Raw genomic sequence first — 56884 nt, 5'->3', positions numbered from 1 at the left:
TCCTGATATCGACCTTTGCCATAACTGGCTGGCTCGTCGCGGCGGAGCGCACCCGCGATATTCTAGTGATCCAACTGGTGATGAACGGCCTTAACATCGGCCTCGACCTGCTGTTCGTACCCGTCTTTGGCTGGGGCGTTCAGGGCGTAGCTGGCGCGACTGTCATTGCCGAAATTGCAGGCTGCGCCCTTGGGTTCTGGTATTGCCGCGCTGCGTTTCAGGCCGCCCCTTGGAAAGATCGCGCGCGATTGTTTGATCCCGCAAAGCTCAAACGCTTTGCGTCCGTGAACGCGGACATCCTTGTGCGCTCGCTTTTTCTGCAGGCAATCTTTATGTCGTTTTTGTTTTTCGGAGCCCGCTACGGTGACACGCGCCTGGCCGCCAACCACATCCTGCTGCAATTCTTGTCGATCACAGCTTATGCAATGGATGGGTTTGCTTTCGCGGCTGAATCTTTCGTTGGTCAAGCGCTGGGCGCACGTAACCGTGCTGCGTTTCGCCGCGCCGCGATGATGGTATCCAAATGGTGCTTTGGCACAGGCGCGCTTCTGTCGGTTGCATTCTTGCTGGCCGGTGGCCTGATCATTGATGCCATGACAACCGCGCCCGATGTGCGCACGGCCGCACGGGATTATCTTATCTATATGGCACTCACGCCGCTCATCTCGGCAGCGCCATTCATGCTGGACGGAATATTCATCGGGGCCACGCGTACCCGCGACATGCGCAGCATGATGGCGCTTTCGACGGCCATCTACTTTGCTGCCGCTCTTACACTCATGCCATTGGCCGCAAACCATGGGCTTTGGATCGCACTTCTGATCAGTTTCGCAGCACGGGGCGCAACACTGGCATGGAAATACCCGGCGCTCGAACGCTCGGTGGGCTCTTAACGCTTCTTTGGCTCTTAAATACTCTAGAAGATGCCCAAGACCGCTTCCGGTGGCCGCCCAATCGCGGCTTTCCCATCGCTAATCACAATGGGTCGCTCAATCAGGATCGGGTTTGCAACCATCGCAGCGATCAATTCCGCCTCGCTTGCGTCACGTAAGCCCAACTCGCGAAACAGCTTCTCGCCTTTGCGCATCATCGCGTCGGCGGTGACGCCGAGTGCGTTGCGAACGGCGACAATCTCAGCCTCACTTGGCGCATCCATCAGGTACAACCGAACAGCGGGTTGGTGGCCGTTTTCCTGAAGCAAAGCCAAGGTCTGACGTGACTTGGTGCAGCGCGGGTTGTGCCAAATGGTCAGTTGCGTCGGCATCATAACCAGTCTTCCCGTGCAGTGCCGACTGCATCGGCAACGTTCGCAAATCCGTCGCGGGCGAGCAATTCATCTAAGCCTTGCGCAATTTCGCCAGCCAAAGAAATACCGCCGTAAACCAGTGCCGTATAGAACTGTACCGCAGAGGCACCGGCGAGAATTTTAGCGTAGGCTTGCTCGGCCGAGCCTATGCCGCCGACACCAATCAACGGCACATCGGTAAGGGTCGACAGCTTTGCCAAAATGCGCGTGGATTTTTCAAACAGCGGCTGACCAGACAATCCGCCAGCTTCGCCTTTATGCACGCTGCTTAACCCGTCGCGTGATAGGGTCGTGTTGGTGGTGATCACGGCGGAAATACCAGACGAGCCGACCACATCAGCCACGTCCTGTAGGTCTGCATCCGTGAGGTCAGGTGCAATTTTCAGGAACACCGGAATGCCAGCCGCGTTCGCCTCTATCACGCCGCCAAGCAACGCGGCCAGCGCGTCTTTACCTTGTAAATCACGCAGCTTTTCGGTGTTGGGGGATGAAACGTTGACGGTGGCGAAATCAACGTAGGGTCCGCAATGGGCCAGCACACGCGCAAAGTCTGCAGCGCGGTCTTCGCTGGTTTTGTTCGCGCCAAGGTTTAGGCCAACGATGCGCCCTTTGGGTCGTTTGGAAAGGCGTGTCGCTATCGGCTCCATGCCTTCGTTGTTAAATCCGAAACGATTGATCGCCGCTTCATCTTCCGTCAGCCGATACAGGCGCGGGCGCGGGTTGCCTTCTTGAGGAAGCGGAGTCGCGGCACCGACCTCAAGGAACCCAAATCCCGTGCGCCCAAGGGCGGCCAAGGCGGTCGCGTTCTTGTCAAATCCAGCGGCCAACCCAACAGGGTTAGGCAGATCCAGACCAGCCAACGTACAGCGCAGTCGATCAGACGTTACCGCGCCACCACTTGGGCCAAGGCCTGTGTTCAACGCCTTTAGCGCCAGCCCGTGGGCGGTTTCAGGGTCAAACGTGCGCAGGGCGCGAAGCCCAATCGTTTCAAGCAGCTTCATGAGATATCCAACACGTGACGGCCATCAACCAGCGGCATGTCCCGTGCAAAGATCACTTCGGTGCGCAGCATTGGGCGGTTATAGATATGGGGAAATTCAGCGCCACCGCGTGATACTTCCCAAACCAGATCATCCCCGTAGGTATCAGCGTCCAACGCGGCGAGCATCAGGCCATCGACGCCTGCGAAATGCTTGTCAGCCGTTTCTTGCGCCTGTTCAGCGGTTGAGGTGTGGATGTAACCGTCTGCCAGATCAATCGGCGCACCTGTAAAAGTGCCCGTCTGGTCGAGTTCGGTCCATTGTTCGGCGGTCAGGATTTTGTAAATTTTCATATCGTCCACTTTCCATCCTCCGCCCAGATCGTCAAGGTTGTCCCCGTTACGCATTCGGTTTTGAATTGAAAGGCGATTGGCATGAGCTACGACTACGACAAGCTTTACGCGAGCGAGGCCCATGCTTTGGGCGAGCAAACGGCTGCGATTGCGACGTTTATTGCTGGACTGAGCTTTAAAAGCGCGCGAATTCTGGATGTGGGTTGTGGGCAGGGGCGCGATGCGTTGCCCCTTGCGCGGGCAGGGCACGACGTCACGGGGGTCGATTTATCGCCAAGCGGCGTTGAAGCCATGTGCGCCGAGGCTGCGCAAGATGGTCTGAACATCACAGGGCATGTTGCGGATATCACGGAATACACCCCCGACGGCGCGTTCGATATTTTGCTGATCGACCGCACGTTACATATGCTGGATGCAGCGCCACGGGCGGTGACGTTCCTGACGTTAATTGCATGTGTCGCGCCCTCTGGCTGGCTGATCGTTGCGGATGAAACATCCAACTTGCCAGCGTTTAAGGCTGCACTGTTGGCCGATGAAGTCGACTGGGCGATTGAGCGCTGCGCTAAGGGGATGTTGTTTGCACAAAAGGGCGGCACCTAGATCGACACTTGTCTGTCACAAAGCGACGCTACGCCAACTTTGATGCTTGGGCTTTGACTCTTTGACCCGACTCAACCCAAGCTAGAGACAGAAAAAAACCAATGGGGGCTATTATGCTTACGCGACTTCTTACAACGTCCACTGCGATTACCATGATCGCGGGCATGGCGGCAGCGGATTATACGCTGACGATCCTGCACACCAACGATTTCCACGCACGCTTTGAGCCAATTTCCAAATACGATTCCGGTTGTTCCGCAGAAGACAACGAAGCAGGCGAATGCTTTGGCGGTACAGCACGTTTGATCACTGCGGTGGCTGAAGCCCGTGCGCGCACGAACAATTCGATCCTTGTGGATGGCGGCGACCAATTTCAGGGCACGCTGTTTTATACTTACTACAAAGGCGCGATGGCGGCCGAATTCATGAACCAGCTTGGTTATGACGGCATGACTGTCGGCAACCACGAATTCGATGACGGTCCAGAAGTTCTGCGCGGGTTTGTCGATACGGTGAACTTCCCAGTGCTGATGTCCAACGCGGATATTTCCGGCGAAGCCCTACTGTCTGATGCGATTGAGAAGTCCACAATCATCGAACGCGGTGGCGAGCGTATTGGGCTTATCGGTCTGACACCACAAAACACTGATGAGCTCGCGAGCCCGGGTCCGAATGTGATCTTCACTGCTCCTGCTGAAGCAGTTCAGGCTGAAGTGGATCGTTTGGAAGCTGAAGGCGTCAACAAGATCATCGTGTTGTCCCACTCTGGCTACAACGTGGACATCGCAGTGGCTGAAGCCACAACGGGTGTGGACGTGATCGTTGGTGGTCACTCCAACACGTATCTGGGTGATGACGAAGATGCGGCGGGTCTCTACCCGACGATGGTTGGCGACACCGCAATTGTTCAGGCCTACGCCTACGGTAAGTTCTTGGGCGAGTTGAATGTGACGTTCAACGACGACGGTGTGATTACTGAAGCAGCAGGTGAGGCAATCATTATTGATGGCACTGTCGCTGAAGACGAAGCAGCTGTTGCCCGTATCGCTGAACTTGCAGCTCCGCTGGACGAGATCCGCAACCGTGTTGTTGCTGAAACTGCTGGCGTTTTGACGGGTGACCGCGCTGTATGCCGTCAGATGGAATGTGACATGGGCAACCTGATCGCGGATGCGATGCTGGACCGTGTAGCGGACCAAGGCATCGACATTGCTTTGCAGAACTCTGGCGGTATCCGCGCGGACATCGATGCAGGCGAAGTGACAATGGGCGAAGTGCTGACAGTGCTGCCGTTCCAAAACACACTGTCTACATTTGAGATTTCCGGTGAAACGCTTTTGGCGGCTCTGGAAAACGCTGTGTCCGAGCATGAAGACGGCTCTGGCCGGTTCTTGCAGGTTGCTGGCATGACCTTCACGGTCGATCTGAACATGGAAGCGGGTAGCCGTATTTCTGATGTGATGGTCGGCGGCGAAGCATTGGATATGGCTAAGACCTACGGTGCTGTGTCCAACAACTTCGTGCGCAACGGTGGCGACGGGTTCTCAATGTTCACAACAGCTGAAAACGCTTACGACTTCGGTCCTGATCTTGCGGACGTAACGGCAGAATTCATCGCAGCGAATGCGCCGTACCAGCCCTACACGGATGGCCGCATTAACATGAAATAAGCGTACGAAAGTTCGCTTTATGGCCCCGTCGCGCGAAAGTGCGGCGGGGCTTTTTTGTGGCTAACGGTCCGTGCAGCGTTGAAGCGTGTATGCTGCTGTGTATTCATAGGTCATCTCGCCCTCAAACAATGACAAGCTTGCGTAACGATCAGGAATGGGTTCACCTTCGGCCGCGCAATTCGTCAGGTTGGCTATCACGGTGTCAGCGCTGCCATAAATCACCGTTTTTATGTCACAACGTGTTTCACCGAACGTCACGGTTTCGGGTTCCAGATCAACCTGAAGCTCTTGTCCTGCGCAGGTTTGCTCAGGCGAATAGGCCCCAAGAAAGCGTTGTAGATAAACGTCCTCTCCTAAACCCAGCTCTGCACCTGCTCGTTGCACGAAAACGTCGCCTTTGTTGTCGACATTGATCACCTGACCGATGCTCAGGTCGTTGTGATCCACGTTTGGGTTTTGTGCAAAAAGCTGTTCGTCGCGAACATCACAACGCATGGCAATCGAGAAGTAGGTTTCGCCCTGCATCACACCGGTTGTTCGCCCGCAGGTGTTGGCTGAGGCAGACGATGCCGAAGCAAGCAGTAAAGAGAGAGCCAAACGCATGTTGTGTCCTTTCCAGTGGGGGCGTGTTGGTGCAAGCTAACCCGATGTGCGGACGAATGGCTACAACACTTCCCCATGATGCGATGGCGCAGATGTTTGCGGCCGCGCCTGCCAATGATTTGCCTGACGTCCCGAACTACAATGTTTGTCCGACGGTTCAAGTCGCGGCAATTACCCTAACTGACGTTGGACGCAGTTATCGACCGGTCCGTTGGGGGTTTATCCCACATTGGTATAAAAAACCGAACGGTGGGCCGTTACTGATCAATGCCCGCGCTGAAACGATTGCTGAAAAACCTGCGTTCAAAGCGGCCTGTCGTGAACGGCGTTGCGTCATCCCCGCGGCTGGTTTTTATGAATGGACCCGCCTTGAGGACGGGACCAAGCTGCCGTGGTACATTCAGCGCAGTGACGCGGCCCCGATTGCATTCGGAGCGATCTGGCAGGATTGGGGTGAATTGGGTGCGACGGCGGCCATTGTCACAACGGGTGCAAACGAGGCGATGGGCAAAATCCACCACCGGATTCCGGTGATTTTGGAACAGGATCAATGGGCGCTTTGGCTTGGCGAAGAAGGCAAGGGTGCTGCCAAATTGATGCAGGCCACAGGCGAGGACACATTGCAGTTTCACCGCGTGGACCCTGCGGTGAACTCCAATCGCGCAAGCGGACCGGAACTGATTGATCCGCTGGATATTTAAACTCTAGCTGATGACGGCAGGTTTGAACCTGACTGACTGATACTTTGGCCAAAGCCAAAAACAGTTTCAAATGTCATGAAGGTCACCAATGGCAGTCCCTAGGGGAATCGAACCCCTCTTTCCAGGTTGAAAACCTGGCGTCCTAACCGATAGACGAAGGGACCGCGCTTGGTGAGGCGTATTTAGGGAACCCTCTCGAAACACGCAAGTAGAAACTTCGCAAAAAATCACAGAATTTTTCAGGTGGCAGGTGCCGCGTCTTCTAGGCGCAATTGTGGACGCTGGCGGCCCTGCCATGTGTTGATTTCCAAACGCCCTGCCAGATGGAAGCGCGCGCCTCCGTGGTCCTGCAACATAGGGCCCAATGGCGTATCCATCGCCCCAAAACAGATGGCATCAATACGTGCGCTTAGCCCGTCGCCGAAGGTCACCTTTAAATGGTTTGCGCCGACGACTTTGGTGAAATTGATCGTGCAATCAGGGAACACAAAGCGCGGGGCAGGTGCGCCTGCGCCAAATGGCCCTGCCTGTTCGATGATTTCTATCAGATCGACAGTTGCTGCCCCCGGCATTAACAGCCCGTCCACCTTCAGGTCTGCGGGGCCAATATCACCTGCGCCTTGTTTGCCGAGCAGTTCTGACAAGCGTTCCATCGCGGCGTCCACTTTGTCGCGTGCAACCGTCAAGCCAGCCGCCATCTTGTGTCCGCCACCCTTGATCAGCAGCCCTTCAGCCGCGCAACGCTGGATTGCGGCCCCAAGATCAATCCCAGAGACAGACCGCCCTGAGCCTTTGCCTTCATCACCGTCCAAACCGATCACAATAGCAGGTCGATTGGTCGATTCTTTCAAACGCGAGGCGACGATCCCGACCACACCAGGATGCCACCCCTCGCCAGCTGCCCAAACCAGCGGGGCATCCGTGCCGCGCTCTTCGGCTTGCTCAATCGCCATCTCTCGGACTTGGTTTTCAATGTCACGACGCTCGGTGTTCAATTCATCCAAGCGCGCGGCCATGGATTGGGCTTCACGCGGGTCGGTTGTCGCCAAAAGGCGTGCGCCAAGGTCCGCCTTGCCGATTCGCCCACCCGCGTTCACCCGCGGCCCAAGCAGAAACCCAAGGTGGTAAGATGACGGTGCAGTATCCATGCGCGATACATCGGCTAGCGCAACTAGCCCTGCACGGTTGCGCCGCGCCATAACTGTTAGCCCTTGGCGCACGAACGCGCGGTTTACCCCGATCAGCGGCGCGACATCGGCCACCGTACCAAGTGCCACAAGGTCAAGCAGGGACATCAAATTTGGTGTTTTCGATCCTGCTTCACGCAGCTGCCGATTTGCCTCAACCAAGGCCAAGAACACAACGCCAGCCGCACATAAATGCGCCAAGTCTCCGGTTTCGTCTTGGCGGTTCGGGTTCACAACGGCCAAGGCCGGCGGCAACGTTTCTCCACCCAAATGGTGATCCAACACAACAACATCAGCGCCCACAGCCGCTTCAATTGGGCCATGCGACAGCGTTCCGCAATCAACGCAAATGATCAGGTCATGATCGCGGGCAAGCGCCGACATCGCCTCATCATTGGGGCCATAGCCTTCATCAATCCGGTCAGGCACATATAAGGTCGGTGATACATTGAACCCACGCAACCAATCGATCAGCAAAGCTGCCGAAGTCCCGCCATCCACATCATAGTCCGCGAAAATTGCGATCCGTTCTCGAGATGTCGCAGCCGCAACAATCCGCGCCGCTGCCCTCTCCATATCGCGCATTGAACGCGGGTCTGGCATGAGGTCGCGAAGCGTTGGCGCTAGAAACGCGGCTGCTTCACTCGCTTCAACACCACGACGCACCAATGTCCGGCAAACTGGCAATGGGATTGCCGTTTCTTGCACCATGGCCTCGGCCAAACGGTCATCTTCACCGCTTGGACCGATCCAACGCCGCCCCGTAGCGGACGCTTCGACATTCAAAAATGTGCGCGTGTTATTTGGTGTGTCATTCATCAATCAACACCATATGTGCCAACAAAGGGATTCGCCACGCCCGAACTTCTTTGGCTCAAAAATACTCACTTCCTTGCGCACCGAAGGTGCGCCCCCGCTCCCCGCAGGGGCAATCCGTCAGGTTTACACTGGGTTGCGATAGCTCATGCGACGTACAGACCCTGTTTTGGACCGCATTAAAATCGTCTCCGCAGTCAGGAATCCTGGCTCACGTTTGATGCCCGCCAACAGGGACCCATCGGTCACACCAGTCGCCGCGAAAATAACATCGGAAGTCACCATGTCGTCGCGAGTGTAGACGCGATCAAAGTTTGTGATGCCCGCTTTGGTCGCGCGGCCGCGTTCGTCATCATTGCGGAACAAAAGCTTGCCGAACATCTGCCCGCCCATGCATTTCAACGCTGCCGCAGCCAAAACACCTTCAGGTGCACCACCGGACCCCATGTACATATCAATGCCCGTGGTGGCCGCTTCGGCGCAGTGCATAACGCCTGCAACGTCACCGTCTGTGATCAGTCGGATCGCAGCGCCCGTGCTGCGCAATTCCGCGATCATATCTTCATGACGAGGGCGTTCCAGAACGCAAACTGTGATGTCTTCTGTTGAACATCCCTTCGCGGCGGCCAATGCTGAAACGCGCTCTGAAGGTGACATATCCATTGTCACAACACCGGTCTTGTACCCTGGACCAATCGCTAGCTTATCCATGTAAACATCAGGTGCGTGCAACATTGAACCGCGCGGGCCCATCGCGATCACGGTCAACGCGTTTGGCATGTCTTTGGCTGTCAGCGTTGTGCCTTCCAGCGGATCAAGTGCGATATCAACACCCGGTCCTTTGCCGGACCCAACCTCTTCACCGATGAACAGCATTGGCGCTTCGTCGCGTTCACCTTCACCGATCACAACAACGCCTTCGATGTCCAATTTGTTAAGTTGTTCACGCATCGCGTTCACAGCCGCTTGGTCTGCGGCTTTTTCATCTCCACGCCCGATCAGGGTCGCGCTGGCAAGAGCCGCGGCCTCAGATACGCGGGCAAGGCCCAATGAAAGCATACGATCGTTGAAGTCGAGGGAAGCCATGAGGAGATCCTTTGTTGAGTTACCCCGACCTATCGCCTTGAACAGGAGAGCTACAAGACTGTGTGCGCTAACAGTCTGAAACTTTTGGTGCTGCCACCGCGATTCTACGCGAACTTAGGGCAAGCAACGCGATCGCGACCATTCCAATCAACGTTGCTATGGTCAGAATTCGTGCGATGTCAGCGTAGGGCATCAATCCGGCATCTGTGGTCGATACCGCACCAGCGGAGAGGGCCACTGCAAAGACCAGACGACCAACAAAGCTTTTGAGGGACAACCATGTCGCGCGGCTGTCGTCTGACAACAGCGGTTGAATGCGGCCAAGGATGAACGGGCGGGATAGGGCGTCCGGCACCATGCGTAACAGGAGGAAAACAAGCACCACCGCGCTTTCAGTCAGGGCCATAACACCGCTAATTGCGATTTGCAGACCGAACGCACCGAGAAGTAGCAGTGGCAGGCCAAGGCGGTTGCGCAGCTGTAGTGCAAACAAGGAAACAGCGACGGAAATACCCATCATCAACGCTGTGATTAATCCACTGACCAAGGGCGCGCTGCTGGCGAGGCCGACATCATTCAATGCTTCAAGGATAAAGGGCTGCCCAAACACAAAGGGCAAATGACTGAAGCAATACATCAGGACGGTTAGGGCGAAGAACCACAGCAAGACTGGGTTGCGAAAGTTAGAACCCAAATGCGAAAGGCGCAGCAATTCAGACCCTTCCGCCATATCAGTGGTGCGTGGAGGTTCGACAAATCGCCACGTCACCCAAAGCAAGCCCGCCATTGCGACACCCGTGGCTATGAACGGCAGGCGCGGATCAAGCAACGCAAGCGCACCACCTGTGACAGCTGATAGCGCGAGGCCGATGAACGAATAGCGCCACGCGATGACTTCCTGCGCTTCGATTTCGTCCTCACGACCCGTCGCAGCAAGGCTTTCATAGAGCATTGCTTCGTCTGTGCCACTTGAAAACGCACTGCCTGCACCGATCAGGATTTGCGCCGCTGCGAAGGTTGCAAAGCTGCTGCCAAAACCAAGAAGCGTGACGCCAATTAGGGTCACAATAGCGCTGGCGATCAGGGTTTTTCGACGCCCAAGGCGGTCGGACATGTAGCCCGAGGGCACTTCGAGGGTCGTGACCGCCACGTCGAGCACGACATAAAGCAAGATCGCTTGTGCGCCAGACAGGATGTCTTGGAAATATAGAAACCAGACGGCCTGCCAAAAGGTCAGACTGCGCAGGAAACGTGACCAGCGGTAAAGTGAAATGTTGCTGGTGACGTCAGGGTTCATGACTTCACCCTAGCAGGTCGTCCGAAGTTAACTAGCCAACATCTTCGATGCGGATGGCGACAGGATCACCCTGAACCACGGATGTATTGGTCATCGCGGCAAGTGCTTCGTCGAGGGCTGTGCGCGTCACTTTGTGGGTCACGATCAGCACAGGAGCGGAGGTATCTTGGTGTCCGTACTGACGCATCCGATCAATCGAAACGCCTGCGTCGCCCAAGACTGCGGCGACCTTAGCAAGCGCGCCAGGTTTGTCGACCAACTGCATACGCAGATAGTACGGCGCAGGAACCGCCGCCTTCGCGGGACGTGCTTTGCGCAATGTTGTGGCGGGTTGCCCAAATGTGTTCAGGCGCAAGCCACGGGCGATATCGATGATGTCGGACATGACCGCGCTTGCAGTTGGACCTTCGCCAGCACCTGCACCACGTAGCACGATTTGGCCCACGGAATCGCCTTCAATGACGACCATGTTGGTGCCGCCCTCAAGTTGGCCGAGCGGGGATTGGTCTGGCACCAGACAAGGGGACATGCGTTGCTCAAGACCACGACCAGTCATCTGCGCAACGCCGAGCAATTTAATGCGGAAACCCATATCGGCCGCTGCGTCGATGTCTTCAAGTGTGATCGCTTGGATGCCTTCAAGTTCAACCGCGTCGAAATCGACCTGCGTGCCGAACGCAACAGATGACAGAAGCGCGAGTTTGTGGCCCGCATCGATGCCGCCCACATCGAGGTTCGGATCTGCTTCGAGGTAGCCGAGTTTGTCGGCCTCATCAAACAACGCGTTGTAGCCTTGGCGCGTCGCCTGCATTTGCGTGAGGATGTAGTTACAGGTGCCGTTCATAACGCCCATAACGCGGGTGATCTCATTGCCAGCCAGACCTTCGGTCAGGGCTTTCATCACCGGAATGCCACCTGCGACGGCGGCTTCATAGCGAATGACCAAACCGGCGTTTTCGGCCGCTTCGGCCAGTTCTTGCCCGTGATGGGCAAGCATGGCCTTATTGGCGGTAACCACGTCTTTGCCAGCTCTGATCGCGGCTTCGGTTGCGTCTTTGGCAGGGCCTTCGTCGCCCCCCATCAGTTCAACGAACACATCTACATCGTCACGCTTCGCCAGTGCGACGGGGTCATCTTCCCAAGCGTAATCCGCTAATGGAACGCCACGGTCCTTGTCTTTGGATCGTGCGGACACGGCGGAAATGGTGATTTTGCGACCGGTGCGGGCCTCAAGCAGGTCCGCTTGTTTGCGGATGATGCGGACAACGCCCACACCAACGGTTCCGAGGCCAGCAATGCCGAGACGAAGGGGGGTGGTCATGACGGATGATCCTTAGATTAGATTTAGGCGGGTGTTAGCGCGTTGACCGCAGGACTTCAACGCACGCCGCGCAGCATGCGTGCCCGTATAGCGGCTGGAATGACGGGGCCACGTAAACGTGCAGCGCGTGCGCGTAAGTTGGAAAGACGGGAATCGATGTTTGTATTGGCGATTTCTGCCGCGCCCGTGCTTGTGTTTGCCTGCGCAAGGAGCGGCGCGAGCGGTACAAGTTCAGGGTAGGGGGCATTGGCAACTTCTGACGACACCGTTGAATCAAGCTCCGGAAATTCGGTGCAAGATGGCAGTGCAGCAAGCAGAGCAAAAAGGGCGAGGGCGAAGCGCATGTTTTGTGTCCATTCGGAGTTGCCGCGACCATAGATGCAGGTCGCGTGGTCAGCAAGGAATGCTGTGCAATTTGGATGTGTTGGAGCCTCCGGCGGGGATCTTTACGAAACAAAAGCAAGACGTGTCGTGAATGAAACAGACGTGTCGGATGCATACGGCGAGGTTTTTCCAAACAGGAGAGATTTATGAAAGTTGGATTTGTAGGGCTTGGGTCCGTTGGTGGGAAACTGGCAGGATCTGTTTTGCGCAATGGGTTCGATTTGGCGGTGCATGATTTAGACGCCGAGGCCGTGGCCGGATTTGTGGCACGTGGCGCACGGGACGGCGGATCGCCAGCGCAATTGATGGATGAGTGCGATGTGGTGATCACGTGCCTTCCATCTCCCAATGCCTGTGCCGCCGTCGTTGAGGCGATGATGCCGAGTGTTACTGCTGGCAAAATCTGGTTGGAAATGTCGACGACAGATGCGGAGGAGCTCAAACGTCATGCTGCTGCCGTAACTGAACGGGGCGGTTTTGCGGTGGATTGTCCTGTCTCCGGAGGTTGTCATCGCGCTGATACTGGCAACATTTCGATTTTTGCAGGGTGTGACCGCGCCACGTTTGAAAAGGTCCTCCCGATTTTGACGACGCTTGGTCGGCGAGTATTGCACACAGGCGACGTTGGGACGGCCAGCACGCTAAAGGTGATGACGAATTATTTGGCGACGGCGAACCTGCTGACGGTTTGTGAAGCGATGGTCACAATGAAGGCGGCTGGAATGGATTTGGCAACGACCTATGAGGCGATCAAGATTTCAAGCGGTACGTCGTTTGTGCATGAAACCGAAAGCCAAGTCATTTTGAACGGTAGCCGCGATATCGGGTTCTCGATGGGGCTTGTTAAAAAGGATATCGGGCTATTTCAGCAGATTGCCGAAGACAATGATGTGCCTTTGGAAATCAGCCCGATGATGGTGAAAATCTTTGAAGAAGGTATCAATCGGTACGGGTTTGATGCCCAATCCGATGACATCATCAAACGCCTCGAAGAAGCCACTGGGCTAGACATCACGGCCCCCGGATTTCCGGCAGAAATGGTCGATGATGAAGCCGAAGAACCTGGATATGAGGTAACGCCGCCCCGCTAGGCGCTTTTCATGCCTCTCTTTGTTGGCTAGAGGAAAGCACGAACAAAGGGGCTGACATGCAAAACGCTAAAGACGACGAAGTTATCGCCACTATTCAAGCGTCGGCACTGCGCAGGCTTTTCGCCTATGGGGCGGTTTTCGTACTAGGGGCCATGTTGATCTTGCTGGCGTTTATGGAGCCGCCCGCATTTGGATGGCAGATCTTCTTGATTTTGCTAGGCGCGGGGGCGCTTGTCGTCGCGGAGAGGTTGCGCCGCGCGACATTACTTGGGCTTGTTCTCACCGAGCGAGAGCTGCGCGATACGTCTGGCCAAGTTTTGGCCGAACTGTCCAATATCAAGTCTATTGATCGGGGGGCGTTCGCGTTCAAGCCATCAAACGGCTTCATTTTGCGCCTGCATAACCCCCAGTCGCGTGTTTGGGCGCCTGGGCTTTGGTGGCGGTTTTCGACGCGGGTTGGTGTTGGGGGGGCTACGGCGTCCGGTCCGGCCAAATACATGGCCGAACAAATTGCGTTGCGGATCGTCTCGCGTCGTTTCGAGAAAGACTAAGCACCACCGACTGGACAAATGTCATCGCCATCCGGGACACCGTTATGGTCATAGCAAACTCCATTCGCCGCAGCACGTGGACGGGTGAAGATAGTGTTTTCGAATGTGAAAGCCCCCAGACCAATGCTGAAGTTCGGCTCATAGTCGACCCAAGTCTGAACGAGGATCAGTGTTTCGCCGTCAGGCATGACTGGGATTTCGTTATTTGCGTTCATCATTTGCACTTCCGCGTCGGTGAGCGTGCCCGCACCACCCTTTTCGACTGACCAAACCGCAATATGTTCGCCATTGTCGACCTCATCATCCGTGTCATCAACGTATTTGACGAGTGTCACGCGCAGCTTCGTCAGTGCTTCAGAGTTGGTTAAAAAGCGGTGGACGAGCCAAGTGTTGGTGATGAACGTGTTGGTAATACCTTGGTCTTCGCGACTTAGCGCATCTGAAATCGTGTAAGCCGCTTTCAAATTGATGGACTGGTTGCGAAACGCGTCAAAGAAAACGAACGTTGCGATAACGCAGGCAAACAGTGTCGGGAACATGATCATCGCTTCGACAACCATCGCGCCTTCTTCTTCACGCCGGAAGCGGCGCAGTTTCGATTTGATGAATGTCAGCATTATACAGGCTCCATCACAAAGGCTGTCGACGCCACGAGTGGGTAGTAGCCATCGCCGCGGATGCGGGACAGAAAATAACCCAATCCGAATTCAGGCAGCATCGGGGAAAACAAGCCGCAGGCGCGTACGATCATCAATTCGTTTGCTTGACCATTGGTATAGTTCCGCGGTGCCTGATCTGGGCTTTCCAGATCGGTGCAGGAGGCCGTACGAGGGATCTCGTTCGTAGCGGCGGTACCCGTGTAACGTAGGTCAATGTTGCGCATCTCAAGGCGCAGATTGGTCATACAGTTCGGAATAATCCCCGCTGAGTTGCAGATCATGGTTTTCACCTGGGTATCGGTGAAGGGAATGCCCGTGTTCAAAGAGACTTCACGAACCGCCATCGTCAGCCCACGTTCGACCATCACATGACGGGTCATGAGCAGGCCAAGTTCAAATCCGGACACTGGGATCAGGATGAACGGAAGAAAGATCAGAGCAAACTCAACAGATTCACTGCCATCTTCTTCCTTGCGGAACAAACGTAAGAAACGTGCGATAGATTTGATTGCGAAAATCATTCCGGTTTCCTTACTGGGTCAGCTTCAAGTTGCGAATGTTTGTAGCGATCGCGGCGAATGCGTCAGAGATATCTGAGCCTTGCACATCAAAGTAGTGGCTTGGCGTGCTCGCACAGTCGCGTAGGGCAGTTTGACCATTGGATGGCGCCTCAAATGCAACTGTATAGATCACGATGCCTTCGTCGCGGGCCGCCTCACAAATATCTGATAGGCGGGCATTGGCTTCCGTGGAGTTAACGATACCGGTGTCGATCCCCCATTCAGGTTCCTTATACTCGTTATAAGAAATGTACTCATGGATATACGCGCGGCGTAACCAGTCACGGTCGATTTGGTTGTAAACACGAATTGCCATCATGTCAGACCAGCTGGCATTAAACATGTTGTCGTCATACATCGTACCGGAGCCAATACCGTCATATTCCGCAATTGTACCCGAATTCAGGTAGGCATCGCGATTAGCAAAGCCACGTGGGTAACGCTGGCTACGGGAGATCGTCGAACTCGAGATATCCCAATAAAAGTAATCATCGGTGCGACTAGTCGTGTTTTCACCTGCGTACTGAACGGACGTGCTGTAGTAATCGACTTCCTCGAGATCGATCGGAGAGCCAGATCCCGATGGGGAACGGTCAAACCAGATTCGGGACAAGTCCCATTTCATTGTTGGAACCAAGTCATACTGGGTCGTGTTCTGGCCATCGGTCATCACAACGATGACTTTCAGAATGTCAGATTGCCCGAATTCTTCCGGACGGGGCGATGCGATTGCTGGAACGCCGGTTCCGGCCTGGCCTGCAAGACCAGAAATAATTGCGTTCGTGCTTGGATCCAGCAGGGCCGCAGCCCACTTAACACCCATATCAATGGCTGTGTTGCCATATGGTTCAAGGTCATCAATTGCGTCGTGCAGATCGCTTTCGTTTGTGGTGTGCGGAATAATGGCATTGTGGTCGCCAACGTGGCACCAAGGGTATTTGATAAGGTTATCGCCATCTGATGCGGAGTTGGAGTCGCTGTACCAGCTCGGGTCAAAGTGTGAGACGTGATCGTAGGTTGCCGAAAGATCCAGCTCAGTGGTTTCGAATTCGTCATCATCAAACAGCAAACACGCGGATTCATCATGGCTACGATTAATGTTCAAGTACGGCTCAATCAGCGTGCCTGGATTAACAACAGCAGAGTAAGGTACGATCGAGATTGTGATCAGACCTTGTGGTGCGTTGGTGTTGTTCGACAGAACGGTGGTTACAAAGTCACGCGCAGCTGGACGAAGGTTTTGGATACGGCTGTTGCTGTTCATGGAACCGGAAACGTCCAAAACAAGCGAGACCTCAACATCTGTTACACGCTCTTCGGCAGTCGACGTGCCTGAAACGGTTAACGACGAAAGCTCGGCCGAGAACGGAGAAGAGAAAACCGATGGCAGGTCATAGAAGAATAGCGGCATTTCAGCATCCGCGACGGCGGTGACGACACGGTAGTTGATGCCTTGATCAACGATACAAGTGTCGAGGAATTGGGACATGCCTGCTTTCGCGAAATAATCGGCGCAGACTTCTGCTGGAGGTAAGGTTTGATCAAGGTCCGCGGCTGCTAGCACAGCGCGGTCAAGCGTACCTTGAAGTTTGGTGCGTGTAGTTTCGAAACGCATCAGGTCGACAGCCATGCCGCCGAACCACAAGATCAAGACAAACATCATGAGAGAGAAGATGATAATCGACCCATCTTCATCACGACGCAACATCCGAAAGAGGTCCCGTGGGGACGTATTATCGGAGCGTAAATTTTTCATCTTCAGTGTCATATTAACCTTCCTCGGCTACTCGCGCAGTACAATTGCGAACGGACTCAGCCTTACTCTCGATCGTGCTTAAAACATTTGGGGGTGGCGAAATTAGGGCGAAATTGGGCGGGAAAGTGTTCACCACCCGTCCTTTTCGCGACAAACATGCCGGACCATGGGAATTGTTCTGTAGTCGAGGACAATAACCCGATTCTCAATCGCATAGCGGGAAGAATGCGCCACATTGATCAGGATACTGTGGATAAGTCCTGTTTCGTGAATGTGGCAAAACTATCCCACACGGATGCATCGAATCATGTTTAACTCGGATTCATCAATAATGTGCGCCCCTTAATAACTCGGCAAAGTCTGTCGCTTAGGAGGGGCTGGAATTAGTCTTGAGAGGACCGACCAATGAGCACTTCAAGCCCAGTTATCAAAGAACCATCCTTCCGTGACAGCGTTGATATCATGTTTAACCGCGCGGTCGCTTTGATGGATCTGCCACCCGGTTTGGAAGAGAAAATTCGCGTTTGTAATGCCACCTATACGGTTCGATTTGGGGTGCGATTGCGCGGTAAGATTGAGACGTTCACTGGGTACCGGTCAGTCCATTCCGAACATATGGAACCCGTGAAAGGGGGCATTCGGTACTCGCTTGGCGTTAACCAAAACGAGGTTGAGGCGCTGGCGGCGCTTATGACCTATAAATGTGCCCTTGTGGAAACACCGTTTGGTGGGTCCAAAGGCGGGTTGTGTATTGATCCACGCATGTGGGAAGAAGACGAGCTTGAGCGGATCACCCGCCGTTTCGCGTATGAATTGGCGAAACGCGATTTGATCCATCCGTCCCAAAACGTCCCCGCACCGGATATGGGAACAGGCGAACGTGAAATGGCGTGGATTGCGGACCAATATCGCCGCATGAACACCACAGATATTAATGCGGCAGCCTGCGTAACCGGTAAGCCAACCCACGCGGGCGGCATCCAAGGCCGTGTCGAAGCAACAGGGCGCGGTGTGCAGTATGCGCTACAGGAATTCTTCCGCCACCCTGAAGATGTCAAAATTGCAGGGTTAAGCGGCACACTGGATGGCAAGCGTGTGGTCGTGCAAGGCCTTGGCAACGTGGGATATCATGCCGCTTCATTCCTTAAGGAAGAGGATGGATGCATCGTCACCGGCATTATTGAACGCGATGGTGCGCTGACGGATGACGGTGGTCTCGACGTTGAAGGTGTCCGCGACTGGATTGCAAAACATGGTGGCGTGAAAGATTATCCGAACGCCACTTATGTTGAAAACGGCGCCGCCGTGCTTGAGCAAAAGTGCGATATCCTGATCCCCGCAGCGCTTGAAGGTGTGATTAACCTTAGTAACGCAGCCAACATCAAAGCGCCCCTCATTATTGAGGCTGCGAATGGTCCGATCACGGCGGGTGCCGATGACATCCTGCGCGAAAAAGGTACCGTTATTATTCCCGATATGTACGCCAACGCGGGTGGTGTTACCGTTTCGTATTTCGAGTGGGTCAAAAACCTGAGCCACATCCGCTTTGGCCGCATGCAACGACGCCAAGAAGAGGCACGCCATGAGTTGATCGTCGGTGAACTGCAGCGTTTGTCTGAACATTTGGGAGACCAATGGTCGATGACACCGAATTTCAAATCCAAGTATCTTCGCGGCGCGGGAGAGCTTGAACTGGTGCGATCTGGCCTCGATGACACTATGCGCACGGCCTACCAGTCCATGCGTGAGGTTTGGCATGCACGCGAAGATGTGCATGACCTGCGCACGTCTGCTTACCTCGTTTCGATCGAAAAGGTCGCTGCAAGCTATAAAGCCAAGGGGCTATAACGCACCTCCCTCGGTGGGCTTTTGCTCGCCGAGGTCGCTGGTGATCCGGTAAATGTCGAAATGTGCGTTGCATGCAAGACGGGCTTCCGTAGGGTTGTCTTGACGGGATCAGTCAAGAGGGCGCAATGGGCTATTCAGGCTTTAAAGTAATCAAAGAAGGTTTGTTCGGCCAAAAAGGCTGGAAACCCGTTTGGCGCAACCCCGATCCCAAGCCTGAATATGACGTGATTATCATCGGCGGCGGTGGTCACGGACTGTCAACGGCGTACTACTTGGCCAAAGAACACGGCATCACCAATGTCGCGGTCCTTGAAAAGGGATACCTTGGCGGCGGCAATGTTGGGCGCAATACAACAATTGTGCGCGCCAACTATATGCTACCGGGTAACTCGGAATTCTATTCCCATTCCCTCAAACTGTGGGAAGGGATGGAGCAAGACCTTAACTATAACACCATGATGTCACAACGCGGTGTGATGATGCTGTGCCATTCCGACGGGCAACGCGATTATTTTGCACGACGCGGTAATTCCATGGTCAATCAAGGGGATGACGCAGAACTTTTGACGCCGGAACAGGTCCGCGCCGAAGCACCGATGATTGATTTCGACAACGTCCGGTTCCCGATTTATGGCGGCCTAATGCATCGTCGCGGCGGCACGGCACGTCATGACGCAGTTGCATGGGGCTACGCACGCGGGGCGGACCAACGCGGTGTCGACTTGATCCAGAATTGCGAAGTCACGGGCATTGATGTTGAAGGCGGCGTTGTGCGCGGTGTGCAAACCAACCGCGGTGCGATCCGCGCCAAGAAGGTGGCAATCGTTGTGGCGGGGCGCTCAAGCCAAGTCGCACAAATGGCGGGCATGCGCCTGCCGATTGAAAGCCATGTTTTGCAGGCCTTTGTGTCTGAGGGCCTCAAGCCGATTATGCCGGGTGTGATCAGCTTTGGCATGGGGCACTTCTACATCAGTCAGTCCGACAAGGGCGGTTTGGTGTTTGGGGGCGATCTTGATTTCTATGCGTCCTACGCGGCGCGTGGAAATCTTCCCATGAAAGAACACGTTATGGATGCCGCGATGACGCTGATGCCGTCCATCGGCAAGGCGCGTGTCTTGCGCAGTTGGGGGGGCATTATGGATATGTCGCCTGATGGCTCGCCTATCATTGACAAAACCCAGACTGAGGGTCTCTTCCTCAATTGCGGCTGGTGTTATGGTGGTTTCAAAGCCGTCCCTGGGTCTGGATTTAGCTACGCCCACTTGATCGCCAAAGGTGAACACCACGCCCCCGCTGCCCGTTATCGTCTTGATCGGTTCCGCACCGGTGCGGGTTTGATGGATGAGGAGGGCACCGGCTCTCAACACAATTTACATTAAGGTATTCGAATGAAACGCAAATTAGCTCTTGCCGCGTTGGTCAGTCTGTCGAGCAGTGTTGCGCTGGCGAACACAATCCCCGAGGTCGGGTGTTTCACGCGTATCTATTCGGCTGATCACTTGGCGAGCAATCCCAATCAGGGTGTCGCAGCCATGCGCTTGTTGCTGGTTCATACGCCTGAATATGCCGCTTCGGTTACGGCGGTGTTGGATGTGACTATGGCTGATCAAGGGCAGGGTCGTGCTGATAATGTAGGTGGGCACACGCTGTCCGTAGGCCTCGGTTGTTTGAGCATGAGGTGCCACAGCGACGGCGATGCAGGAGGCATCGACATTTCGCGCCAGTCTAGTGACGGGATCACGTTTCAGGGCTCTGCGTTACTGGGGGATTGGGAACAAGATCATTTGCCGTCCTCATCCCTTAGCGAAGGGACGGGTCAACCCACAGTTTACCGCCTAAATGCGGCCTCTGCCGGATCTTGTGAAGGGATGTATTAAGAGATGCGCCTACCATGCCCCATCTGTGGTGAACGTGATCGCCGCGAGTTCTATTACCAAGGTCACGTTGGGATGTTGGATCGTCCGGCGCGTGATGCGGATGCGCAAGCTTGGAACGATTACCTCCACTTTCGCGAAAACCCAGCGGGTGAGACCCGCGACTTGTGGCACCATGAGGCAGGATGTGGAGCGTGGATCGTTGTAACGCGCAATACGGTGACACATGAAGTTTCTGGCGCGGTTCTGGCGGAGAAGTCGACATGAGGATCGCAGGTAAGGGGTTGCACCAAGACGGCGCGGCACTGACGTTCACGTTTGACGGTGAATCTTACGAGGGTCGCGAAGGTGATACGCTTGCCTCCGCGTTGTTGGCCAATGGTGTGCGCCTTGTGGGGCGCTCGTTCAAATATCACCGCCCACGCGGTGTGCTGACGGCTGGCTCAGAGGAGCCAAACGCGCTGGTGACGATCGGGCAGGGTGCGCGGCGTGACCCTAACATTCGTGCGACAACGCAATCATTATATGATGGGCTTGCAGCGCACAGTCAGAACGCTTGGCCGTCGCTGAAACACGATGCGATGGCGGTGAATGATCTGGCTTCGCCATTCTTAAGTGCTGGATTTTATTATAAAACCTTCATGTGGCCCAAGGCGTTCTGGGAAAAGCTGTACGAACCGATTATTCGTCGTGCTGCGGGTCTTGGGGCGCTGTCAGGGGACGCGGTTGAGGAAACATACGAGAAAGCATTCGCCCATTGTGACGTCCTGATCATCGGCGCTGGGCCCTCGGGCATCATAGCGGCAGTTACTGCGGCAAAGGCTGGCGCGGACGTTATTTTGGCAGATGAAGACACCCAAATGGGTGGGCGTTTGTTAGCTGAAACAGGTGAAATTGACGGCCAATCGGGACCCGATTGGGTAAAGACCCAATTGGCGGAACTTGCGCAGATGGACAACGTTCGCCTAATGACGTGCACGACGGTGACAGGCGCATATGACCAAGGCACGTTTGGCGCGCTTGAGCAGGTGAGCGAGCAAAACGCACCACTTAGCGCGCCGCGCGAATGCTTTTGGCGCATTACGGCGAAACGTTCGATCCTGTGTGCGGGTGCGCTTGAGCGCCCCGTCGCGTTTCCCAACAATGACCGCCCTGGCATCATGCTTGCCTCCGCTGTGCGGGCCTATCTGAACCGTTGGGGCGTCGCCGCTGGCAAAGCTGTCACGATCTTTGCCAACAATGACGATGCGCATCGCACTGCAGTGGATTTGATGGATGCAGGTGTGAACGTTGCAGGTGTCATCGACAGCCGTGAAGACGCGCAATCACACGGGGACTACCAGCTGTACACAGGCGCGCAGGTTATTGCCACTAAAGGGCGGCATGGTTTGCAAAGCATCACCGTTCAAGACGCACATGGCACCCATGAGATTGAAACAGATTGCCTTGCGATGTCAGGTGGTTGGAACCCGTCGGTGCATCTAACCTGTCATATGAATGGGCGGCCAACATGGTCCGATGATATCCTAAGTTTCGTGCCGACAGATGGGTCTATTCCAGACATGGCTGTCGCGGGCGCTGCGCGTGGGAAGTTCTCAACGCTGGACTGCCTAAAAGATGGGATCGCGGTCGCGAAAGCGACGGTTAAATCGCTTGATCTGAAGCCCCCCCAAATTGGCACCCCATCCGCCGAAGACGATGCCTACAACATCGAAGCACTTTGGCAGGTGGAAGGTAAGGGTCGAAAATGGCTTGATTTTCAGAACGATGTGCATGTGAAAGACGTGCGTTTGGCAGCGCAGGAAAACTTCCGCAGCGTTGAGCATATGAAACGCTACACGACGCAGGGTATGGCCACGGATCAGGGTAAAAACTCCAACGTGGCCGCACTGGCGGTGCTGGCTGATGCGACGGGGCGAGGTATTCCTGAGACGGGCACGACCACCTTCCGCCCGCCCTATGTGCCAGTCTCAATCGCAGCGATGGGCGCTGGATCGCAAGGCCACGGCTTCGCCCCGAAACGCCACCTGACATCCCACACCGCGAGCGTCGATCGCAATGCGCCGATGATCGAAGTTGGCCTTTGGTATCGTGCCAGTTACTTTTCCAAACCCAATGAAACCACTTGGCGCGAGGCCTGTGATCGTGAAGTGAACATGGTGCGTAGCCATGTTGGTGTTTGCGATGTCTCAACCTTGGGCAAGATCGACATTCAGGGGGCGGACGCCGCTGAATTCCTTGATTTCGTGTACTGCAACACGTTCTCGAGCCTGAAAGAAAACCGTGTGCGCTATGGCTTAATGTTGCGCGAAGATGGGCATGTCATGGACGATGGTACCACGGCGCGGCTGGGGCCTGATCATTATGTGATGACAACGACGACGGCCGCTGCCGGGCAGGTGATGAAACACCTTGATTGGGTCAGCCAAGCGTTGCGTCCTGATCTTGATGTGCGCTTTGCCTCTGTTACGGAACAATGGGCGCAATTCGCAGTTGCTGGACCGAAATCACGAGCGCTGCTAAATTCGATCCTGGATGTGGAAATCGACAACGAAAGCTGGCCGTTTATGGCCTGCGGTGATGTCAGCGTTGCGGGGGTGAAGGGGCGTCTGTTCCGCATCTCGTTCTCGGGCGAGCACGCTTATGAAATCGCCGTACCTGCGCGCTTTGGTGCGTCGCTGTTTGGGCTACTTACAGCGCAAGCAGAGGCGATGGGAGGAGGGCTATACGGAATGGAAGCATTGAATGTATTGCGCATCGAAAAAGGCTTCATCACGCACGCAGAAATCCATGGCCGAGTGACTGCATATGATATTGGGTTTGACCGTATGGTGAGCCAGAAGAAAGACTGCATTGGTAATGCCATGTCGCGCCGCATAGGGTTGCTTGACCCAGAGAGGGAACAACTTGTTGGGCTGAAACCCGTTGAAAACGATGGGAAATTGACCGCGGGTGCGCATTTGTTCGTCGAAGGCGCAGATGCCGTGAGCGAGAACGATCAAGGGTATGTAAGTTCGGTCTGTCATTCACCGACCATGGGGCACGACATCGGCATGGGCTTTTTGAAAAATGGACCAAACCGCTACGGGGAACGCGTTATGCTGATCGATCACGTGCGCAACAACCACGTGCTATGCGAAGTTTGCCATCCTGTCTTCTTTGATCCTGAAGGGGGGCTCGCCCGTGGTTAAATTGATCGCTCAAACAGCCTGTTCTGGACTACTGCCAAAGACGATTGGCACTGTTTCACTGACGGAAGTCGATGCCGGACCAGTAACCCTCATTGCGCCCCATAAGGGGCAGCAAAAGGCGGTGTCTGCGGCATTAAAAGCTGCCATCGGTGTGGGTTTTCCTGCACCAAATCGCAGCGTTGGAACGACCCCTCGTGCCGTGTGGTGCGGCAAGGAACAAGCGCTTTTGATCGGGACGGAGTGCCCTGAATTGGGAGGGGCTGCTTGCGTCGATCACTCAGACGCATGGGCGATTGTGCAGATAAACGGCGCCGATGCTTCAGCAGTTCTTGCGCGGCTGACCCCGATCGATCTGCGCGCAACCGAGTTCAAGCGCGGCCACACGGCGAGGACGCTGGTCGGTCATATGACGGGGGGCATCACGCGGTTAGGTGCGCAAAGTTTTGAGGTCATGGTGATGCGGTCAATGGCGGGAACGCTGGTACATGATCTGACGCAAGCCGCTGAAAACATCGCTGCGCGGGCTGAACTCGGGGGCTAGCAAACGATTACAGCGACCTCGCGCATCACGGTTACACCTTTGGCTTCTAGTGCGTCGATCACGGCTTGCTGTTCTTCAGACAACGACCAAGGCGTGATGAATATTTCCTTTAGACCTGGGATGGTCAGGAGAGGTGAAAAATCAGCCTCGGTCGACAGGTCGAGATCAAGCTTTTCTAAGGACGGATGGCGGCGCAACGCCTCAAGGCTACTCACCTCAGCGCGGCTGAGGTTTAAGGATCTCAGCGCCGTAAGCTTGCTGACGAATATCATGTCCCCAACATCGGACCCGCCGAGTGCGAGTTCTTGTAGGCCTCGCAACTGAGCGATTTCGTCGTAATCCTGCACCTGTAAGTCTTGCGCATGAAGCAGCGTCAGGTTGGGGAAATTGGAAAGCCCGCTTAGGTCGGTGACCTGCGTGCGCCCGATGTGAAGTTCACGCAGCTGTGCCATTGGAGCGATATCGGACAAGTCGCTGAAATCTGTGTAGCTGGTCATAAATGCAGTGACATGTGTCATGCTGGCGACTTGGCTGTAGTCCAAAAGACGTCCTGAATCGAGGTTCAAACGTCCACACAGGCTGTCTTGGCAGTTTTCGACTTTGGCCCGCGTTTCGGCCAATCGATCGGCCTGCATTTCTTCAAAGCTTTTCGGTGCGTCGCCGGTTTCCAGCTGACATGCGGATAAGACAGTGAGGGCGATGGCGACTAAGGCTGGGCGGGGAAACGGCAACATCTTGAAAATCCTTTTCGAGTATCCGGCAAGAGTGGCCTGTTACCGTGTCTCCACGCAAGTCTGGTATTCTTAACCCACCTCGCGTGGGCTGATCCGCGCCAAGACGCTGCGCTGGGTGATTTGTCCCAGTGCGGTGCCATTTTCCGTGACCGTCAGCGCACCAAATTCGCAAAGATCATCAATCACTTGGGAGACAGGCGTTTCAGCATCGACCTCATGTCCGCCTGATCCGTCAATCATGACATCACGCGCGCACAACACGCCAAGCGGATTCATATTGGCCACGAAGTCCGCGACGTACCCGTTCGCGGGTTGGCTGAAAATCTCACGCGGAGTGCCGCATTGGACGATGCGCCCGCCTTCCATGATCGCAATGCGATTGCCGATTTTGAACGCTTCATCAAGATCGTGGCTTACGAATATGATGGTGCGGTTCAGGCGTTGTTGCAGGTCTAGCAATTCATCCTGCAGACGGGTTCGGATCAGTGGGTCGAGCGCGGAAAACGGTTCATCCATCAGCAAGATCGGGGCGTCGGTTACGAATGCACGGGCCAAGCCCACACGTTGCTGCATACCGCCAGAAAGTTCCCCAACCAGCGCAGTCGCGCGGTCCGAAAGGCCGACGAGTTCAAGTTGCTCGTCTACCTTACGCGCCTTGTCAGCCTTGCTCATCCCTGCAAGCTCAAGGCCAAGCCCCACGTTGTCGCGCACAGTGCGCCACGGCAGCAGGCCGAACTGTTGAAACACCATCGACACACATTCGCGACGCAGTTTGCGCAGGTCTTTGGCGGGGGCGGTGCCGACTTCGCAGGCCCAGTCACCATCGTGCACAACCACGCCGCCACGCACCACGGGGTTCAATCCATTCACTGCGCGCAATAGCGTGGATTTTCCGGACCCGGACAGGCCCATCAGTACAAGGATTTCCCCAGCATCTACGTCGAGCGAACAGTTGTGCACGCCCAAAACCTGCCCTGTGGCTTGCTGAATTTCGGCGCGCTCGCCGCCTTCGTCCATCAGCGGCAGTGCGCTTTCTGGCTTATCGCCGAAAACGATGGAAACATCTTTGAATTCAACAGCTTTCATCGTTTCGCTCCTATACGCAGCAACCGGTCGAGCATGATGGCGACCACTACGATGATGAGTCCGCTTTCGAACCCTTTGGCCGTATCAACGGTGTTCAACGCGCGCACAACTGGCACGCCCAAACCATCCGCGCCGACAAGCGCTGCGATGACGACCATAGACAGGGACAGCATGATGGTTTGGTTCAATCCAGCCATGATCTGGGGCAAGGCAGAGGGGAGTTCGACCTTGAACAGCTTTTGCCGCTTGGTCGCACCGAACGCATCTGCTGCTTCAAGCAATTCATTTGGCGTTGAGGAAATCCCAAGCTGGGTTAGGCGGATCGGGGCAGGGAGCACGAAGATCACCGTGGCGATCAATCCGGGCACCATGCCGATACCGAAAAATACAATTGCGGGGATGAGGTAAACGAACGTTGGTAGCGTTTGCATCAGATCCAATACAGGGCGCATCCACGCATAAAGGCGCGGACGGTGCGCGACGGCGATGCCGATGGGCACTCCGATAGACATACAAACGACGCAGGCGGACAGCACGAGGCTGAGGCTTTCAGCGGTTTCTTCAAAGTAGCCTTGGTCGATGATGAACAAGAAACCGACGATGATCAGAAGCGTCACGGTGATTTTGCGGTGCAAGACGTAAGCGAGCAGCGCGAAAAGCGCGACGATTAGAAAGGCGTGGGTGTCTTCGGTCCATCCTGGAATATAGGGTTCAAAGCCGCGCCCGCCGAGCCAGTTTACCCCTGGTGGGCGCAACAACAACGCCAGAAGGAATTCGATGAAGGCTTCGGTTAGGTCGGAAAATCCATCCAAGAAGGGTGCTGCGCCGTCCTTGACGTAATCAAACCCCGCACGGGCTGTGACGCCTACGGGAAGCTTCTCGTCCGTGAGGCCAAGCAAGCGTTGCGGTAGCCATGTGACGAACCAAATGAGGGCAGGGACGAGCCAAAATGCGAAGTCCCAAAGCGCCGTGAGACACCATAGAATGCCATTTAGAAATGCGACAATCCCATTCCCGATGCTTTGAAAAATACTCATTCCGTTCCCCCAAATAGAAAAAGGGCCGCTTGGCTTGAGCGGCCCTTATCAGTCTTTTACATGCCCAGTGCGGCTTTGACGGCTTCAGCAGCGTCGCCGCCGTCCATCGTCGTCACACCGTCAAGCCAACCCATTACGACGTCCGTATTTGCGGCCATCCATACTGTTGCAGCTTCGTTCGGCTCAGTCCCGTCATTCAGGATCGCGCCCATGATTTCGTTTTCCATGGCCAGCGTGAATTCAAGGTTTGTCAAAAGCTTACCAACGTTCGGGCAGGTATCGACGTAGCCAGCAGTCGTGTTGGTGAACACTGTCGCGCCGCCAAGATCAGGGCCGAACCAGTCATCGCCACCTTCAAGATAGGTCATGTCGTAGTTTGCGTTCATCGGGTGTGGCTCCCAACCGAGGAAGACAACAGGTTCGTCGCGATCATCAGAACGGCCAACCTGTGCCAGCATGCCTGCCTCAGAGGACTCAACAACTTCGACGTCAGCATCGCCAAGACCAAATGCGTTGTCGGCGATCATGTCCATGATCAGACGGTTGCCGTCGTTGCCAGCCTCGATGCCGTAGATTTTGCCGTCAAGCGCATCCGCGTTGGCTGCGATCGCTTCGAAAGATGTGATTCCGAGTGCAGCACCAGCCGCGTTAGTGGCGAGTGTGTATTTCGCGCCTTCAAGGTTTGCGCGGACGGTGTCGACAGTGCCAGCTTCGCGGTAGGCGGCGATGTCGCCTTCCATTGTTGGCATCCAGTTGCCCAAGAACACATCAACATCGCCTTCGGCGAGGGATGTGTAAGTCACTGGAACGGAAAGAACTTTGATGTCTGTCTCATAACCGAGCGCGCCCAGAACAACGGTCGTGGCTGCGGTTGTGGCTGTGATGTCTGTCCAGCCAACATCGGAAAACGTAACAAGTCCACAGTCTGCGGATGCTGTTGTTGCAGCGCAGATTGCCAGAATTGAGATGGTAGATTTCATGATACTCTCCCTGAGTGTCTTTTTGTTGATTGACGAGTCAATAAAGAACGATTTAAGTCATTTGGCAACAGTTTAAGAGGACATGATGCCAAAGCTTGGGATGGAACCTATACGGCGCGCGGCTTTGGTTAAAGCCACGATTGATTGCATCGGCGAGCAGGGATCGCTTGATGTCACCGTAAGTCAGATTGCAAAAAGTGCGGGCATGTCTTCGGCGCTGGCCCATCACTATTTTGGCGGTAAAGATCAGATTTTTTTGGCTGCGATGCTTGCGATCTTGCGCGACTTTGGCGTCGAGGTGCGCGATCGTTTACGTGATGCAACAACGCCGCGCGAGCGTGCAGAAGCCCTAATTTCCGCGTCTTTTGCACCCTCATGTTTTGATCCGGCGACTGTTTGTGCGTGGATGACGCTGTATGCGCAGGCGACAACCCAGCCCGATATGCACCGCCTTTTGCGGCTGTATCAGCGACGTTTGCAATCCAACCTGACACATGCGCTTAGGCCATTGTCATCGACCCCAACTGAGGATGCGACAACCCTCGCAGCGCTAATTGACGGGCTTTATTTACGAGCAGCTCTGTCGCGAAGCACCGACCCCCGAACCGCGCATTCCACTGTCCTGTGCGCCCTTGATCGATTGACGGGAGCGAACGCATGAGCAAGCCTAATATTCTGATCATCATGGTCGACCAGTTGAACGGCACGTTGTTTCCTGATGGGCCAGCGGATTGGTTGCACGCACCGAATTTGAAAAAGCTTGCGGCGAAGTCGACCCGTTTCAAGAATGCCTATACCGCATCGCCCTTGTGCGCGCCGGGGCGGGCGTCGTTCATGTCTGGGCAGTTGCCGTCTCGGACGCAAGTTTATGATAATGCAGCAGAATTTGCGTCTTCAATTCCAACTTATGCCCACCATCTTCGCCGAGCAGGGTATCAAACCTGTCTGTCGGGCAAGATGCATTTTGTCGGTCCGGATCAGCTGCACGGCTTTGAAGAACGCTTGACCACAGACATCTACCCGCCCGATTTTGGTTGGACGCCGGATTATCGAAAACCGGGCGAGCGAATTGATTGGTGGTACCATAATATGGGGTCGGTTACTGGCGCTGGTGTTGCCGAAATTACCAACCAGATGGAATACGATGACGAGGTCGCCTACAACGCGACGCGTAAACTGTATGACCTATCGCGCGGCCATGACGAACGCCCTTGGTGCCTTACGGTTTCGTTCACACATCCCCATGACCCCTACGTTACCCGCAAGAAGTATTGGGACCTCTATGAGGATTGCGAACATCTGATGCCAGATGTCGGCCCGATCCCGTATGAGGACCAAGATGCCCATTCAAAGCGTATTCTTGATGCCAACGACCACGAGAATTTCGACATTACTGAAGAACAAGTCCGTCGCGCCCGACGTGCCTATTTCGCTAACATTTCCTACCTCGATGATAAGGTCGGTGAGGTTCTTCAAACGTTGGAAGATACACGCCAAGAAGCGACGATCCTGTTTGTGTCAGACCACGGGGATATGCTTGGCGACCGCGGGCTTTGGTTCAAGATGGCGTTCTTTGAAGGCTCGTCCCGTGTGCCGCTAATGGTTTGCGCACCGCAGATGGAAGCGGGGTTGTTGGAAACGCCGGTCTCAAACATCGATGTCACCCCGACGCTTTGCGACCTCGCGGGCGTGTCGATGGAAGAGGTTATGCCGTGGACGGAAGGTATGTCGCTCGTCCCGATGGGGCAGGGTGTTGAGCGTACGGAACCTGTCGCGATGGAGTACGCGGCCGAGGGCTCATACAGCCCGCTCGTGTGCTTGCGATACGGAAAATGGAAATACACGCGCTGTCTACTCGATCCAGATCAATTATTTGATATTGAATCCGACCCGAACGAGCTGAACAACCTCGCGGATGTTGCAAAACATCAAGGGACTTTGGGCCAATTGCGCGCCAAATCCGAAGCCCGCTGGGACCTGAACGCATATGATGAAGCCGTGCGCGAAAGTCAGGCCCGCCGCTGGGTTGTGTATGAGTCTTTGCGAAACGGGAACTACTTCCCGTGGGACTATCAACCGCTTCAAAAAGCATCAGAACGTTACATGCGCAACCACATGGACCTCAATGTTCTTGAGGAAAATCAACGCTTTCCGAGAGGGGAATAACATGCCCTACGATATCCAGCCTATCGCCAGCCACTTCATCGACGGCGAATATGTAGAAGACAAAAACGGCACACCGATCCCTGTGATCTGCCCTGTTTCTGAAGAGCAGATCGCAATTGTTTATGGCGCGACACCAGCGATTATTGAACAAGCGGTCTCCGCCGCCAAACGCGCGCAGGGCGAATGGGCTGCGATGACAGGAACCGAGCGGGGACGTGTGCTGCGCCGCGCAGCAGACATCATGCGCGAGCGCAATTACGACCTGTCAGTTCTGGAAACCAACGACACAGGCAAGCCGCTGCAAGAGACCCTTGTCGCAGATGCCACATCTGGAGCGGATGCGTTGGAATACTTTGGCGGCTTGGCCGCGTCATTGACGGGTGAGCACATCCAGCTTGGCGAAGATTTCGTTTACACACGCCGCGAAGCGCTGGGTGTTTGCGTCGGGATTGGCGCATGGAACTATCCTACACAAATCGCATCTTGGAAGGGCGCCCCCGCGCTCGCATGCGGCAATTCAATGATCTTCAAACCGTCAGAGCAAACGCCACTTTGTGCGCTCAAGGTCGCAGAAATCTTGCATGAAGCAGGTGCACCCGCGGGCATCTATAATGTTATCCAGGGCTTGGGTGATGTTGGCGCTGCGCTGGTTACGGATCCGCGCGTTGATAAGGTGTCGCTTACGGGATCAGTCCCGACAGGGCGCAAAGTCTACGCGGCAGCGGCCGAGGGTATTCGCCATGTCACGATGGAGCTCGGCGGTAAGTCCCCCATCGTGATCTTTGATGACGCAGATTTGGAAGACGCCGTTGGCGGCGCTATTTTGGGGAACTTCTACAGCTCCGGTCAGGTCTGTTCCAACGGTACGCGCGTGTTCGTGCAGTCGGGGATCAAAGAGGCATTCCTGAAACGCCTGACAGAACGTTTGAAGGACGTCAAAATGGGCGACCCATTGGACGAGTCTGTTAACTTTGGGCCGATGGTGTCCGGTCGCCAGATGGAGATCGTGCAGGGCTTTATCGCTAAGGGGCTAGAGCAGGGCGCACGACTGGTCGCGGGTGGTGAACGCGAAGGGGACAAGGGGTACTTTATGCAACCCACTGTTTTCGCAGACGTTACTGACGATATGGTTATTGCAACGGACGAGATTTTCGGCCCTGTTCTAAGCGTTTTGGACTTTGACGACGAAGCCGACGTTCTGAAGCGTGCCAACGCCACGGACTTCGGTCTTGCTGCGGGCGTGTTTACCAAAGACCTTAAACGCGCGCACCGCATGGTCGCAGGGTTTGAGGCCGGAACGACCTATATCAACACCTATAATCTTGCTCCTGTTGAGGCTCCATTTGGTGGATCAAAACTGTCTGGCGTTGGGCGTGAAAATTCCAAGGCGGCGATCGAGCATTACAGTCAGGTGAAATCGGTTTATGTCGGTATGGCACCGGTTGAGGCCCCGTTTTGACTGCACTGCGTACATCTCCCTACGTTGATAACGTTAAGTGGATCGCGACCGTGATCCAGTTGATTGGATATGGCTTAACAGGCTTGAACGTCGTGCCTTGGAACATCTTTTTCTTCTTTGGCGGCATCATTTTGTGGTTCGCCGTTGGCGTCATGTGGAAAGACCGTGCGATCATGGTTGTCCACGTCGGCGCATTTTTCTCGCTCTTTTTTGGGTACTTAAACTCATGAATAACGCTGAATACATAATTGTCGGTGCGGGCAGCGCGGGATGCGCGATGGCCTATCGATTGGCCGAGGCTGGGCGCAAGGTCATCGTGATTGAAACGGGCGGTACCGACATTGGCCCGTTCATCAATATGCCTGCCGCGTTGTCATATCCGATGAGCATGAAGCGGTATGATTGGGGTTATAAATCCGCGCCTGAGCCGCATCTTGGTGGACGCGAATTGGCCTGCCCGCGCGGTAAGGTTATTGGTGGATCGTCCTCGATTAACGGCATGATTTATGTGCGTGGTCATGCGAAGGATTTTGACCATTGGGCCGAAAGCGGTGCGCAGGGTTGGGCCTACGCTGATGTGTTACCTTATTATAAACGCATGGAAGATTGGCATTCTGGCGGACGAGGTGGTGATAAGGATTGGCGCGGCAAGGGTGGCCCGCTGCATGTCACCCGTGGCCCCGGAACGAACCGTTTGACCCGCGCCTTTATCAAGGCCGGCGCGCAGGCAGGGTATGAGCTGACGTCGGATTATAATGGTGAAAAACAAGAGGGTTTCGGCCCGTTTGATGCGACCATTTGGAAAGGCAAACGCTGGTCGGCCGCGTCTGCCTATTTACGCCCCGCCCAAGCTACGGGAAACTGCGAAGTCGTACACGGCACTGCCGCGCGGGTGGTTTTGGAGAATGGCCGTGCGACAGGCGTTGAATTAACGGACGGTCGCGTTCTTGAGGCCAGCGTTGAGGTCATTATTGCAGCCTCTGCGATTAATTCGCCCAAGTTGTTGATGTTGTCTGGCATTGGCCCCGCTGAACACCTGTCTGAACATGGAATTGATGTTGTCGCGGATCGCGCAGGAGTTGGACAAAACCTGCAAGACCACCTTGAGCTTTACGTTCAAATGGCCGCGAAGGGACGTCACAGCCTTTACAAATACTGGTCAATGATCGCCAAAGCATGGGTCGGCGCGCGCTGGTTGTTTACAAAATCAGGCATTGGCGCATCCAATCAGTTCGAAGCAGCAGGTTTCATTCGATCTAAGGCTGGCTTGGACTATCCTGACATTCAGTTCCATTTCCTGCCTATTGCGGTTCGTTATGACGGGACGGGTGCGCAAGAAGGGTTTCAGGCCCATGTTGGGCCGATGCGATCCAAATCTCGTGGAGCGGTGACATTGAATTCCGCCGATCCGATGGCTGATCCAAATATCTTCTTCAATTACATGTCTCATCCTGATGATTGGGAGGAGTTCCGCAATTGTATCCGCTTAACGCGTGAAATTTTTGGGCAGGACGCATTTGCAAAATTTCGCGGCGAGGAGTTGCTGCCGGGAGCGGATGCGCAATCGGATGAAGCACTGGACGCAGCCATCCGCGAAGATGTCGAAAGCGCCTATCACCCTTGCGGCACCTGTAAGATGGGCAGCGTGAACGACCCGATGGCGGTTGTTGACCCGCAGGGTCGAGTGATCGGAGTTGAAGGTTTGCGCGTGGCGGACAGTTCTATTTTTCCGCGCATCACCAACGGCAATCTGAATGCGCCGTCGATCATGGTGGGTGAGAAAATCGCTGATCATGTGCTTGGAAAGGCGCCTCTTGCCCCCAGCAATGATGCACCTTGGCTTCACCCTGACTGGAAAACCGCGCAACGTTAACCTGTTAGTAAGTTCAAGCTTGCGGAACTGGCCCGTTAACACTTAGTTAGCGGAATGTTCCGCATTTTGTCCCTTATATTGTGCCTCTCTTCCCCCGCCTTGGCAGATGTTGAAGGGCGTGTTCGTGTCGTTGATGGTGATACTTTGGATGTTTCCGGCCAGCGCGTCCGGCTTCACGGCATTGATGCCCCCGAAACCGAGCAAACATGTGAGGATGCGCAGGGCAGTGTTTGGCCATGTGGCGCTTTCGTGCGTGAGGAAGTTGCGCGGCGCTACCAAGGTGTTCGCGCCACCTGTCACGAAATCGAGCAAGACAGGTACGGGCGCAGTGTCGCTAAGTGTTTTGTTAACGGGCGCGACATCGGCGAAACGCTCGTTTCTGATGGATGGGCGCGGGCGTATCGCGAATATTCGATGGACTACGACTTGGCTGAAAAATCCGCCCAAGTGCTCGGTCTCGGGCTTTGGGCGAGTTCGATGCAGGAACCGTCAGCCTACCGCGCCGAACAGCGTGTGCCTTCGCCAGACATCGCCGCGCCAGATGCCAATTGCATCATTAAAGGCAACATTTCCGGTTCAGGACGGATCTATCACATGCCCCACAATCGGGACTACGCAAACACCCGTATTAATGAGGCAAGTGGCGAGCGATGGTTTTGCAGTGAAACTGAAGCGCGATCTGCTGGCTGGCGTGCGGCGAGAAACTAACTGCGGTTTTTGATCCTGATCAAAGCGGCTCCAGTCGCGGCATTTTAACATCCTCCTGACACTAATAGGAGGACACTCATGTCACACACGGCCCATGAACTCGCAGACGAATTCCCAGAACACGCGGCAAAAATTAGCGACCTAAAACAATCAGATGCACATTTCGCTAAGCTTTCGGATGCATATCATAACGTGAACCGCGCTATTCACCGTGCGGAAACAGACGTTGAGCCTACGGACGATGCGCACATGCAGGAAATGCGCAAAGAGCGGATGTCGTTGAAAGATCAAATTTGGACGATGCTTGCGGCTTAGTTCGCGCCTGAAAAATTGCGTGGCGGCTGCTTTAGTCCAATTGGTAGGGCAGCATGCCACGTTCATTCGGGTCTACGCGCAACTGGCGTTCTAGTGGCGGAACTGAGCGATGCGGGCAGGCTTTGCGTTCGCAGATGCGACAGGAAATCCCAATCGGTTCAAAGGCGTCCGCGTCTTCGGTCATCATGTGATCCGCGTATACCAGTTTTGAGGCGTGTTTAACTTCACACCCCAGCCCAATGGCATAGCGGCGCGTGGGTACGCCCCACGCACCACCAGGTTTGCTAACGTCCCGCGCGAGGCAGAAATATCGAACGCCATCAGGTGTTTGGGCCAGTTGACGCAGCCAACGACCCGGCGTTTCAAACGCTCCATGCACGTTCCACAATGGGCAGGCGCCGCCGAACCGTGCGAACTGCAACGTTGTTGCCGAATGGCGTTTGGTGATCGTCCCTGCGGGATCAACACGCACAAAGAAGAACGGGATACCCTTCGCGCCGGGGCGTTGAAGTGTTGATAGTCGATGGGCGACTTGTTCAAGTGATACGCCAAACTGATCGACCAAACGTTCAAGGTCATGACGGGTGTCTTGGGCCGCTGCTAGGAATTCCCCATACGGCATAAGCGTTGCGCCAGCGAAATAATTGGCCAGCCCGACTTTGGCGATACTGCGGGCTTGTGGGGACTGAAAACGTGCGAGATCAAGCGTCGCGTCCAGCAGCTTCTCTTGTTGGATCAGGGCAACCTGCAACAATAACTGAAAGCGTTGAGTTGCGGGCGCGGCTTTAGCAGCAAGCGTGAGCACGCGTGTTTCGGGGTCGTAATGGCGGATCGCGCCGGTGTCGGCGTAGACAATACGCACTCCGGTCTCAGCTAACGCGCTTCGGGCCGCGCTATCAATATCGCCCTTCGCATTGCTCGCAAAACGTTCTGCGGCGCGGTCTACGGCATCAATGTAGTTGTCGCAGTAATGGAAAAAGTCGCGCACTTCTTCCCATGGGCTGGCGGACAAACGGCTGTCTTCGCGCCCCAAGGCTTCGTCTAAGGATGCGAGGCGTTCGTGCGTTTGGCGGTAGGCCGTGTGAAGTTCAAGGAACGCGCGGGCAAGGGCAGGGGCGTTTGATGCAGCTAGGCGCAGGTCGACCAGCGGCGGCGTGGCACTTGTGAAAATCGGGTCGGCCAAGGCCTCGCGCATGTCCCCGACAAGTCGAGCCTCGTCGCCCGATTGCAGCTCGGTGACGTCAAAGCCGAACTCTTGTGCCAAGGCCAACACGACCGTCGTCGACACGGGGCGGTTGTTGTTCTCCATCTGGTTAAGATAGGGCAACGAAACGCCGAGCTTTTCAGCAAATGCCTTTTGCGTGCAGCCAATACGCCCGCGCAATTCGCGCAGCTTAGCGCCAGCGTAGAGTTTGTGCGGTGCCATTCTGTTTCCCCAAGCCGATGAAATGCAAATTTGATAATAGACTTTGCAAAGTCACGAGTCGAGAGGGGGGGGCGCTAGGTAGCGTCTTCGACAACAGCCGAGCGTTTGATAACCCAGAGGGCGCATAAGACTGCGATTACAGCGGTGATCAGCATCAAGATGATCAATGGCCGCGCACCTGTATCTGGGCCAAGGATAAACCCAGCAATGACGGAAAGGGCGGCGCCGCCGCCAATCATAAACGCCCCACCAAGACCGGCCGCGGACCCTGCAAGTGCAGGGCGAACAGACAACATTCCGGCGTTGGCGTTTGGCAGCATGATGCCGTTCCCAAGGCCGATTGAGATCATAAACCCAAAGAAAACATACGGGTGGCTGATGCCGAGTAAATCAAGGAGCAAGAGCAAGGCCATGCCGCTGACGGCAAGAAGCGCGCCGAGCAAAACCATTCGATTGATCCCGACCGTAATCGAGAACCGACCTGACAGCCCATTCCCGACAAGGTACCCAATTGCCGGCGCACCGAAGTAAAGGCCGAGCTCTGATGGTTCCATGTTGAACACCTCGCTCCCCACAAAGGGCGCCCCGCCAAGGTAGGCGAAAAACGCGCCGGAAGAGAACGCTGCGGCAAGGCAATAGCCCCAAAAACGTTGGGATGTCAGAAGTTTAGGGTATTCGCGCATTTGCGCAGAAAATCCGCCCTCGCGTTTTGTGAACGTCTCGCCTTGATCGAAAAAGCAAAGCACAAACACCAGAAGACCACCGGCTGCCAGGACCCAGAAGGATGCCTGCCAGCCAAAGGCTTCGTCTAAACTGCCGCCCAAGGCGGGCCCTAGCATTGGCACGACCGACATGCCCATCGTGACATAGCCGATCATCGAAGCGGCTTGTTCTTGTGGGACCATGTCGCGGATGACAGCGCGGCTGATGACAAAGGCGGTGGCGATGGCGGTTTGCAGTAAGCGACAGATTAAAAACACTGTGAAATTAGGGGCGTAGACCGCGCCAATACTGGCAAGGATGAAAATCGTGCTTGTGCCAAGGACGACAGGCCTTCGCCCGTAACGATCAGAGATCGGGCCGATCGCGATTTGTACAACCGCTGTTGTCGCGAGGTAGGCGGAAACGGACAGCTGCATCAGGCTGTATTCCACGCCAAAATGCTCTGCCATTGATGGTAGCGATGGCAGGAAAACATTGAGCGAAAGCGCCCCGATGCCAGCCATCAGAATGAGCGTCGCGATATGGGGTGGGGTTGTGCGATCTAGGAATCGCACCGTTGGTGATGTTGCCATGAAACACAGGTAGCCTTGTGAAATGTCTTCGTCCAATGCAATCGCTCTGGTTGTAAGAGAATTTGCCAAATATTTGCGAGTTTGCAAATGCACATTCCAGTTAATGAATAAATTTGCAAATTTGCGAGAAGGGACTCGGATCGCTGTTCAATAAAGGATAGCTTCGCCGAAATTAATAGGGACAGATTTATGACCGATATCCTGCAAGAGCTTGAAGATCGACGCGAGGCAGCCCGTATGGGTGGTGGGCAAAAACGCATCGACGCCCAGCATGGCCGTGGCAAACTTACCGCCCGTGAGCGTATCGAGTTGTTGTTGGATGACGGTAGCTTTGAGGAATACGACACCTTCGTCACACACCGGAGCACGGATTTCGGCATGGAAAAGACGCGCCCTGCAGGGGATGGCGTTGTAACGGGTTGGGGCACGATCAACGGTCGCCAAGTCTATGTCTATTCGCAAGACTTCACGGTTCTCGGTGGGTCCGTTTCAGCGACACACGCAGCTAAGATCGTTAAGATCATGGATATGGCGATGCAGAACGGCGCGCCGATCGTGGGGATTAACGATTCCGGTGGAGCACGTATTCAAGAGGGCGTCGATGCCTTGGGTGGCTATGGTGAAATCTTCCAGCGCAACATCATGGCGTCTGGTGTGGTTCCGCAGATCAGCTTGATCATGGGGCCATGTGCCGGTGGTGCTGTCTACTCGCCTGCGATGACTGACTTTATCTTTATGGTGAAGGACAGCTCTTACATGTTCGTCACGGGTCCTGATGTTGTGAAGACCGTCACCAACGAAGTTGTAACAGCCGAGGAACTGGGCGGGGCGACAACCCACACGCGCAAGTCTTCTGTGGCTGACGCTGCGTTTGAGAACGACGTTGAAGCAATTGCAGAAGCGCGCCGTTTGGTTGACTTCCTGCCGCTGAATAACCGCGAAAAACCACCGGTTCGCCCATTCTTTGATGATGTTGCGCGGACGGAGTCCAGCCTCGATACGCTGATCCCGGACAACCCGAACCAGCCCTACGATATGAAAGAACTGATCCATAAGATTGCCGACGAAGGCGATTTTTATGAAATCCAGAAGGATTTCGCGGGCAACATCCTGACAGGCTTTATCCGCCTTGAAGGGCAGACCGTCGGTGTTGTTGCCAACCAGCCGATGGTGCTGGCTGGGGTTCTGGACATTGATAGTGCGCGCAAAGCGGCACGTTTCGTGCGCTTCTGTGATGCGTTCGAAATCCCGATCCTGACGCTTGTCGACGTCCCAGGCTTCTTGCCAGGTGTGACGCAGGAATATAACGGCGTGATTAAGCACGGTGCGAAGCTGTTGTTTGCCTATGGCGAAGCAACGGTCCCAAAGATCACCGTCATCACCCGCAAGGCCTATGGTGGTGCATACGTTGTTATGTCGTCCAAGCACCTACGCGGTGATTTGAACTATGCGTGGCCAACAGCGGAAATCGCGGTGATGGGTGCAAAAGGTGCAACCGAAATTATCCACCGCGCTGACCTTGGCGATGCTGAGAAAACTGCAAAGCACACCAAAGACTACGAAGACCGTTTCGCGAACCCGTTTGTGGCTGCTGAACGTGGTTTTGTGGATGAGGTCATTATGCCATCCAGCACCCGTAAGCGCCTGTGTCGCGCATTCGCTGGCCTGCGTGGAAAGAAAACTCAGATGCCGTGGAAAAAACATGACAACATTCCGCTGTAATTTGCGCAAAGCGAATGGACTGTTTGCACTGGCCGTATGCGCGCTTGGTGCTCCGGCTGTGCTGGCAGCAGAGGGCATTGTTGTGCCGTCAGGTCAGCCAGTTTCGTTTATCGAGTTCATCTCTGAAGAGGCGACCAACACGGTTCGTTTCCGCTTTCTGACACCTGAGATTGGCAAGTCATTTCAGTATACTGATGTTGCGGACGATTTTCAGGTGGTTTGCGATGAATTGGTTATGCCTGCATTGGTTGATGCCTCAATCGAGCCTGCCCAGATTGTCCTGTCTATGTCGGCTGTGAATATCCCGTTTGGTGAAGACAATCCCGACGTTCTGCAGTTTTTTGAGATTTTTCGCCCTGAAAATGGCACCTGCATCTGGGAGGAATTCTGATGATTACACAATATGTTGCGCCCCAAAGCTCATCCTGCTCGCTGATTGTAGCGGCTGAGTCACAGGCCGAGTCCGCTGTTTCCGTCTCGTATCTTTTGAACAAGTTTTCCGTTAGTTTTCCACAAGGTTACACCCAAGTGACCTACCCTCAAAATGCGCGGGGGAACCGACGTCACGTCGGGGCAGCTCGCGTGGAAAACAGAGACAGGAGACTAACATGTCTAAGAGCATCAAGAGCCTTTGCGCCATGTCCCTGCTTGCCCTCGTGGCAGCATGTGGCGGCAACAACAACGCAGGTGACGTTGAAGAATTCGTGGTCGTTGACCCGGTTCCAGTCACAGTCGAGCCAGTCTTCACTGGCAAGTACAACTAAAGAATTTTCGGGGCAGGCGGCAACGCCTGTCCCACACCGTCTTGTCCCATCTCGGAGGGTCAATTGATGGAAAAGCACCGCGGATTTCCTAGCCGCCTCCCGAGCTCAGATTTTCAATTCACAATTCGCCGCCCTGTTAAAAAGGGGCTGCCACCCAAGTTGTTCAATCGCGAACGCTATGCGGATCGCCGTCCAGCGGATCGTCGCGCGGATGAGGGATTCATGTGGGCGCTGAAAGAACACTTCGGCGATGTCCCGTTTGAACGCGGTAATCTTGATGCGGGACGTTTGAATTTCGTCTTCGGCCGTGAGGTCGTTCCCGCTGAAGACCCATTTGATCCAGAGAGTTACGAGGCATTACTTAAGGTAGACCTTAAGCGTGCAGAACAGTCTTTCCCCGAGATTTTCCGCCCTGATTGGGCGCCGGGTCAGAACTGATGATGTTGACCTGCATGCGCGAACTTTGGCCGACAGATATGCAACTTTGGCGGGAATCGGCCCACATTGGGCAATCGACGATCAAGGTCGATGACAGCCGCGTTTCGCTGTGCAAATCTAATTCTGTAGACGGCTCACTAGACCAGAGTACCGCGCTACATTGTCAATACCGTTACCCTTCCCCTCGTCGGTCTGATCCCTTTTTAGGGCTCAGGCCGACACCCCTTTTCCTACGCCCTTTGGGGGTTTTCCGCCGCTCATTTCGTGCGGTGCAGAAAACGCTTGTGTTGCTGGGGCAAAACGCCGATTCTAAGCGGAATAAAACCAAGCAAACTTCAATGCAAAATAAGGGCAGTAAACTATGCTTAAATTCCGTCTTATCCTCGCCGCGACAGCAATCGCTTCGCTTTCCGCTTGTCTCGACAACGACCTTGAGCGCGGCCTTGCCGGCGCTGCAGCTGGTGCCGTCATCGCTGACGCAACTGGTGGCGACGCTGTTACCGGTGCCATCGTTGGTGGCGCAGCCGGCGCACTTTGTGACGAAGTCACAAGCATCTGCCGCTAAAAACATCACGTCCCAGTCTGGGACGTTTCAAAATTTTGACCGCCGTTCAGGATACCCCCTGAGCGGCGGTTTTGCATTCTAAGGGGCTAACAATGTTCAAAAAAATCCTGATCGCCAACCGTGGTGAGATCGCTTGCCGCGTCATTAAGACGGCCCGTAAGATGGGCATCAAGACGGTTGCAGTCTATTCAGACGCCGACCGCAACGCGCTGCACGTGTCTATGGCGGATGAGGCCTACCACATTGGGCCGCCCCCAGCGAACCAGTCCTACATCGTGATCGACAAGATCATGGAGGCCATCAAAGCAACAGGCGCTGAGGCTGTGCATCCGGGTTACGGGTTCTTGTCTGAGAACGCTAAATTCGCCGAAGCCTTGTCCGCTGCAGGCGTCGCGTTCATCGGGCCACCAGTTGGTGCGATCGAGAAGATGGGCGACAAGATTACGTCTAAAAAGATCGCTCAAAATGCAGAAGTTTCTACTGTTCCAGGTCACATGGGTCTGATCGAGGACGCTGAGGAAGCCGTTAAGATTTCACAGCAAATCGGTTATCCAGTGATGATCAAAGCTTCCGCTGGTGGTGGTGGTAAGGGCATGCGGATCGCATGGGACGACGAGGGCGCGCGCGAAGGCTTTCAGTCTTCCAAGAACGAAGCGGCCAATTCATTTGGTGATGACCGTATCTTCATCGAAAAGTTCGTCACGCAACCACGCCACATCGAAATTCAAGTGCTTTGCGATACGCACGGCAACGGTATCTATTTGGGCGAGCGTGAATGTTCCATTCAGCGCCGTCAACAAAAGGTTATCGAAGAGGCACCATCGCCCTTCCTTGATGAGGCGACCCGCAAAGCGATGGGTGAGCAGTCCGTTGCGCTTGCCAAGGCCGTGGATTACGCATCTGCGGGTACGGTTGAATTCATCGTTGATGGCGACCGTAACTTCTACTTCCTTGAAATGAATACACGTTTGCAGGTGGAACACCCTGTAACCGAGCTGATCACAGGCGTTGATCTTGTTGAGCAGATGATCCGCGTGGCCTACGGTGAAAAGCTGAAGATCGCACAAAAGGACGTCACGCTGACAGGTTGGGCGATGGAAAGCCGCCTTTATGCAGAAGACCCGTATCGCGGGTTCTTGCCATCCATTGGCCGTTTGACTGCGTATCGTCCGCCAGCTGAAGTTGCGGCTGGACCGTTGGTTGCAAACGACAAGTGGCAGGGCGATGCACCGACCGGCAAACACGCTGTGCGCAATGACACCGGTGTTTATGATGGGGGGGAAATCTCCATGTATTATGACCCGATGATCGCCAAACTGTGTACATGGGCGCCAAGCCGTGCCGAAGCGATTGAGGAAATGCGTGTGGCGCTCGACAGCTTTGAGGTCGAGGGCATTGGCCACAACATCCCGTTCCTAAGCGCGGTTTATGACCATGAGAAATTCACGTCAGGCAACATGACTACAGCCTTCATTGAGGAAGAATTCCCAGAAGGGTTTGATGGAGTTGAACTGCCGGACGCCACCTTGGACCGGATCGCAGCAGCAACTGTCGCAATGTACCGCGTTTGTGAAATCCGCCGTACGCAGATTTCAGGGCGTATGGGCAATCATGAACGCAAAGTGGGCGAAGATTGGGTTGTCACAATTCCCGGGCGTTCGCTGGAGGCACACGTCGATGCTGACAAGCAGGGCGCGACTGTCACAATCAATGGCACAGCGATGCGCGTTGAAAGCGATTGGACGCCTGGGCAGCCGCTCGCGAAGCTTATGGTGGATGGCGAACCGCTAGTCCTAAAGATCGGGCATATCTCGGCAGGGTTTCGTGTGCGCTATCGCGGGGCAGATCTGCCGGTGCGTGTGCGTACGCCGCGTCAGGCTGAACTGGCGACATTGATGCCAGAAAAGCTGCCACCGGATACGTCCAAACTGCTGCTTTGCCCGATGCCGGGATTGATCGTGAAGATCGACGTCGAAGTTGGTGACGAAGTGCAGGACGGGCAAGTGCTTTGTACCGTTGAAGCGATGAAGATGGAGAACAACCTGCGCGCCGAAAAGCGTTCAATCGTGACCAAAATCAACGCGCTAGCGGGTGATAACCTTGCAGTAGACGACGTGATTATGGAGTTCGAATAAACCCGTGACCTGTGTGCATTATCGCCCAAACCTACGATCATCGACTTCTTGCTGCCTAAGCGGCATTTTGTCGATCGATCGGGTGATTTCACGCACGCCCCACGGGCTCGGCTTTCGCAATTCGACTTCGCCGTCTTTGCCAATGATGACCAATCCAAACCCACGCGGGCGTAGACGTGTGCGCAGCGGGCTTTGCGCCGATGGATCGGTGTCCGTCAGAACGATGACATCACGTTCAGCAAGGTCATCCGCGTTCTCAAACAACAAATCCATTTGTTCGCGGAAACGCGGATCGTTCGGGCTGTCCGCAAAGACAACAACAGGGCGCGCAAGCCAGATGAGCGTATCGATATCCAAGGACGTCGCATCAAACACTTGTGTTTTATCAGCAGCCCATGCGTCTGCGATAGACGGGGTTTCGACCTCCTGTGCCGTGACGACGGATGCCGCTAACACCCAAGCAAACAAAGCTAAAATACGGATCATGAACGCCCCCTATGGCTATGATATAGGGACGCTGGTCCAAAAGGCTAAGGGTAAATCGCCCCTTGGTCACAACAAATTTAGCAAACGCCCAGCCTTTGGCGCGCTTTGCACGGTTTTCAGCGAACGCTGAAACGACACACACCGCCGGACAAGATACGGCGTTATTGAGAGGACGAACCGATGGGATCGAAAAAGGAATGGGCTGAGCGCGCGCAGGCTGAACTACGTGGCAAGCCGCTTGATGACCTGACGTGGAAGACGATTGAGGGTATCGACGTCCAGCCTGTTTATGGCGCGGATGATGTCGAAGGCCTTGATCACCTTGGTTCTTTGCCGGGCGAAGCGCCGTTTACCCGTGGTGTTAAGGCGACGATGTACGCGGGCCGCCCATGGACGATCCGTCAGTACGCGGGTTTTTCAACGGCTGAAGAAAGTAACGCGTTTTACCGCAAAGCACTGGCTGCTGGGCAGCAAGGTGTGTCTGTTGCTTTCGATCTGGCGACGCACCGGGGCTATGACAGCGACCATCCGCGCGTTGTAGGCGATGTCGGCAAGGCCGGCGTTGCGATCGATTCCGTCGAAGACATGAAAGTTCTGTTTGACGGCATCCCGCTGGATAAAGTCAGTGTTTCCATGACCATGAACGGCGCTGTTATTCCGATCTTGGCAAACTTTATTGTCGCTGGTGAAGAGCAGGGACATGACCGTAGCGTGTTGTCCGGCACGATCCAGAACGACATTCTAAAAGAGTTCATGGTGCGCAATACCTACGTGTACCCGCCCGAACCATCGATGCAGCTTGTCGCGGACATTATTGAATACACGGCCAACGAGATGCCGAAGTTCAACTCAATTTCGATTTCGGGCTACCACATGCAAGAAGCGGGCGCGAACCTTGTGCAGGAATTGGCGTTCACACTGGCTGATGGTCGTGAATACGTGCGCACGGCGATTGCACGCGGCATGGACGTGGATAAATTCGCGCCGCGCCTGTCGTTTTTCTTTGCCATCGGCATGAATTTCTTCATGGAAGCCGCCAAGTTGCGTGCGGCCCGTTTGCTATGGTCGAAAATCATGGCCGAGTTCGAACCGAAATCCGAGAAATCATCCATGTTGCGCACCCACTGCCAGACGTCTGGCGTGTCTTTGCAAGAACAAGACCCGTACAACAACGTGGTCCGCACAGCCTATGAGGCGATGGCGGCGGTTTTGGGGGGCACCCAGTCCTTGCACACCAACGCATTGGACGAAGCGATTGCCCTGCCGACCGAATTTGCAGCCCGCATTGCACGCAACACGCAGCTGATTTTGCAGGAAGAAACTGGCGTGACCAACGTGGTCGACCCACTCGCCGGATCTTACTACGTCGAAAAGCTCACCGCGGATCTGGCGGATGAGGCGTGGAAGATTATCGAAGAGGTCGAAGAAATGGGCGGCATGACCAAGGCGGTCGCGTCTGGCATGCCTAAGCTGCGGATTGAGGAATCTGCAGCCAAACGCCAAGCGATGATCGACCGTGGGGATGAAGTAATCGTTGGTGTGAACAAGTATCGCCTTGATAAAGAAGACCCGATCGACATCATGGATATCGATAATGATGCGGTGCGTGAAGGCCAAGTCGGGGGGCTGAAAAAGCTTCGTGCTGAGCGTGATCAAGCAGCCTGTGACGCAGCATTAGCCGAAGTGGAACGCCGCGCACGCGAGGGTGGAAACGTTCTTGAAGCCGCCGTTGAAGCGGCGCGTCATCGCGCAACTGTAGGGGAAATCAGTATGGCTATGGAAAACGTATTCGGCCGTCACCGCGCAGAAGTGAAAACACTGGCTGGCGTTTATGGCGCAGCCTATGAGGGCGACGAGGGCTTTGCTGCGATCCAGAAGGACGTGGAAGATTTCGCCGAGGCCGAAGGGCGTCGCCCACGTATGTTGGTCGTTAAAATGGGCCAAGACGGGCATGATCGCGGCGCCAAGGTTATCGCCACTGCATTCGCCGATATCGGATTTGACGTAGACGTTGGCCCGCTGTTCCAAACACCGGAAGAAGCCGCACAGGACGCCGTAGACAACGACGTGCATGTGATCGGGATCTCGTCACAAGCGGCGGGTCACAAGACACTGGCACCTAAATTGATTGAGGCGTTAAAGGCCGCGGACGCTGAAGATATTCTGGTCATTTGTGGCGGCGTTATTCCGCAGCAAGACTATGACTTCCTGAAGAAAGCTGGCGTGAAAGCGATCTTTGGACCGGGTACAAACATTCCAGAAGCGGCGCGTGATATTCTGAAACTGATCCGCGCCACGCGCGCGTGAAACGCATCGGCATAGCAATTGGGATGGTCCTAGGCGCAGTCTGGGCCGTCGCGATTGTGTTGCTGCCGTTACGGTTGGGGCTGCCTTTCATACCCCCCGCTTTGGCGATCCCCGCAGCATTTCTGATACCCGGTGCTGTCATGGCAATGATGATCGGCGTCCTTGCGGCACGGCGGTTTTTCAATACTGACCTGATTGATGGCGAAGCTGCTGCTTCTGGCACCCGTGCACAGATCGATGAACGCGTTTTACGCAATACGACCGAGCAAATGGTGCTGGCGCTGCTCGTCTGGCCGTTTGTTGGCTTTAGCCTTGGTGGGGTGTCGATCCTCGCGCTTGGAATTGGCATGGCTGTCGCGCGTCTGCTGTTCTGGGTTGGCTATCATGTCTCTCCTCCGCTACGCTCACTCGGGTTTGCAGCCAGTTTTTATCCGACGCTCTTCGGCGCGTTCTGGGCTGTTTGGATTTGGGTGAACTAGGGACGGCATATGAGGTTGGACCATCTGGCGATTGCTGCTGAAACGTTGGAAGAAGGCGTTGCTTGGGCGCAAGATCGATTGGGCATCGTATTTCAAGGTGGCGGAAAACATGAACGCTATGGAACCCATAACAAGTTAGCCGCGCTTCACGGTGGTATCTATCTTGAGGTGATCGCAATTGATCCGGCGGCAAGCAGTGATGGGCCGCGCTGGTTTGGGTTGGATGACTTTAGCGGCCCGCCACGATTGGTGAATTGGATTTGCGAACCTTATGTTTTGCAACCGCTGTTAGTGCACGGCATGCAATCCGTTCCAATGTCACGTGGCGATTTGCGCTGGGACATGGGAGTGCCGCCAGATGGATCGTTACCTATGGGCGGCGGATTTCCAACGGTTTTGTCGTGGCATACAGACGTGCCACCCGGTGTCACGCTCGGATCATCTGGGTTGGTGCTTGAAGAACTCACTGTAAGACACCCAAAGGCGCTTGAAATCGCAACAGAACTTGAAGGCGTCTTTAAGGATGACAGGGTTACATTTCACGCAGATGACAACGTGGCGCTGTCCGCGCGGTTCTGCAACGACAACCGGACAGTAACGTTATGATTATTCGTGGAGCGACCCAGCATGACAGCGCTGCGATTGCCGCGTTTTGGAACCCGCAGATCCGTGAAACCGTAGTTACATTTAACTCAGTCGAAAAATCACCAGAAGAGGTTGCGCAAATGATTGCGGAGCGCCCGTGTTTTTTGGTGGTTGAGATTGGCGGAACGGTTCTGGGGTTTGCCACTTACGACCAGTTTCGCGGTGGCATTGGATATGCTCATACGATGGAACATACCGTCATTCTCGCGCCTGAAGCATCGGGGCAGGGCGCGGGTCGGGCGTTGATGAAGGTTTTGATGGATCATGCCCGCGCCGCGGATACCCATGTGCTTGTGGCTGGCGTTTGCGCCGAGAACGCCACGGGCGTCGCGTTCCATAGTGCGCTGGGGTTTGAGAAGGTCGCTGTCCTTCCGGAAGTCGGGCGCAAGTTTGATCGATGGATGGATCTCGTACTGATGCAAAAACGGCTCTAACATCCCGCGACGGATTGGGTAAGAATGCCCCCATGTCGATTTGGACCCGTATCACTGACGCACTGTCGTCCCTGACCGCTGGCGAAAGCCTTTCAGAGGTTTTTGCCAACCTTCGCACGCCGCCGGAGCGATCTGTCGCGTTTGCAATTGCTGTCATTGCTTTGGGTGCAAAGATGGCAAAGGCCGACGGGCAGGTCACCCGCGATGAGGTTACGGCCTTTCGCGAGGTGTTTACGATTCCGCCTGGTGAGGAAAAGAACGCCGGTAAGCTGTTTAATCTGGCCCGCACGGATGTCGCTGGATTCGAAGATTATGCTTATAAAATCAAAGCGATGTATGGTGATGACGTTGCCGCACCGCTATGTGATCTGATCGAGGGGCTGTTCCACATCGCCCTTGCGGATGGGTATTATCACCCGAATGAAGACGCGTTTCTTACCCGAGTGGCTGAGATTTTCGGACTGGATGATGCGCGTTTCAAAAGCCTGCGGGCGCAGTTTGTTCCAGATGCGGAACGCGACCCATACGACGTTCTAGGTGTCAGTGCGGACACGTCCATGGAAGACATCCGCAAGGCTTGGCGGAAACTGGTTCGTGAAACGCACCCTGACCAGATGATTGCACGCGGGGTGCCCGAAGAAGCGGTGAAGCTGGCCGAGAAGAAGATGGTCGCGATCAACCGTGCATGGGATGAGATCAACGAGCGTGGTGCCGCGTGAAGATTGTAACCTACAACGTTGAGTGGTTTTCAAACTTGTTTGATGACGAGGGCAACCTATTCGACGACGACCGTTGGTCGGGGCGTTGGGATGTCACGCGTGCACAGCAAACGGCGGCACTTGGCGCAGTGTTTCAGGCTCTGGATGCTGATGGGGTGATGGTCATTGAGGCGCCCGACAGCCATGCGCGCCGTGACGGGGCGGGTGCGTTGGAAGGGTTTGCCGCGAAATTCGGGATTAGAGCGCGCAAAGCAATCATTGGCTATGTCAATGAAACGCAACAGGAAATCATATTCCTCTATGACCCCGACGTTCTGAGCGTGCGCCATGATCCGCGCGAGGACGGGGCGCCACGCTTCGATGAAGCGATCAAGATGGACCTTGATGTCGATGCGCAGCTCGACACGGTCAAATGGTCAAAGCCGCCGTTGGAAATTGAGGTCACGCATACATCAGGCGCGGTGTTCCGACTTATCGGGGTGCATGCCAAATCTAAGGCACCCCACGGAGCGCGCAACGATGCGCAAGCCATGCGTATTTCGATCGCGAACCGACGCAAGCAGCTGGCGCAATGCATTTGGTTGCGCAGGCGTGTTGAGGCGCATCTGGAGGCGGGCGACAACGCGATCGTTCTTGGGGACTTCAACGACGGCCCCGGTTTGGACGAGTATGAGAAACTGTTCGGACGGTCTGGCGTGGAAATTGTTCTGGGCGAGGGCAACGGCGAGCAGATGTTTGACCCCCATGCGCGATTTGCGCTGTCTCAGCGGATCGGGGCGATGCCAGTGACCGCGCGTTTTACAGTCGGTAAGGATCGCCACTTTATGTCCGCGCTGCTGGACTACATCATGGTGTCGCAAAGTGTGCGGGCAATGAACCCGACGTGGAGCATTATGCATCCGTTTGATGATCCAGAATGTTTTGAGAATAAAGATCTGTGTGCCGCGCTCCTTCAGGCCTCTGATCATTTTCCGGTCGTAATAGATATTCCGCTTTGATTGAGAAGTTGCGACTGCGTCCCTATATTAGACACATGAAACATCTCATCCTTGCCGTCCTCATCGCACTTCCTGTTCCTGTACTTGCCCAAGAAGAGGGCGAGATTGAGGAGGGGTTTTCATTGATGGAGGAGGGCGCGAAGCTTCTGTTTCGCGGCATCATGAATGACATGGAACCAGCCATCGATGACTTTGCCGACCTTGCCGGAGAGCTTGAGCCAGCGCTTGAACTTCTCGCAACCGAAATGGGTCCCGCCCTAATGGAATTGATCCAAACGCTTGATTCCGTGCGGTATTATGAACGCCCAGAAATCCTGCCAAACGGGGATATCATCATCAGACGCAGTCCGGATGCGCCAGAATTTGAGCCGCGCGATGCGGATGAAGTCATCGACCTTTAGCCTGCGTTCGTTCGGCGGGCGCCTTTGACGCGAACGGAGGCTTCGGCTTCAAGTGAGCTGGCAAGGGAAACCAGACGGCTTTGCGCAACTTCGCCAAACAGTGGTCCTGCCGCTTCTTTCAAGACCAGTTCTAGGGTGTTTGATTTCGCAGAATACTTCAGCGTTCCCGGTTGCTCGTCAGCCTTGATCCACAACATTGCGCCCAATCGCATGGCTTTCCCGAGCACTTCGGCATTGCGCTGCTCTTTGGGGTCCAGCAAACCGAACAGCGGTTCAAACCGTGTGCCGTCGCGCTTGTTGGTATAGCGATGCAAAAGCGCAATCCCTAAGAACACGCGTTCAGAGTGTTTCAACCCACCCAAGTTTGCACGCGTTGTGTTGTCGAACACGACCTCGTGGCGGTAATCGGGATGTGCTCGCCAGCTAACATCATGCAGCAAACATGCGGCTCTGATAATGCGTTTTCGTGCTTGGCTCGTACGGCCAAACAGCGGCATGACAAAGTGGTAAAGCGTGCGACCAAACCCAGGCAGACGGGCATCTTTGGCCTCGGCAAAACGGCATGCCTCGATCAGCGGGTCACGTTCGCGAAGCTCAGCTGGCATTTGCTCATAGAGCATGCCTTCGCGGATGCCGTAGCTGGACACGGTGATGTCCTTGGGTTTGAAACGGGCGACAACTTCGCGCAGGACATGAACCGCATAAGGCACCAATGCCATGCGGCTGTCTGAAATTCCGCAACGTGCGCGTAGCTCTTGTGCGTCATTTTCTTCAATGTATTTCAGTGTCTTAGCGATGCGGTTTGGCGTCATGCGATATTCATGCAAAACCGTTAACGGATAGCCGCGGCGTTCCATGTCGATCCGTGCAATGGCACGCCATGACCCACCAACCAAAAACAAGCGCCTGCCGGTGTTGCTGCCCATTTTGTCAAACATGTCCGCGACGGTTTCTTTGATATAAGCGCGACGGGCCTTCTTGCTGGACATTTCACGTAGTTTTAGAGGTCCAAGCGCCGATGTCATGCGCCGCCCAACGCGGCCTTCAAACAGGTCGGCGAGCTCCATCGAGGACCCACCAATGTCGCAGACCAAACCGTAGCTACCAGGCCACCCAAGCAGCACACCCTGCGCGGACAAACGCGCTTCTTCTTGGCCGTCGATGACCCAGATTTTTAGACCCGTTTCACGCAGAACTTCAGCGCGAAAGTCAGGGCCATCGCTGGCCTCACGCACGGCGGCGGTCGCAACTGCCGTAAGGGGCGGAATGCCAAGGCTGTTGGCTAGGGCGACAAAGCGGCGGATCGCAGATAGGGCCCGTACGCGGCCTTCGGGATTAAGGCGGCCCGTTTCGGCCATGCCAGCACCGAGGCCCGCCATAATTTTTTCGTTGTAGAAATAGGCGGGGCTACGTGCCGCGCCATCAAAAATCACCAGACGAACAGAGTTTGAGCCGACATCAATTACCCCGACACGCGACAGTGCACGTGCTTTGGGATCATCGAAAAGCGGACGACCAAAGGGGCCCCAGTCTTGCTCGGCATCAGAAGTCTTGCCTTTGCTCATTTCGCCCTCGTTTGGTTCTTTGTGAACATGGCTAGCGCTGCAGCTTGAGTCAATTGCGTCACTTAGTCTTCTGTGTGTGTCAGTTGCGGTACGTCAGATGCACCTGCCGTGCCACGCCCTGAAAGTGAAGGGTTTTCCATAAAGAAGCGGTGGCAATTGAACGCAAATGTGCCTTCCTCAACGTAAGCGCGAACAAAGCCGCCGTCCGGTTCCATGATCCAGCTTTGCGCAACGTCAGCTAGGTTCGCCGCCATGATTTGGCTAACGATCTGGGCTTTGACGGTGTTGTTGTTCACTTCTACCAAGGTTTCGACGCGGCGGTTCAAGTTCCGGCTCATCCAATCGGCGCTGGAAAAGAACACGCGGGACTTTTTGGCGGGTAGGCCGTGGCCATTGCCAAAACAAACGATGCGCGAGTGTTCAAGAAAGCGCCCGACAATAGACTTAACCCGAATGTTGTCGGACAGGCCTTTGATGCCGGGGCGAAGGCCACAAATGCCGCGAATGACGAGGTTGATCTTCACGCCAGCTTGGGACGCCGCATAAAGCGCATCAATGACGTCGGATTCAATCAGGCTGTTCATCTTCGCCCAAATTTCGGCGGGCTTTCCAGCGCGCGCGTGTTCCGCTTCGGCGGCGATCAGCTCTAGCAAACGCGGCTTCAATGTGAGCGGGGAAATCGCGAGGTTCTCGAGATCATCCGGTTGAACATATCCGCTGAGGTAATTGAACACTTTGGTGGCGTCGCGCCCAAGGGCCGCATCGCAGGTGAAGAACGACAGGTCGGTATAAATGCGGGCTGTGATAGGGTGGTAGTTGCCCGTTCCGTAATGCGTGTAGGTCACCAATTTATCGCCTTCGCGGCGCACAACGGTTGAGATTTTGGCGTGTGTTTTAAGGTCCAAGAACCCGTAAACGACATGGGCACCAGCGCGTTCCAACCGTCGCGATTGGCGGATGTTGGCGGCCTCATCGAAACGGGCCTTTAGTTCAACCAAGGCCGTGACGGATTTTCCGTCTTCTGCCGCTTCACATAGCGCTTCGACGATCGGGGACTTTTTCGATGTGCGGTACAGTGTTTGTTTGATCGCAACGACATCAGGGTCACGCGCGGCTTGTTTCAAAAACCGCACAACCATATCGAAGGTTTCATACGGGTGATGCAGCAGCATGTCTTTCTTGCGAATGGCCGCGAACATATCTCCGTCGTGGTCTTGGACGCGTTCAGGAACACGCGGTGCAAAGGGCGGCCACAGAAGGTCAGGGCGCGCGTCCAATACCAGTTCATTGATGTCGGCCATACCAATGACGCCGTCGATCTCAACGACTTCGTCCTCAGACACGTGAAGTTCGCCCATGATGAGGCTGCGCAACGCCTTGGGCGCACCCGCGGATACCCGCATGCTGACGACTTCACCGCGACGACGTCGTTTAAGCGCAACTTCGAATTCTCGCACGAGGTCTTCGGCTTCGTCTTCGACTTCTAAGTCGCTGTCGCGAAGGATGCGAAACGCACACGAACCTTTGACTTTGTAGCCGGGGAACAACCCATCAAGGTTGTCCATGAGCAATTCTTCAAGCGGCAAGAAGCGATGGCCATCCTCGGATGGGCAGGCAATGTAGCGATCAATTTGCGCGGGTACCGGCAACAATGCCCGTAACGCGCGTTTGTCTTTGCGACGTTCCAGTTCCAACGCCAATGCGAACCCTTCGTTTGGCAGGAACGGGAAAGGGTGGGCAGGGTCAATTGCCAATGGGGACAGAACGGGAAACACCTGCTGAAAGAACACGTCCTTGAGGTGTGTCCTGTCGTCGTCCGACAGGTCCTCGCGCTTGAGGATTGAGATGTTTTCGCGCACCATTTCGGCGTGCAAGTCGGTGAAAACCTTTTGCTGGCGCGCCAATAAACTGCGCGTGTTTTCATCAATTAGCGCCAGCTGCTCTTCTGCCGTTAGCCCGTCCATTGACGGTGCCGTGTTACCGTTGTGCGCTAGTTCCCGCAGGCCCGCGACGCGCACGGTATAAAATTCATCCAGATTGGTTGCCGAGATGGATAAAAACCGCACCCGTTCCAACAGTGGAACACGCGGGTTCTCGGCCTCTTCGAGGACACGCCAATTGAAGCCCAGCCAGCTGAGTTCACGGTTAAAGAACCGCGATGGGCCGTTCATATCCCCATCCACGACCTGTGCTTCGGGGAAATCGGCCTTAAGGAAGTCTGCCTTAGTCATCAGTGTGTTGTGCCAGTCATTTATGTCAGCAAGGTGACACTATCGCTCATCTGAGTGCAAAGTGTCCAGCACGGCACGCACGAAAGGGCGCGACAGGGATTTGGATTGCGCCAGTGCCTCGCGGTCAAGTGTTTCGACGATGTTGCGTAACGCATCAAACGAGCGGGGCAAATGCTTGATGAGGTAGGCAACTGCGTCTGGCGTTGGGGCAAGTTGGCGATCAGCAAAGTGTTTAAGCAAAACAGCCGTCAACAACGCATCATCAGGGTTTTCAATTGTCACCGTCGTTGCCGCAGATAGGCGGCTCGCCAGATCGGGCAGGGCGATGTTCCAGCGCGACGGGGCCGTTTTCCCCGTTATCAGCAGCGCGTGACTGTCACGGCGCAGGGCGTTGTGTGCGTGAAACAACCATTCGTCGTTGGCAGGATCTAGGGTATCTGCGTCCTCAACCACAAGCGGGCCTGAGGGGAGCGGCGTATCCTCCGTGATGTCCTTGGCATTGAGAACCGTAGCATCCGTGCTGGATGCAAAGACCCGTGCAAGGTGCGTTTTACCTGATCCCGCGGGCCCGATGAGTGCGAGCTTGTGATCGGGCCAAGTGGCAGGTGTTTGCAGCAGCGCATAGGCCAGTTCATTGGCACCCGAGACAAAAAAGTCCTGCGCTTCCAACCGCACGTTGGCGGGCAGATCAAAAGCCAATTGACGGGCCATGGTTTAGGTGTCCTTGCCGATGTGGCCTTTGTAAAGCTGGCCGGCCTTGTATTCGCCAATCAAGAACCGCGCCAAAACACCGATGATCGCGGCGACAGGAACAGCCACAAGCATCCCGACGAACCCAAACAAACTTCCAAAGACCGTTAGCGCGAGGATAAGCCAAACAGGGTGCAAGCCCACGGAACTGCCAACTAGTTTTGGCGTAAGAATGTTACCTTCGAAGAATTGTCCCGCCGCGAAAATCGCACCGACAATTCCGATCCGCAGCCAGTTAATTCCGTACTGTACCGTTTCGCCGTCAATGACTTCGGTGCCACCCCACCACTGGAACAACGCCAAACCGACAGCCAAAGCACCACCGACAAGCGCGCCGATATACGGGATAAATGAAATCAAACCTGCAATCAGGCCGACAACAAGACCGAAGTTCAGGCCTGCAACCATCAGCGCGACGGCGTAAAACGTACCCAAGATCAGGCAAACCGTGCCTTGCCCGCGAATGAACGACGCAAGGGTTTTGTCGATTTGGCTGGCCAATTTGCGAACGGTTTCTTGGTGGTCACGTGGAAGAAGGTCGTCAATTTGGGCAACCATGCGGTCCCAATCCATCAACATGTAAAATGTCACGACAGGAACGATAACCAGTAGAACCACCACATTGATGATCCCCTGCGCAGAGTTAAGCAGCGCTGTGACCAGATCCCCGCCACGTGACTGGATCGCACTACCAAGACCGACCAATTGATCCGTTAGGAAGCTGCCTTGGAGATCAAGGTTCGGAAAACGCTCTGCGAGCCACGCTTTGAAACTTACCCACGTTTGGGGCAGGTTTTCGATGATTTCACCAATAGTATTGATGAGTTGGCCCAACTGCCCAATCAACGTTGGCACGACGAGTAGGAAGATCAGGAAGAATAATAAGACAGCGGACAGGGTGATGATGACCGTGGCCATCACGCGGCTTTGGCCCCATGCCTCAAGGCGGTCGGCGATTGGGTCAAGGAAATATGCGATTGCCCCACCCAAGATAAACGGGGTCAGCACGTTGCCCAACGCCCAAAGCAGAAAAATGAGTATGCCTGCGACGAGGCCCCAGTATTGGAACTGTTTTTGTGAAGGTAGGGCCATTTCGCCTCTCGGTGTTACGTGTACTGTGCTTGGTATCTTAACTGGCGCAGCAGGGGGGCTTTTGCAAGATTTGGCATAAAGAAAGGCGTCTTACGTAGGCTTGCCTGTCTTGCCCTTGGGCGGGGGGCTGACTAAACCAATGCCAACCTTATTTGAAAGTGATCACATGCTTCTCAGCCGTTATTTCCTGCCCGTCCTCAAGGAATCCCCTCGGGACGCCACAATCGTCAGCCACCAGTACATGCTGCGTGCGGGAATGATTAAGCAATCCAGCGCTGGGATTTATTCTTGGCTGCCACTGGGTTTCAAAGTTCTGAAACGGATTGAGCAGATCGTGCATGAAGAACAAGAACGCGCTGGGCACGTGGCGATGTTGATGCCAACGATCCAGTCGGCTGATCTTTGGCGCGAAAGCGGGCGCTATGATGATTACGGCGATGAAATGCTGCGCATTACGGACCGCAACAAGAATGACCTTTTGTACGGTCCGACCAACGAAGAACTGGTCACGGACATCTTCCGCAGCCACGTGGCAAGCTACAAATCCCTGCCACTGACGCTGTACCATATCCAGTGGAAGTTCCGCGACGAACGCCGTCCGCGTTTCGGCGTGATGCGTGGCCGCGAATTCTACATGAAAGACGGGTATAACTTCGATCTGACCAAAGAAGACGCGCTGCACGCGTATAACCGTCACCTCGTGTCCTACTTGCGCACTTATGAACGTATGGGCCTTCAGGCGATCCCGATGCGTGCGGACGGTGGCCCGATTGGGGGCGACTATACGCACGAATTCCTCGTGCTAGCTGAAACGGGCGAGTCTGAGGTGTTTTATGACAGCGCCGTCACGGACCTGACATTCGGCGATCGTGAGATCGATTATGATGACGTGGATGCCTGCGAAGGTGTGCTGCAAGAGTTCACAACCAAATACGCACGCACGGATGAAACCCATGATGAGGCGTTGTTTGCAGACGTTCCCGCAGACCGCCAGCGCACCGCGCGCGGTATCGAAGTTGGGCAAATCTTCTACTTTGGCACCAAGTATTCCGAAGCAATGGGCGCGACAGTGCAGGGGCCGGACGGCAAGCCAACGCCAGTTCACATGGGGTCCCACGGGATCGGCGTTTCCCGTCTTTTGGGTGCAATCATTGAGGCATCTCACGACGACAAAGGCATCATCTGGCCGGAAGGCGTGACACCGTTCCATGTAGGTATCGTGAACCTCAAACAGGGTGACGAAGAAGCCGATGCTGCGTGTAAGGCGCTGTATGATCAAGTCGCGGCGCTGGGCCTTGAGACATTGTATGATGACCGAAATGAGCGTGCGGGGGCAAAGTTCGGCACGATGGACCTGATCGGCCTGCCATGGCGCATCACTGTCGGTCCGCGTGGGTTGAAAAACGGTGTTGTTGAACTGACATCCCGCAAAACAGGCGAAAGCGAAGAGATGGCGCCGGAAGCTGCGATTGCTAAGATTGCAGAAATCTACCGTGCCCACGGTTTGGTGAAATAACCAACGAGCGGCGCGCCTTTACCAGCGCGCCGCCTTTTGCCCAACGACGGGCGGTATCCCTGCTATGGTTGACCACAAAGGCAAAGCCCCGTTAGGTGTCTGTAAACAATGAGGCATCAATAAAATGGCAGGCAAAACAGCCCCCTTTTCCCGTTTCGAATGGATGATCGCATGGCGCTATAT

The 56884-nt window shown here is 55.2% G+C and carries 57 protein-coding genes and 1 tRNA gene (2 of these 58 cut by a window edge); 34 read left to right on the top strand and 24 right to left on the bottom strand.

The window, feature by feature from the left end:
- A protein-coding gene (locus OSB_RS11170) for an MATE family efflux transporter (protein ID WP_049835079.1) crosses the window boundary here: on the top strand, window positions 1–893 show its 3' portion. Its footprint begins 415 nt before the window's first position; the window shows 893 of its 1308 coding nt (coding positions 416–1308); its start codon lies off the left edge, out of view; it ends in the stop codon at window positions 891–893.
- Between the two features lie 23 nt (window positions 894–916).
- Here the strand turns inward: OSB_RS11170 and arsC are convergent, their stop codons facing one another.
- From arsC to OSB_RS11155, 3 genes are read right to left on the bottom strand one after another with little or no spacing between them, the layout of a single operon-like run.
- Window positions 917–1267 carry an arsenate reductase (glutaredoxin) gene (arsC, locus tag OSB_RS11165; protein WP_049835078.1) on the bottom strand — a complete coding sequence of 117 codons (351 nt, stop codon included), beginning with the start codon at window positions 1265–1267 and terminating at the stop codon, window positions 917–919.
- Complete coding sequence (locus OSB_RS11160) at window positions 1264–2307, bottom strand: quinone-dependent dihydroorotate dehydrogenase (RefSeq protein ID WP_049835077.1); 1044 nt, start codon at window positions 2305–2307, stop codon at window positions 1264–1266. Before OSB_RS11160 ends, arsC begins: the two co-directional genes overlap by 4 nt.
- A complete protein-coding gene (locus OSB_RS11155) occupies window positions 2304–2639 on the bottom strand; it encodes a DUF952 domain-containing protein (RefSeq protein ID WP_049836132.1) in 336 nt (111 codons plus the stop codon). The genes OSB_RS11160 and OSB_RS11155 overlap by 4 nt, the downstream gene beginning before the upstream one ends.
- 81 nt (window positions 2640–2720) lie before the next feature.
- Here OSB_RS11155 and OSB_RS11150 point away from each other — a divergent pair, with 81 nt between their 5' ends.
- Both OSB_RS11150 and OSB_RS11145 read left to right on the top strand, forming a co-directional pair.
- Window positions 2721–3239, top strand: coding sequence for a class I SAM-dependent methyltransferase (locus OSB_RS11150; protein ID WP_049835076.1), 519 nt, complete (start codon window positions 2721–2723; stop codon window positions 3237–3239).
- Between the two features lie 113 nt (window positions 3240–3352).
- Complete coding sequence (locus OSB_RS11145; protein ID WP_049835075.1) at window positions 3353–4909, top strand: bifunctional metallophosphatase/5'-nucleotidase; 1557 nt, start codon at window positions 3353–3355, stop codon at window positions 4907–4909.
- Window positions 4910–4969: 60 nt separating this feature from the next.
- Here OSB_RS11145 and OSB_RS11140 read toward each other — a convergent pair whose 3' ends face one another.
- Window positions 4970–5512: a LysM peptidoglycan-binding domain-containing protein gene (locus tag OSB_RS11140; RefSeq protein WP_049835074.1), complete on the bottom strand. Its 543-nt coding sequence runs from the start codon at window positions 5510–5512 to the stop codon at window positions 4970–4972.
- Between the two features lie 44 nt (window positions 5513–5556).
- On the opposite strand from OSB_RS11140, the gene OSB_RS11135 reads away from it, so the two are divergent.
- Window positions 5557–6213 carry an SOS response-associated peptidase gene (locus OSB_RS11135; protein WP_049835073.1) on the top strand — a complete coding sequence of 219 codons (657 nt, stop codon included), beginning with the start codon at window positions 5557–5559 and terminating at the stop codon, window positions 6211–6213.
- A gap of 89 nt (window positions 6214–6302) precedes the next feature.
- Here the strand turns inward: OSB_RS11135 and OSB_RS11130 are convergent.
- The 6 genes from OSB_RS11130 to OSB_RS11105 all read right to left on the bottom strand — a co-directional run bounded on the left by OSB_RS11130 (window position 6303) and on the right by OSB_RS11105 (window position 12264).
- Window positions 6303–6377: transfer RNA gene (locus tag OSB_RS11130), tRNA-Glu, on the bottom strand.
- A 75-nt stretch (window positions 6378–6452) separates the two neighbouring features.
- Complete coding sequence (gene recJ / locus OSB_RS11125; protein ID WP_049835072.1) at window positions 6453–8219, bottom strand: single-stranded-DNA-specific exonuclease RecJ; 1767 nt, start codon at window positions 8217–8219, stop codon at window positions 6453–6455.
- 123 nt (window positions 8220–8342) lie between these two features.
- Entirely contained in the window at window positions 8343–9302 is a 960-nt protein-coding gene (gene glpX, locus OSB_RS11120; RefSeq protein WP_049835071.1) for a class II fructose-bisphosphatase, read from the bottom strand.
- 67 nt (window positions 9303–9369) lie between these two features.
- Complete coding sequence (locus tag OSB_RS11115) at window positions 9370–10599, bottom strand: MFS transporter (protein ID WP_049835070.1); 1230 nt, start codon at window positions 10597–10599, stop codon at window positions 9370–9372.
- Window positions 10600–10630: 31 nt separating this feature from the next.
- Window positions 10631–11920: a homoserine dehydrogenase gene (locus OSB_RS11110; protein WP_049835069.1), complete on the bottom strand. Its 1290-nt coding sequence runs from the start codon at window positions 11918–11920 to the stop codon at window positions 10631–10633.
- Between the two features lie 56 nt (window positions 11921–11976).
- Entirely contained in the window at window positions 11977–12264 is a 288-nt protein-coding gene (locus tag OSB_RS11105; protein WP_049835068.1) for a hypothetical protein, read from the bottom strand.
- Between the two features lie 186 nt (window positions 12265–12450).
- Here OSB_RS11105 and OSB_RS11100 point away from each other — a divergent pair, with 186 nt between their 5' ends.
- Both OSB_RS11100 and OSB_RS11095 read left to right on the top strand, forming a co-directional pair.
- A complete protein-coding gene (locus OSB_RS11100) occupies window positions 12451–13395 on the top strand; it encodes an NAD(P)-dependent oxidoreductase (RefSeq protein WP_049835067.1) in 945 nt (314 codons plus the stop codon).
- A gap of 56 nt (window positions 13396–13451) precedes the next feature.
- Complete coding sequence (locus tag OSB_RS11095) at window positions 13452–13946, top strand: hypothetical protein (protein ID WP_049835066.1); 495 nt, start codon at window positions 13452–13454, stop codon at window positions 13944–13946.
- Here the strand turns inward: OSB_RS11095 and OSB_RS11090 are convergent.
- The 3 genes from OSB_RS11090 to OSB_RS11080 are packed head-to-tail and all read right to left on the bottom strand — an operon-like array spanning window position 13943 to window position 16921.
- The gene (locus OSB_RS11090) at window positions 13943–14563 is read right to left on the bottom strand and encodes a TadE/TadG family type IV pilus assembly protein (RefSeq protein ID WP_049835065.1); all 621 of its coding nucleotides are present in this window, start codon (window positions 14561–14563) and stop codon (window positions 13943–13945) included. The genes OSB_RS11095 and OSB_RS11090 overlap by 4 nt on opposite strands.
- Complete coding sequence (locus OSB_RS11085; protein WP_049835064.1) at window positions 14563–15126, bottom strand: TadE/TadG family type IV pilus assembly protein; 564 nt, start codon at window positions 15124–15126, stop codon at window positions 14563–14565. Before OSB_RS11085 ends, OSB_RS11090 begins: the two co-directional genes overlap by 1 nt.
- A 10-nt stretch (window positions 15127–15136) precedes the next feature.
- Window positions 15137–16921 carry a TadE/TadG family type IV pilus assembly protein gene (locus tag OSB_RS11080; protein WP_158454117.1) on the bottom strand — a complete coding sequence of 595 codons (1785 nt, stop codon included), beginning with the start codon at window positions 16919–16921 and terminating at the stop codon, window positions 15137–15139.
- Between the two features lie 405 nt (window positions 16922–17326).
- On the opposite strand from OSB_RS11080, the gene OSB_RS11075 reads away from it, so the two are divergent.
- From OSB_RS11075 to OSB_RS11050, 6 genes are all read left to right on the top strand, one after another.
- Window positions 17327–18769 carry a Glu/Leu/Phe/Val family dehydrogenase gene (locus OSB_RS11075; protein ID WP_049835062.1) on the top strand — a complete coding sequence of 481 codons (1443 nt, stop codon included), beginning with the start codon at window positions 17327–17329 and terminating at the stop codon, window positions 18767–18769.
- A 125-nt stretch (window positions 18770–18894) separates the two neighbouring features.
- Window positions 18895–20148: a sarcosine oxidase subunit beta family protein gene (locus OSB_RS11070; protein WP_049835061.1), complete on the top strand. Its 1254-nt coding sequence runs from the start codon at window positions 18895–18897 to the stop codon at window positions 20146–20148.
- Window positions 20149–20157: 9 nt separating this feature from the next.
- Window positions 20158–20646: a hypothetical protein gene (locus tag OSB_RS11065; RefSeq protein ID WP_049835060.1), complete on the top strand. Its 489-nt coding sequence runs from the start codon at window positions 20158–20160 to the stop codon at window positions 20644–20646.
- Between the two features lie 3 nt (window positions 20647–20649).
- The gene (locus OSB_RS11060) at window positions 20650–20910 is read left to right on the top strand and encodes a sarcosine oxidase subunit delta (RefSeq protein WP_049835059.1); all 261 of its coding nucleotides are present in this window, start codon (window positions 20650–20652) and stop codon (window positions 20908–20910) included.
- Window positions 20907–23834, top strand: a complete 2928-nt coding sequence (locus tag OSB_RS11055) for a sarcosine oxidase subunit alpha family protein (protein WP_049835058.1) — start codon at window positions 20907–20909, stop codon at window positions 23832–23834. Before OSB_RS11060 ends, OSB_RS11055 begins: the two co-directional genes overlap by 4 nt.
- Window positions 23827–24375: a sarcosine oxidase subunit gamma gene (locus tag OSB_RS11050; RefSeq protein ID WP_049835057.1), complete on the top strand. Its 549-nt coding sequence runs from the start codon at window positions 23827–23829 to the stop codon at window positions 24373–24375. Before OSB_RS11055 ends, OSB_RS11050 begins: the two co-directional genes overlap by 8 nt.
- Here OSB_RS11050 and OSB_RS11045 read toward each other — a convergent pair.
- From OSB_RS11045 to choX, 4 genes are all read right to left on the bottom strand, one after another.
- Window positions 24372–25109, bottom strand: a complete 738-nt coding sequence (locus OSB_RS11045; RefSeq protein WP_049835056.1) for a leucine-rich repeat domain-containing protein — start codon at window positions 25107–25109, stop codon at window positions 24372–24374. The two genes, OSB_RS11050 and OSB_RS11045, sit on opposite strands and share 4 nt — an antisense overlap.
- Before the next feature lie 69 nt (window positions 25110–25178).
- A complete protein-coding gene (gene choV / locus OSB_RS11040; protein ID WP_049835055.1) occupies window positions 25179–26195 on the bottom strand; it encodes a choline ABC transporter ATP-binding protein in 1017 nt (338 codons plus the stop codon).
- Window positions 26192–27232: a choline ABC transporter permease subunit gene (gene choW, locus OSB_RS11035; RefSeq protein WP_049835054.1), complete on the bottom strand. Its 1041-nt coding sequence runs from the start codon at window positions 27230–27232 to the stop codon at window positions 26192–26194. The genes choV and choW overlap by 4 nt, the downstream gene beginning before the upstream one ends.
- A 56-nt stretch (window positions 27233–27288) precedes the next feature.
- Window positions 27289–28212, bottom strand: coding sequence for a choline ABC transporter substrate-binding protein (gene choX / locus OSB_RS11030; RefSeq protein ID WP_049835053.1), 924 nt, complete (start codon window positions 28210–28212; stop codon window positions 27289–27291).
- Window positions 28213–28297: 85 nt separating this feature from the next.
- Here choX and betI point away from each other — a divergent pair, with 85 nt between their 5' ends.
- The 7 genes from betI to OSB_RS10995 all read left to right on the top strand — a co-directional run bounded on the left by betI (window position 28298) and on the right by OSB_RS10995 (window position 34733).
- Window positions 28298–28873: a choline-binding transcriptional repressor BetI gene (betI, locus tag OSB_RS11025; protein ID WP_049836131.1), complete on the top strand. Its 576-nt coding sequence runs from the start codon at window positions 28298–28300 to the stop codon at window positions 28871–28873.
- A complete protein-coding gene (gene betC / locus OSB_RS11020; RefSeq protein ID WP_049835052.1) occupies window positions 28870–30378 on the top strand; it encodes a choline-sulfatase in 1509 nt (502 codons plus the stop codon). Before betI ends, betC begins: the two co-directional genes overlap by 4 nt.
- Before the next feature lies 1 nt (window position 30379).
- Window positions 30380–31837, top strand: a complete 1458-nt coding sequence (gene betB, locus OSB_RS11015) for a betaine-aldehyde dehydrogenase (protein WP_049835051.1) — start codon at window positions 30380–30382, stop codon at window positions 31835–31837.
- Complete coding sequence (locus OSB_RS11010; RefSeq protein WP_049835050.1) at window positions 31834–32067, top strand: DUF6552 family protein; 234 nt, start codon at window positions 31834–31836, stop codon at window positions 32065–32067. The genes betB and OSB_RS11010 overlap by 4 nt, the downstream gene beginning before the upstream one ends.
- Complete coding sequence (gene betA / locus OSB_RS11005) at window positions 32064–33710, top strand: choline dehydrogenase (protein WP_049835049.1); 1647 nt, start codon at window positions 32064–32066, stop codon at window positions 33708–33710. The genes OSB_RS11010 and betA overlap by 4 nt, the downstream gene beginning before the upstream one ends.
- Window positions 33711–33764: 54 nt before the next feature.
- The gene (locus tag OSB_RS11000; protein ID WP_049835048.1) at window positions 33765–34418 is read left to right on the top strand and encodes a thermonuclease family protein; all 654 of its coding nucleotides are present in this window, start codon (window positions 33765–33767) and stop codon (window positions 34416–34418) included.
- 78 nt (window positions 34419–34496) lie between these two features.
- Complete coding sequence (locus tag OSB_RS10995) at window positions 34497–34733, top strand: HP1242/YdcH family protein (protein ID WP_049835047.1); 237 nt, start codon at window positions 34497–34499, stop codon at window positions 34731–34733.
- Window positions 34734–34764: 31 nt separating this feature from the next.
- On the opposite strand, the gene OSB_RS10990 is transcribed toward OSB_RS10995, so the two are convergent.
- Window positions 34765–36159 carry a helix-turn-helix domain-containing protein gene (locus tag OSB_RS10990; protein WP_049835046.1) on the bottom strand — a complete coding sequence of 465 codons (1395 nt, stop codon included), beginning with the start codon at window positions 36157–36159 and terminating at the stop codon, window positions 34765–34767.
- 74 nt (window positions 36160–36233) lie between these two features.
- Window positions 36234–37454 (bottom strand): multidrug effflux MFS transporter, encoded by a 1221-nt coding sequence (locus OSB_RS10985; protein WP_049836130.1) that lies wholly within the window; start codon window positions 37452–37454, stop codon window positions 36234–36236.
- Between the two features lie 189 nt (window positions 37455–37643).
- On the opposite strand from OSB_RS10985, the gene OSB_RS10980 reads away from it, so the two are divergent.
- The 6 genes from OSB_RS10980 (at window position 37644) to OSB_RS10960 (ending at window position 43078) form a co-directional block, all read left to right on the top strand.
- Window positions 37644–39176, top strand: a complete 1533-nt coding sequence (locus OSB_RS10980) for an acyl-CoA carboxylase subunit beta (RefSeq protein WP_049835045.1) — start codon at window positions 37644–37646, stop codon at window positions 39174–39176.
- Window positions 39157–39567 carry a DUF6497 family protein gene (locus tag OSB_RS10975; protein WP_049835044.1) on the top strand — a complete coding sequence of 137 codons (411 nt, stop codon included), beginning with the start codon at window positions 39157–39159 and terminating at the stop codon, window positions 39565–39567. The genes OSB_RS10980 and OSB_RS10975 overlap by 20 nt, the downstream gene beginning before the upstream one ends.
- Before the next feature lie 217 nt (window positions 39568–39784).
- Window positions 39785–39940, top strand: a complete 156-nt coding sequence (locus OSB_RS16785; protein ID WP_169750366.1) for a hypothetical protein — start codon at window positions 39785–39787, stop codon at window positions 39938–39940.
- A 66-nt stretch (window positions 39941–40006) separates the two neighbouring features.
- Complete coding sequence (locus OSB_RS10970) at window positions 40007–40378, top strand: hypothetical protein (protein WP_200802529.1); 372 nt, start codon at window positions 40007–40009, stop codon at window positions 40376–40378.
- Between the two features lie 361 nt (window positions 40379–40739).
- Window positions 40740–40943 (top strand): hypothetical protein, encoded by a 204-nt coding sequence (locus OSB_RS10965; protein WP_049835042.1) that lies wholly within the window; start codon window positions 40740–40742, stop codon window positions 40941–40943.
- Window positions 40944–41035: 92 nt separating this feature from the next.
- Window positions 41036–43078: an acetyl-CoA carboxylase biotin carboxylase subunit gene (locus OSB_RS10960; protein WP_049835041.1), complete on the top strand. Its 2043-nt coding sequence runs from the start codon at window positions 41036–41038 to the stop codon at window positions 43076–43078.
- A gap of 18 nt (window positions 43079–43096) precedes the next feature.
- Here OSB_RS10960 and OSB_RS10955 read toward each other — a convergent pair whose 3' ends face one another.
- A complete protein-coding gene (locus OSB_RS10955) occupies window positions 43097–43564 on the bottom strand; it encodes a DUF4174 domain-containing protein (protein WP_049835040.1) in 468 nt (155 codons plus the stop codon).
- 180 nt (window positions 43565–43744) lie between these two features.
- Between OSB_RS10955 and scpA the strand changes: the two genes are divergently transcribed.
- From scpA to OSB_RS10920, 7 genes are read left to right on the top strand one after another with little or no spacing between them, the layout of a single operon-like run.
- A complete protein-coding gene (gene scpA, locus OSB_RS10950; RefSeq protein ID WP_049835039.1) occupies window positions 43745–45871 on the top strand; it encodes a methylmalonyl-CoA mutase in 2127 nt (708 codons plus the stop codon).
- Between the two features lie 23 nt (window positions 45872–45894).
- Window positions 45895–46350, top strand: coding sequence for an MAPEG family protein (locus OSB_RS10945; protein ID WP_049835038.1), 456 nt, complete (start codon window positions 45895–45897; stop codon window positions 46348–46350).
- A 9-nt stretch (window positions 46351–46359) separates the two neighbouring features.
- Entirely contained in the window at window positions 46360–46956 is a 597-nt protein-coding gene (locus tag OSB_RS10940; RefSeq protein WP_049835037.1) for a VOC family protein, read from the top strand.
- Window positions 46953–47429: a GNAT family N-acetyltransferase gene (locus OSB_RS10935; RefSeq protein ID WP_143831255.1), complete on the top strand. Its 477-nt coding sequence runs from the start codon at window positions 46953–46955 to the stop codon at window positions 47427–47429. Before OSB_RS10940 ends, OSB_RS10935 begins: the two co-directional genes overlap by 4 nt.
- Window positions 47430–47461: 32 nt before the next feature.
- Window positions 47462–48148 (top strand): molecular chaperone DjiA, encoded by a 687-nt coding sequence (locus OSB_RS10930; RefSeq protein ID WP_049835036.1) that lies wholly within the window; start codon window positions 47462–47464, stop codon window positions 48146–48148.
- Complete coding sequence (locus tag OSB_RS10925; protein ID WP_049835035.1) at window positions 48145–49146, top strand: endonuclease/exonuclease/phosphatase family protein; 1002 nt, start codon at window positions 48145–48147, stop codon at window positions 49144–49146. The genes OSB_RS10930 and OSB_RS10925 overlap by 4 nt, the downstream gene beginning before the upstream one ends.
- Before the next feature lie 35 nt (window positions 49147–49181).
- Window positions 49182–49547 (top strand): hypothetical protein, encoded by a 366-nt coding sequence (locus tag OSB_RS10920; RefSeq protein ID WP_049835034.1) that lies wholly within the window; start codon window positions 49182–49184, stop codon window positions 49545–49547.
- Here the strand turns inward: OSB_RS10920 and OSB_RS10915 are convergent.
- The 4 genes from OSB_RS10915 to OSB_RS10900 all read right to left on the bottom strand — a co-directional run bounded on the left by OSB_RS10915 (window position 49544) and on the right by OSB_RS10900 (window position 55185).
- Window positions 49544–51112: a Ppx/GppA family phosphatase gene (locus OSB_RS10915; protein ID WP_049835033.1), complete on the bottom strand. Its 1569-nt coding sequence runs from the start codon at window positions 51110–51112 to the stop codon at window positions 49544–49546. The genes OSB_RS10920 and OSB_RS10915 overlap by 4 nt on opposite strands.
- A 62-nt stretch (window positions 51113–51174) precedes the next feature.
- The gene (locus OSB_RS10910; RefSeq protein ID WP_049835032.1) at window positions 51175–53343 is read right to left on the bottom strand and encodes an RNA degradosome polyphosphate kinase; all 2169 of its coding nucleotides are present in this window, start codon (window positions 53341–53343) and stop codon (window positions 51175–51177) included.
- 39 nt (window positions 53344–53382) lie between these two features.
- A complete protein-coding gene (locus OSB_RS10905; protein WP_049835031.1) occupies window positions 53383–54054 on the bottom strand; it encodes an HdaA/DnaA family protein in 672 nt (223 codons plus the stop codon).
- Window positions 54055–54057: 3 nt separating this feature from the next.
- The gene (locus tag OSB_RS10900; protein WP_049835030.1) at window positions 54058–55185 is read right to left on the bottom strand and encodes an AI-2E family transporter; all 1128 of its coding nucleotides are present in this window, start codon (window positions 55183–55185) and stop codon (window positions 54058–54060) included.
- 166 nt (window positions 55186–55351) lie between these two features.
- On the opposite strand from OSB_RS10900, the gene proS reads away from it, so the two are divergent.
- Window positions 55352–56701, top strand: coding sequence for a proline--tRNA ligase (gene proS, locus OSB_RS10895; protein ID WP_049836128.1), 1350 nt, complete (start codon window positions 55352–55354; stop codon window positions 56699–56701).
- Window positions 56702–56825: 124 nt separating this feature from the next.
- Window positions 56826–56884, top strand: the start of a protein-coding gene (locus OSB_RS10890) for an ABC transporter permease (RefSeq protein ID WP_049835029.1). Its footprint extends 1273 nt past the window's final position; the window shows 59 of its 1332 coding nt (coding positions 1–59); the start codon lies at window positions 56826–56828; its stop codon lies off the right edge, out of view.

The sequence above is a fragment of the Octadecabacter temperatus genome (assembly GCF_001187845.1).
Classification (GTDB): Bacteria; Pseudomonadota; Alphaproteobacteria; order Rhodobacterales; family Rhodobacteraceae; genus Octadecabacter; species Octadecabacter temperatus.
The sequence above is the reverse complement of the archived record's forward strand: the minus strand, read 5'-3'. Positions and strand labels throughout refer to the sequence as shown.

Coding starts and splice junctions, on each gene's coding strand:
- OSB_RS11100 (WP_049835067.1), top strand. CDS start 12,451: ATGAAAGTTGGATTTGTAGGGCTTGGGTCCGTTGGTGGGAAACTGGCA.
- OSB_RS10945 (WP_049835038.1), top strand. CDS start 45,895: ATGGTCCTAGGCGCAGTCTGGGCCGTCGCGATTGTGTTGCTGCCGTTA.
- OSB_RS11045 (WP_049835056.1), bottom strand. CDS start 25,109: ATGTTGCCGTTTCCCCGCCCAGCCTTAGTCGCCATCGCCCTCACTGTC.
- OSB_RS10990 (WP_049835046.1), bottom strand. CDS start 36,159: ATGGCACCGCACAAACTCTACGCTGGCGCTAAGCTGCGCGAATTGCGC.
- OSB_RS11000 (WP_049835048.1), top strand. CDS start 33,765: ATGTTCCGCATTTTGTCCCTTATATTGTGCCTCTCTTCCCCCGCCTTG.
- OSB_RS11095 (WP_049835066.1), top strand. CDS start 13,452: ATGCAAAACGCTAAAGACGACGAAGTTATCGCCACTATTCAAGCGTCG.
- OSB_RS11110 (WP_049835069.1), bottom strand. CDS start 11,920: ATGACCACCCCCCTTCGTCTCGGCATTGCTGGCCTCGGAACCGTTGGT.
- betI (WP_049836131.1), top strand. CDS start 28,298: ATGCCAAAGCTTGGGATGGAACCTATACGGCGCGCGGCTTTGGTTAAA.
- OSB_RS11105 (WP_049835068.1), bottom strand. CDS start 12,264: ATGCGCTTCGCCCTCGCCCTTTTTGCTCTGCTTGCTGCACTGCCATCT.
- OSB_RS11145 (WP_049835075.1), top strand. CDS start 3,353: ATGCTTACGCGACTTCTTACAACGTCCACTGCGATTACCATGATCGCG.
- OSB_RS10955 (WP_049835040.1), bottom strand. CDS start 43,564: ATGATCCGTATTTTAGCTTTGTTTGCTTGGGTGTTAGCGGCATCCGTC.
- OSB_RS11075 (WP_049835062.1), top strand. CDS start 17,327: ATGAGCACTTCAAGCCCAGTTATCAAAGAACCATCCTTCCGTGACAGC.
- OSB_RS11065 (WP_049835060.1), top strand. CDS start 20,158: ATGAAACGCAAATTAGCTCTTGCCGCGTTGGTCAGTCTGTCGAGCAGT.
- OSB_RS10935 (WP_143831255.1), top strand. CDS start 46,953: ATGATTATTCGTGGAGCGACCCAGCATGACAGCGCTGCGATTGCCGCG.
- OSB_RS10980 (WP_049835045.1), top strand. CDS start 37,644: ATGACCGATATCCTGCAAGAGCTTGAAGATCGACGCGAGGCAGCCCGT.
- OSB_RS10910 (WP_049835032.1), bottom strand. CDS start 53,343: ATGACTAAGGCAGACTTCCTTAAGGCCGATTTCCCCGAAGCACAGGTC.
- glpX (WP_049835071.1), bottom strand. CDS start 9,302: ATGGCTTCCCTCGACTTCAACGATCGTATGCTTTCATTGGGCCTTGCC.
- OSB_RS10920 (WP_049835034.1), top strand. CDS start 49,182: ATGAAACATCTCATCCTTGCCGTCCTCATCGCACTTCCTGTTCCTGTA.
- OSB_RS10975 (WP_049835044.1), top strand. CDS start 39,157: ATGACAACATTCCGCTGTAATTTGCGCAAAGCGAATGGACTGTTTGCA.
- OSB_RS10900 (WP_049835030.1), bottom strand. CDS start 55,185: ATGGCCCTACCTTCACAAAAACAGTTCCAATACTGGGGCCTCGTCGCA.
- betA (WP_049835049.1), top strand. CDS start 32,064: ATGAATAACGCTGAATACATAATTGTCGGTGCGGGCAGCGCGGGATGC.
- OSB_RS10995 (WP_049835047.1), top strand. CDS start 34,497: ATGTCACACACGGCCCATGAACTCGCAGACGAATTCCCAGAACACGCG.
- OSB_RS11115 (WP_049835070.1), bottom strand. CDS start 10,599: ATGAACCCTGACGTCACCAGCAACATTTCACTTTACCGCTGGTCACGT.
- OSB_RS10930 (WP_049835036.1), top strand. CDS start 47,462: ATGTCGATTTGGACCCGTATCACTGACGCACTGTCGTCCCTGACCGCT.
- arsC (WP_049835078.1), bottom strand. CDS start 1,267: ATGATGCCGACGCAACTGACCATTTGGCACAACCCGCGCTGCACCAAG.
- OSB_RS11155 (WP_049836132.1), bottom strand. CDS start 2,639: ATGAAAATTTACAAAATCCTGACCGCCGAACAATGGACCGAACTCGAC.
- OSB_RS11080 (WP_158454117.1), bottom strand. CDS start 16,921: ATGAAAAATTTACGCTCCGATAATACGTCCCCACGGGACCTCTTTCGG.
- OSB_RS11135 (WP_049835073.1), top strand. CDS start 5,557: ATGTGCGGACGAATGGCTACAACACTTCCCCATGATGCGATGGCGCAG.
- OSB_RS10985 (WP_049836130.1), bottom strand. CDS start 37,454: ATGGCAACATCACCAACGGTGCGATTCCTAGATCGCACAACCCCACCC.
- choV (WP_049835055.1), bottom strand. CDS start 26,195: ATGAAAGCTGTTGAATTCAAAGATGTTTCCATCGTTTTCGGCGATAAG.
- OSB_RS11150 (WP_049835076.1), top strand. CDS start 2,721: ATGAGCTACGACTACGACAAGCTTTACGCGAGCGAGGCCCATGCTTTG.
- OSB_RS11090 (WP_049835065.1), bottom strand. CDS start 14,563: ATGCTGACATTCATCAAATCGAAACTGCGCCGCTTCCGGCGTGAAGAA.
- OSB_RS10940 (WP_049835037.1), top strand. CDS start 46,360: ATGAGGTTGGACCATCTGGCGATTGCTGCTGAAACGTTGGAAGAAGGC.
- betB (WP_049835051.1), top strand. CDS start 30,380: ATGCCCTACGATATCCAGCCTATCGCCAGCCACTTCATCGACGGCGAA.
- OSB_RS10970 (WP_200802529.1), top strand. CDS start 40,007: ATGGAAAAGCACCGCGGATTTCCTAGCCGCCTCCCGAGCTCAGATTTT.
- OSB_RS10960 (WP_049835041.1), top strand. CDS start 41,036: ATGTTCAAAAAAATCCTGATCGCCAACCGTGGTGAGATCGCTTGCCGC.
- OSB_RS11070 (WP_049835061.1), top strand. CDS start 18,895: ATGGGCTATTCAGGCTTTAAAGTAATCAAAGAAGGTTTGTTCGGCCAA.
- recJ (WP_049835072.1), bottom strand. CDS start 8,219: ATGAATGACACACCAAATAACACGCGCACATTTTTGAATGTCGAAGCG.
- scpA (WP_049835039.1), top strand. CDS start 43,745: ATGGGATCGAAAAAGGAATGGGCTGAGCGCGCGCAGGCTGAACTACGT.
- OSB_RS11055 (WP_049835058.1), top strand. CDS start 20,907: ATGAGGATCGCAGGTAAGGGGTTGCACCAAGACGGCGCGGCACTGACG.
- OSB_RS10965 (WP_049835042.1), top strand. CDS start 40,740: ATGCTTAAATTCCGTCTTATCCTCGCCGCGACAGCAATCGCTTCGCTT.
- OSB_RS11060 (WP_049835059.1), top strand. CDS start 20,650: ATGCGCCTACCATGCCCCATCTGTGGTGAACGTGATCGCCGCGAGTTC.
- OSB_RS11085 (WP_049835064.1), bottom strand. CDS start 15,126: ATGATTTTCGCAATCAAATCTATCGCACGTTTCTTACGTTTGTTCCGC.
- OSB_RS10915 (WP_049835033.1), bottom strand. CDS start 51,112: ATGAGCAAAGGCAAGACTTCTGATGCCGAGCAAGACTGGGGCCCCTTT.
- proS (WP_049836128.1), top strand. CDS start 55,352: ATGCTTCTCAGCCGTTATTTCCTGCCCGTCCTCAAGGAATCCCCTCGG.
- choX (WP_049835053.1), bottom strand. CDS start 28,212: ATGAAATCTACCATCTCAATTCTGGCAATCTGCGCTGCAACAACAGCA.
- OSB_RS11140 (WP_049835074.1), bottom strand. CDS start 5,512: ATGCGTTTGGCTCTCTCTTTACTGCTTGCTTCGGCATCGTCTGCCTCA.
- OSB_RS10905 (WP_049835031.1), bottom strand. CDS start 54,054: ATGGCCCGTCAATTGGCTTTTGATCTGCCCGCCAACGTGCGGTTGGAA.
- betC (WP_049835052.1), top strand. CDS start 28,870: ATGAGCAAGCCTAATATTCTGATCATCATGGTCGACCAGTTGAACGGC.
- choW (WP_049835054.1), bottom strand. CDS start 27,232: ATGAGTATTTTTCAAAGCATCGGGAATGGGATTGTCGCATTTCTAAAT.
- OSB_RS11160 (WP_049835077.1), bottom strand. CDS start 2,307: ATGAAGCTGCTTGAAACGATTGGGCTTCGCGCCCTGCGCACGTTTGAC.
- OSB_RS16785 (WP_169750366.1), top strand. CDS start 39,785: ATGTCTAAGAGCATCAAGAGCCTTTGCGCCATGTCCCTGCTTGCCCTC.